This is a genomic window from Aquimonas voraii (assembly GCF_900101825.1).
Classification (GTDB): Bacteria; Pseudomonadota; Gammaproteobacteria; order Xanthomonadales; family Xanthomonadaceae; genus Aquimonas; species Aquimonas voraii.
In genome coordinates, this window is the sequence record NZ_FNAG01000001.1 from 738623 (window position 1) to 796293 (window position 57671).

43 protein-coding genes and 2 pseudogenes (2 of these 45 running past the window's edge) are annotated in these 57671 nt (G+C 68.8%); 27 read left to right on the forward strand and 18 right to left on the reverse strand.

Annotated features, from left to right (window positions below; translation table 11 throughout):
- Positions 1–1685 carry the 3' portion of a glycoside hydrolase family 97 protein gene (locus BLP83_RS03145; protein WP_091238705.1) on the forward strand. Its footprint begins 448 nt before the window's first position, so the window shows 1685 of its 2133 coding nt (coding positions 449–2133); its start codon lies off the left edge, out of view; it ends in the stop codon at positions 1683–1685.
- 25 nt (positions 1686–1710) lie between these two features.
- Here BLP83_RS03145 and BLP83_RS03150 read toward each other — a convergent pair whose 3' ends face one another.
- Together BLP83_RS03150 and BLP83_RS03155 are read right to left on the reverse strand one after the other, a co-directional pair.
- Complete coding sequence (locus BLP83_RS03150; protein ID WP_091238708.1) at positions 1711–3522, reverse strand: restriction endonuclease; 1812 nt, start codon at positions 3520–3522, stop codon at positions 1711–1713.
- A gap of 143 nt (positions 3523–3665) precedes the next feature.
- Positions 3666–5069 (reverse strand): serine hydrolase domain-containing protein, encoded by a 1404-nt coding sequence (locus BLP83_RS03155; protein WP_176763987.1) that lies wholly within the window; start codon positions 5067–5069, stop codon positions 3666–3668.
- A 484-nt stretch (positions 5070–5553) separates the two neighbouring features.
- Here BLP83_RS03155 and BLP83_RS03160 point away from each other — a divergent pair, with 484 nt between their 5' ends.
- On the forward strand, positions 5554–5946 hold the full coding sequence (locus tag BLP83_RS03160; RefSeq protein WP_091239442.1) for an MAPEG family protein: 393 nt from the start codon (positions 5554–5556) through the stop codon (positions 5944–5946).
- Positions 5947–5991: 45 nt separating this feature from the next.
- Positions 5992–6285 (forward strand): hypothetical protein, encoded by a 294-nt coding sequence (locus BLP83_RS03165; RefSeq protein WP_091238713.1) that lies wholly within the window; start codon positions 5992–5994, stop codon positions 6283–6285.
- A gap of 78 nt (positions 6286–6363) precedes the next feature.
- On the opposite strand, the gene BLP83_RS03170 is transcribed toward BLP83_RS03165, so the two are convergent.
- Positions 6364–7677, reverse strand: coding sequence for a metal-dependent hydrolase family protein (locus tag BLP83_RS03170; RefSeq protein WP_091238716.1), 1314 nt, complete (start codon positions 7675–7677; stop codon positions 6364–6366).
- 424 nt (positions 7678–8101) lie between these two features.
- Here BLP83_RS03170 and BLP83_RS03175 point away from each other — a divergent pair, with 424 nt between their 5' ends.
- The 8 genes from BLP83_RS03175 (at position 8102) to BLP83_RS03210 (ending at position 20243) form a co-directional block, all read left to right on the forward strand.
- Complete coding sequence (locus BLP83_RS03175) at positions 8102–9265, forward strand: acyl-CoA dehydrogenase family protein (protein ID WP_091238719.1); 1164 nt, start codon at positions 8102–8104, stop codon at positions 9263–9265.
- Positions 9266–9377: 112 nt separating this feature from the next.
- Positions 9378–10601, forward strand: coding sequence for a hypothetical protein (locus tag BLP83_RS03180; protein WP_091238722.1), 1224 nt, complete (start codon positions 9378–9380; stop codon positions 10599–10601).
- 153 nt (positions 10602–10754) lie between these two features.
- Positions 10755–11510 (forward strand): PspA/IM30 family protein, encoded by a 756-nt coding sequence (locus tag BLP83_RS03185; RefSeq protein WP_091238726.1) that lies wholly within the window; start codon positions 10755–10757, stop codon positions 11508–11510.
- 296 nt (positions 11511–11806) lie between these two features.
- On the forward strand, positions 11807–13456 hold the full coding sequence (locus BLP83_RS03190; protein ID WP_091238729.1) for an AAA family ATPase: 1650 nt from the start codon (positions 11807–11809) through the stop codon (positions 13454–13456).
- Positions 13453–14328: a hypothetical protein gene (locus tag BLP83_RS03195; protein ID WP_091238732.1), complete on the forward strand. Its 876-nt coding sequence runs from the start codon at positions 13453–13455 to the stop codon at positions 14326–14328. The genes BLP83_RS03190 and BLP83_RS03195 overlap by 4 nt, the downstream gene beginning before the upstream one ends.
- Positions 14329–14381: 53 nt before the next feature.
- Positions 14382–16067, forward strand: coding sequence for a phosphate ABC transporter substrate-binding/OmpA family protein (locus tag BLP83_RS03200; RefSeq protein ID WP_091238735.1), 1686 nt, complete (start codon positions 14382–14384; stop codon positions 16065–16067).
- 51 nt (positions 16068–16118) lie between these two features.
- Positions 16119–19214, forward strand: a complete 3096-nt coding sequence (locus tag BLP83_RS03205) for a ligand-binding sensor domain-containing diguanylate cyclase (RefSeq protein ID WP_091238738.1) — start codon at positions 16119–16121, stop codon at positions 19212–19214.
- A gap of 87 nt (positions 19215–19301) precedes the next feature.
- Entirely contained in the window at positions 19302–20243 is a 942-nt protein-coding gene (locus tag BLP83_RS03210) for a 2OG-Fe(II) oxygenase (protein WP_091239445.1), read from the forward strand.
- 77 nt (positions 20244–20320) lie between these two features.
- On the opposite strand, the pseudogene BLP83_RS19200 reads toward BLP83_RS03210, so the two are convergent.
- The 6 genes and pseudogenes from BLP83_RS19200 to BLP83_RS03240 form a co-directional block, all read right to left on the reverse strand.
- Positions 20321–22291: pseudogene (locus tag BLP83_RS19200) on the reverse strand (methyl-accepting chemotaxis protein); the annotation flags it as partial.
- Entirely contained in the window at positions 22272–22856 is a 585-nt protein-coding gene (locus tag BLP83_RS03220; RefSeq protein WP_143006530.1) for a DUF6436 domain-containing protein, read from the reverse strand. The gene BLP83_RS03220 and the pseudogene BLP83_RS19200, both read right to left, overlap by 20 nt.
- A 297-nt stretch (positions 22857–23153) precedes the next feature.
- Positions 23154–24728 carry a 23S rRNA pseudouridine(2605) synthase RluB gene (gene rluB / locus BLP83_RS03225; RefSeq protein WP_091238746.1) on the reverse strand — a complete coding sequence of 525 codons (1575 nt, stop codon included), beginning with the start codon at positions 24726–24728 and terminating at the stop codon, positions 23154–23156.
- Positions 24725–25696, reverse strand: coding sequence for an SMC-Scp complex subunit ScpB (scpB, locus tag BLP83_RS03230; RefSeq protein ID WP_091238747.1), 972 nt, complete (start codon positions 25694–25696; stop codon positions 24725–24727). The genes rluB and scpB overlap by 4 nt, the downstream gene beginning before the upstream one ends.
- A 139-nt stretch (positions 25697–25835) precedes the next feature.
- A pseudogene (locus BLP83_RS03235) lies at positions 25836–26756 on the reverse strand (segregation and condensation protein A); the annotation flags it as partial.
- Between the two features lie 271 nt (positions 26757–27027).
- Entirely contained in the window at positions 27028–27663 is a 636-nt protein-coding gene (locus BLP83_RS03240; protein ID WP_176763989.1) for an L-threonylcarbamoyladenylate synthase, read from the reverse strand.
- Positions 27664–27852: 189 nt separating this feature from the next.
- Between BLP83_RS03240 and BLP83_RS03245 the strand changes: the two genes are divergently transcribed.
- The 9 genes from BLP83_RS03245 (at position 27853) to recO (ending at position 38026) form a co-directional block, all read left to right on the forward strand.
- A complete protein-coding gene (locus tag BLP83_RS03245; RefSeq protein ID WP_091238750.1) occupies positions 27853–28152 on the forward strand; it encodes a YciI family protein in 300 nt (99 codons plus the stop codon).
- Positions 28149–28421, forward strand: a complete 273-nt coding sequence (locus tag BLP83_RS03250) for a BolA family protein (protein ID WP_091238751.1) — start codon at positions 28149–28151, stop codon at positions 28419–28421. Before BLP83_RS03245 ends, BLP83_RS03250 begins: the two co-directional genes overlap by 4 nt.
- A complete protein-coding gene (locus tag BLP83_RS03255) occupies positions 28418–29281 on the forward strand; it encodes a peptidylprolyl isomerase (protein ID WP_091238754.1) in 864 nt (287 codons plus the stop codon). Before BLP83_RS03250 ends, BLP83_RS03255 begins: the two co-directional genes overlap by 4 nt.
- 23 nt (positions 29282–29304) lie before the next feature.
- On the forward strand, positions 29305–32808 hold the full coding sequence (gene smc / locus BLP83_RS03260) for a chromosome segregation protein SMC (protein WP_091238755.1): 3504 nt from the start codon (positions 29305–29307) through the stop codon (positions 32806–32808).
- A gap of 10 nt (positions 32809–32818) precedes the next feature.
- Entirely contained in the window at positions 32819–35203 is a 2385-nt protein-coding gene (gene ligA, locus BLP83_RS03265) for an NAD-dependent DNA ligase LigA (RefSeq protein ID WP_091238758.1), read from the forward strand.
- Between the two features lie 95 nt (positions 35204–35298).
- The gene (locus BLP83_RS03270) at positions 35299–35685 is read left to right on the forward strand and encodes a DUF4845 domain-containing protein (RefSeq protein WP_091238759.1); all 387 of its coding nucleotides are present in this window, start codon (positions 35299–35301) and stop codon (positions 35683–35685) included.
- A gap of 16 nt (positions 35686–35701) precedes the next feature.
- Positions 35702–36379 carry a ribonuclease III gene (gene rnc / locus BLP83_RS03275; protein ID WP_091239451.1) on the forward strand — a complete coding sequence of 226 codons (678 nt, stop codon included), beginning with the start codon at positions 35702–35704 and terminating at the stop codon, positions 36377–36379.
- Positions 36376–37290 (forward strand): GTPase Era, encoded by a 915-nt coding sequence (gene era / locus BLP83_RS03280; RefSeq protein ID WP_091238762.1) that lies wholly within the window; start codon positions 36376–36378, stop codon positions 37288–37290. Before rnc ends, era begins: the two co-directional genes overlap by 4 nt.
- A 4-nt stretch (positions 37291–37294) precedes the next feature.
- A complete protein-coding gene (gene recO, locus BLP83_RS03285) occupies positions 37295–38026 on the forward strand; it encodes a DNA repair protein RecO (RefSeq protein WP_091238765.1) in 732 nt (243 codons plus the stop codon).
- Positions 38027–38188: 162 nt separating this feature from the next.
- Here recO and BLP83_RS03290 read toward each other — a convergent pair whose 3' ends face one another.
- On the reverse strand, positions 38189–38899 hold the full coding sequence (locus tag BLP83_RS03290; RefSeq protein WP_176763990.1) for a response regulator transcription factor: 711 nt from the start codon (positions 38897–38899) through the stop codon (positions 38189–38191).
- 50 nt (positions 38900–38949) lie between these two features.
- Between BLP83_RS03290 and BLP83_RS03295 the strand changes: the two genes are divergently transcribed.
- Both BLP83_RS03295 and BLP83_RS03300 read left to right on the forward strand, forming a co-directional pair.
- Entirely contained in the window at positions 38950–40992 is a 2043-nt protein-coding gene (locus BLP83_RS03295) for a translocation/assembly module TamB domain-containing protein (protein ID WP_091238769.1), read from the forward strand.
- A 63-nt stretch (positions 40993–41055) separates the two neighbouring features.
- The gene (locus BLP83_RS03300) at positions 41056–41808 is read left to right on the forward strand and encodes an SDR family NAD(P)-dependent oxidoreductase (protein WP_091238772.1); all 753 of its coding nucleotides are present in this window, start codon (positions 41056–41058) and stop codon (positions 41806–41808) included.
- A gap of 82 nt (positions 41809–41890) precedes the next feature.
- Here BLP83_RS03300 and BLP83_RS03305 read toward each other — a convergent pair whose 3' ends face one another.
- A complete protein-coding gene (locus BLP83_RS03305; RefSeq protein WP_091238775.1) occupies positions 41891–42568 on the reverse strand; it encodes a superoxide dismutase in 678 nt (225 codons plus the stop codon).
- A gap of 251 nt (positions 42569–42819) precedes the next feature.
- Between BLP83_RS03305 and BLP83_RS03310 the strand changes: the two genes are divergently transcribed.
- Positions 42820–45345 (forward strand): TonB-dependent receptor plug domain-containing protein, encoded by a 2526-nt coding sequence (locus BLP83_RS03310; protein WP_091238778.1) that lies wholly within the window; start codon positions 42820–42822, stop codon positions 45343–45345.
- Positions 45346–45470: 125 nt separating this feature from the next.
- Here the strand turns inward: BLP83_RS03310 and BLP83_RS03315 are convergent, their stop codons facing one another.
- Both BLP83_RS03315 and BLP83_RS03320 read right to left on the reverse strand, forming a co-directional pair.
- A complete protein-coding gene (locus BLP83_RS03315) occupies positions 45471–46724 on the reverse strand; it encodes a serine hydrolase domain-containing protein (RefSeq protein WP_091238780.1) in 1254 nt (417 codons plus the stop codon).
- Positions 46725–46836: 112 nt separating this feature from the next.
- On the reverse strand, positions 46837–48513 hold the full coding sequence (locus tag BLP83_RS03320; protein WP_091238783.1) for an AMP-binding protein: 1677 nt from the start codon (positions 48511–48513) through the stop codon (positions 46837–46839).
- 176 nt (positions 48514–48689) lie between these two features.
- Here BLP83_RS03320 and BLP83_RS03325 point away from each other — a divergent pair, with 176 nt between their 5' ends.
- Entirely contained in the window at positions 48690–49178 is a 489-nt protein-coding gene (locus BLP83_RS03325; RefSeq protein WP_091238786.1) for a hypothetical protein, read from the forward strand.
- 87 nt (positions 49179–49265) lie between these two features.
- Here the strand turns inward: BLP83_RS03325 and BLP83_RS03330 are convergent, their stop codons facing one another.
- Together BLP83_RS03330 and BLP83_RS03335 are read right to left on the reverse strand one after the other, a co-directional pair.
- A complete protein-coding gene (locus BLP83_RS03330) occupies positions 49266–50483 on the reverse strand; it encodes a DUF4785 domain-containing protein (RefSeq protein WP_091238789.1) in 1218 nt (405 codons plus the stop codon).
- 10 nt (positions 50484–50493) lie between these two features.
- A complete protein-coding gene (locus BLP83_RS03335) occupies positions 50494–51360 on the reverse strand; it encodes a hypothetical protein (protein WP_091238792.1) in 867 nt (288 codons plus the stop codon).
- Positions 51361–51726: 366 nt separating this feature from the next.
- On the opposite strand from BLP83_RS03335, the gene serS reads away from it, so the two are divergent.
- A complete protein-coding gene (gene serS, locus BLP83_RS03340) occupies positions 51727–53052 on the forward strand; it encodes a serine--tRNA ligase (protein WP_091238793.1) in 1326 nt (441 codons plus the stop codon).
- Positions 53053–53237: 185 nt separating this feature from the next.
- Here serS and BLP83_RS03345 read toward each other — a convergent pair whose 3' ends face one another.
- Positions 53238–54290 (reverse strand): ornithine cyclodeaminase, encoded by a 1053-nt coding sequence (locus BLP83_RS03345; RefSeq protein ID WP_091238796.1) that lies wholly within the window; start codon positions 54288–54290, stop codon positions 53238–53240.
- A gap of 129 nt (positions 54291–54419) precedes the next feature.
- Here BLP83_RS03345 and BLP83_RS03350 point away from each other — a divergent pair, with 129 nt between their 5' ends.
- Together BLP83_RS03350 and BLP83_RS03355 are read left to right on the forward strand one after the other, a co-directional pair.
- On the forward strand, positions 54420–54839 hold the full coding sequence (locus BLP83_RS03350; RefSeq protein ID WP_091238797.1) for an Lrp/AsnC family transcriptional regulator: 420 nt from the start codon (positions 54420–54422) through the stop codon (positions 54837–54839).
- Between the two features lie 228 nt (positions 54840–55067).
- Positions 55068–56114 carry a methyltransferase domain-containing protein gene (locus BLP83_RS03355; RefSeq protein ID WP_091238800.1) on the forward strand — a complete coding sequence of 349 codons (1047 nt, stop codon included), beginning with the start codon at positions 55068–55070 and terminating at the stop codon, positions 56112–56114.
- A 247-nt stretch (positions 56115–56361) separates the two neighbouring features.
- On the opposite strand, the gene BLP83_RS03360 is transcribed toward BLP83_RS03355, so the two are convergent.
- Positions 56362–57249: a hypothetical protein gene (locus BLP83_RS03360; protein ID WP_091238802.1), complete on the reverse strand. Its 888-nt coding sequence runs from the start codon at positions 57247–57249 to the stop codon at positions 56362–56364.
- A 344-nt stretch (positions 57250–57593) separates the two neighbouring features.
- Positions 57594–57671, reverse strand: the end of a protein-coding gene (locus BLP83_RS03365; protein WP_091238804.1) for an efflux RND transporter permease subunit. 3048 nt of this gene lie beyond the right edge of the window; the window shows 78 of its 3126 coding nt (coding positions 3049–3126); the start codon falls outside the window, past its right edge — the gene reads right to left on this strand; it ends in the stop codon at positions 57594–57596.

Genomic DNA, 57671 nt, shown 5'->3' on the forward strand with positions numbered 1-57671 from the left:
TGCGGGTCTTCAACGACGGCCTGGGCTTCCGCTACCGCGTGCCCGAGCAGGAGGGGCTGGCCGAGCTGAACGTGCTGGATGAGCTCACCGAATTCCGCCTGCCCAAGCCGGAGACGATCGACGCCTGGTGGATCCCCGGCCGCGGCTGGAACCGCTACGAGTATCTCTACCGCAGCACCAAGCTGCCGGTGATCGACCGCGCGCATACGCCGATGACTTTGCGTACGGCCAGCGGCATCCATATCGCCATCCACGAGGCCGCGCTGGTCGACTACGCCGCGATGGTGCTCGACCAGCAGCGCGACGGCGTGCTGAAGGCCGACCTCACGCCCTGGCACGACGGCGTGCGCGTGCGCACCCGCGCCGGCTTCGTCACGCCCTGGCGCAGCCTGCACATCGCCGACAGCGCGACCGGCCTGCTCGATTCGGATCTGATCCTCAACTTGAACGCGCCGAATGCGCTGGGCGACGTGAGCTGGGTCGAGCCCGGCAAATACGTCGGCATCTGGTGGGGCATGCATCTGGGCGTGGAAACCTGGGGCAGTGGGCCCAAACACGGGGCAACCACGGCCAATGCCAAGCGCTACATCGACTTCGCCGCCGACAACGGCTTCAGCGGCGTGCTGGTGGAGGGCTGGAACCTCGGCTGGGATGGCGACTGGTTCCACAATGGCGAAGTCTTCGACTTCACCACCGCCTACCCGGATTTCGACATCGAAGCGGTATCCGCCCATGCGCGCGAACGCGGCGTGCGGCTGGTCGGCCACCACGAGACTTCGGGCCACGTCAGCAACTACGCACGGCAGATGGACGCCGCCTTCGATCTGTACGAGCGGCTCGGCGTGCGCCAGGTCAAGACCGGCTACGTCGCCGACGGCGGCGGCATCAAGCGCATCGACGAGAACGGCGTGCTGCGACGCGAATGGCACGACGGCCAGTTCATGGTCAACGAGTACCTGCGCACCACGATCGAGGCCAGCAAGCGACGCATCAGCATCAACACCCACGAGCCGATCAAGGACACCGGCCTGCGCCGCACCTACCCGAACTGGATCAGCCGCGAAGGCGCGCGCGGGCAGGAGTACAACGCCTGGGGCAACCCGCCGAACCCGCCCGAGCATGTCGCCCTGCTGCCCTTCACTCGCATGCTGTCCGGCCCCATGGACTACACGCCCGGCATCTTCAATCTGGCCTACGAAGGCCTCGATGCAGTGAACCGCGTGCAGCACACCCTGGCCAAGGAGCTGAGCCTCTACGTGGTGCTGTACAGCCCCATCCAGATGGTGGCCGACCTGCCCGAGCACTACGCCGCCCACCCGCAGGCCTTCCAGTTCATCCGCGACGTGCCCACCGACTGGGAAGACAGCCGCGCACTGGCTGGTGAGGTCGGCGACTACATCGCCATCGCCCGCCAGCAGCGCGGCGGCCGCGACTGGTACCTGGGCGCCTTGACCGATGAACAGCCACGCACGCTGACCTTGCCGCTCGATTTCCTGGAGGCGGACGAACGCTACTGCGCGCATCTGTATCTCGATGGCGAGGGTGCGGAATGGCGCAGCAATCCCTATGCGATGCGGATCGAGAAGCGCTGGGTGCGGGCGGAAGAGAGCCTGGAGATCGTGATGGGCGCGAGCGGTGGGGCGGCGGTGCGGTTTGAGGCGGGGAGCCGCGACTGTGGCGAGTGAGTTGGCTGCTCGGCCTCATTGCTCCTCAACTTGGTTCTACCGGCATGATGATTCGGGCTGGACGCCCGATGTTCTCCAACAGGTAGAGCAGGCCGCCTCCATCGATCAGCTCCAGCGGCTTGTCGTCCGCGAACTTGTATGCGTCCGAGCCGTAGCTGCTGGTCGTGACCAGAATGCCTTTCTTCGCGCCCTCGTTGAGCAGCGTCCCGTAGAGATCACGGACAGCGGACACGCCGACGGTGTGGCGGTAGCGCTTCGCCTGAATCACCACCTTGCCGCCCAAGATGGGGCGAGTGTCAAACGCGACCGCATCAACCCCACCGTCTCGGCTTGATCGCGTTAACCTGCTTTCCAGACCCATCTGAGTGAAGAGGTTGCTGACAAGTGCCTCGAACTCGGCGGGGCTGAGATCCATAAGATTAGGCCGAGCATCGAGAGTGCTCAGAACGTCCGCCTCGGGAATGAAGCGCGGATCGACCATGTCGAATTCAACGACAGGCCGTACGGCGCGCGCTTCATCCGGTTGTGCGGAAACCTGCGCGCCAAGGTTCTTGAGGCAGGCCTGCGGATCGACGCGCGCGAGGTTGATGGCAAGAAATGCCTCCTTGCTCACGCGCACTGAGACCAGATAGGGGCGTATGTCGTTTCCGGTGGTTTCGTCGATCTTGTTGACGTACCCACTGAAGACCGCGACGTCGATGTGGTTGCCCTGATCTGCCTCGAAGACCTCATGCAGGGTTCGAAGGGCGGTCTGGGCCACAACCTCCCGGTAGATCGCCTTGATCTCCGCGGGCTTTCGCGGCTTTTCCTCAACAGTCCGCCTCGTCTTGATATACCGATACTCGGCAACGGGCGGCACGATCTCGGGTGTGGGTAACTCGAAGTCGATCACCAATTGCCGACTCTCCGGTAGGTACGCCAGCCGGAACTGGCCCGGAAATCCCGCGGGATAGTCGGAGTTGCTGAGCACCATCTCGTTGTAGAGGACGACAGCCTCCGGTTCTCCGGCTGCGTAGGATCGCTGAAGCTCGTCGACTTCTGCATCGCGTTGAGCGCGCTTTTCCTCGAAGCCAGCCAGGGCTTCTGCATGCTGTCGCTTCGCAAGGTCTACGGCCGCTGAGTGATTCGCCTTGAGCTGCTCGACTTCAGCTTCATGCTGCCTGCGACGTTTTTCAATCGCCGCCTTCGCCTTTTCCGATTCCTCTAGATGGACACGAACCGCGAGCGCGTGGGCGGCGCGAATCTTCGCGAGTTCCTTCTCGTAGCGCGAGTTGCCACCAAAGAGCCTTTCGAAGAATCCTGGCTTCTGCACCCTCTCAAGCTGGTACTCGATCGGCCCCGGTGGGGAGGGCAGCTTGATCGATGCGTCGTCTCGAAGTTCAGGAAGAACCAGTTGGGGCAACGTCAGCTTGGGCGCTGCCTCACGCACACGGAGTGCTTCGAAGTCGATGCGGTCGTCCACCTTCAGTGTCGCCGCAATCAGCCCCTGCAATGCTTCCACTGTCTCTGCTGCTTCCAGAGTCATAGCTTCCGCATGTGCGGCAGCGTCTAGGTGCGCTGCCTGCTCCGCCTCGCGCTGCTGGCGCTGGCGATCTCGTTCGGCCTCCTTGATCGCGCGCTCCTTCGATTTTGCGTCGCGCGCCTCCTGGGCCGCCGCCGCCCTGATTGACGCTTCAACTGCTCGCATCTCGGCCGCTTCTGCCCGCGCGGCGGCTGCGCGGCCTTGCTCCAAGCGTCGAATGGCTGCCAGTTCCGCGCGCTGTCTTGCATTGGCCTGTCGAACCGACTGCGCATGCGCTCGAACAAGCGCGCCAACTATGTTGATCTTGCGTGCCATCTTCCTTCCCCCCAAGGATCAGGGGGCCGATGGTAATGGAACTGAATCCGGTTCGCGGGGCTGAGTGACGCTGTGCTTGCGACCTCTGACTACGAGCCTCAACTGAGCTTCGGGCTGAATCTGCAGAGATCAAGTCTGGCCCACTAGCGCACTGGCGAAGCTTTCAGCGTTGGTGCTTGAAAGCTCGCACCCTTCCAACTAAGTCGAGCGCGATCCTCGGAGTAGTGGAACGCCTCCAGCACCTCGATCTCCGACTCGCTCGCTCCAAACAGCCCCTCCCGCGCCGGCGTCAGCTGCATGCGCATCGCCCCCAGCCTAGCCTCCAGCCCGTCCGGCCCCAGCTGCACGCGCATCCGCCCTAGCCGCTCGCTCTCGAACTCGCCGACGTAGGCCTGCAGGTCCTCGCGCGTCGGTGTCCACGCCCAGCCGCCCCAGCTCGGGTCGGCGCGGGCGTTCGCCACGGCCTCGCGTTGCGATTCGACTCGGCGAGCCAGGCGTTCGGGATAGGCATCGACCGCCAGCCGCAGTCGGGCGTGTTCCGAAGCGTCGCCATGGGCCAGGCCGATGAAGGCCTTCACTAGCTCCAGCGCGAAGCCTTCGATGGCGCTGTCGCTGTTGACGGCGAAGGACAGCCCAGTGTCAAGGTCGGGCAGCAGCAGGCTCACGCTGACCGCGCCGCGGTAGCTGCCGGGGTGCATCCGCACGCGGTGGCCGCGGTAAGCGCAGGCGTACCAGCCCAGGCTGTAGCCGTCGCAGATGAATTCGCGGTCGGAGAGGTTCGCCTTCACCACTGGCCGCTGCGCGCGCTCGAAGCTCGCGCGCGAGGGCCGGCCGCTGGGCGAGCGCAGGCGCAGGTTCGCGCGCAGCCAGCGCGCCATGTCCGCCGAGGAGGCATACAGCCCGCCCGCGGCGTGCATCAGCGCGTCAGGCTTGGGCGGCGTCGCCAGCCAGCGCTGGCCGTCCCACTGGTGGTTCCAGGCCAGCGCCTCCTGCGCGACCTCGGAGCTGCGCGGGTGCACGTAGCGCAGCTGCAGCGGCTGCAGCACGCGCTGCTGCAACTTGTTCTGCCAGGGCCTGCCGGTGCGCGCCTCCAGCGCCGCGCCGTAGATCAGGTAGCCGAGGTTGGCGTAGGCGAAGCCGGGCTCGCGCGGCTGCGTGTGCTCGGCCAGCAGGGCGGGGTAGTCGACGGACGGAACGTGCCGAACGTAGGCGGTCAACAGGTTCAGCGTGTCGGTGCGCAGCGGCGCCTGGTGCGTGAGCAGATCGGCCAGCGTGATGCGTTCGGGTTCGGCGGGCGAGGGCAGGCGCAGCTCGGGCCAGACCTCGGCCAGCGTGGTCGACAGCGGCAGCGCGCCGTGCGCATCCAGCTCCGCCGCCAGCAGGCCGACGAAGGACTTGGTTTGCGAGGCGATGTAGAAGCGTGAATTGGCATCGGCGATGGTGTCGTGGCCTGCACGCAGCGCACCCTGCGCGAGCAGCAGGGGCGTGGCCTCGCCGTGCACTACGACGACTGATACGGCGGGAAAGGCGCCGGGCAGGCGATGCACTTCGCGGGCTGCATCGCCGATGGCTGCGGCAGCGGCGGCGATGCCTTCGCTCTGGGGGCTATTCGGCTCAGCGTGTATCGCGGGCGCGGCGTGCGCGAGTACTCGGAGGAGGAGCGCGCAGAGCGCAGCAGGGGCAGGGTGTCTGCGTGAGATCGGCATCGTCGCCATCCTTGGTGAGTGACGGGTCGTGGCCGAACCGCGTCGGCGTTTGGTCCCTCGATGGATACGGCTTGTGTGCCCGCGGTTGCAGGTGGCTGCATCAATGCTGACAAGCAGCCTCTGAGTCCAGACTCTGCGGCTCTGGCGGCGTGTGCGGGGTTCGCGAGTGAGTACAGGCCAGGGTGGTCCGCAGGCTTCGATGCTTGCGTCCGCAGCTTTCGATGCGGTCGCTCGTGGTCCTCCGTTCGGATGGCTTACCATCCTCGCGCATGTCGCGATTGCGGCAGCCCTTCCTTGTCTCTCTGCAGGCGCGAGTCTTTTTGCGATGAGCCATCCCTTCCTGCTGCCCATGGCCGCGCACGTCGCGCTCGCCGCCCTGCTGTACGCCGCGCTGACCCTCGCACGTGCGCCCAAGGTCTGGGGCATCGGTCGTCGCGCGGATGGCTCGAATCCGTTTGCCGCGATCGAGCCGCGCCTGAGCGCCAACCTGTCAAACCAGTTCGAGTGGCCGCTGTTCTTCCATGTGGCCTGTCTGCTGCTGCCCAGCCCTTCAGACCTCGCGCTGGTGTTGGCCTGGGCCTTTGTCGCGGGTCGCGTGCTCCACACCGCGGTGCAGGTGTTCACCGTCAACGTGCGCCTGCGCGGGCTGGTGTTCATGCTGAACTTCCTGGCAGTGTTGGGCCTGTGGGCGCTGCTGGTGGCAGCGGCCCTGCGCTGAGTGCGCCCACCTGACGCGGCATCAGCGCCGCCCGGCGGAACCCCGATGGCGAACATCCTGCAGTGCGGCACCCACGGCGAGCGCGAGGCGCGCTTCGTCTGCGATCACCTGTTCCGCAAGCTGCGCGCGGCGTGCCCGCAGCGCCTGATCTACTTCGAGCCCGCGCATGCGACGCATGAGCCGACGCCGGCGATCTGGTGCGAGGGCTGCGAGGCGGTGATTCAGGCGGAGGGCGAGATCAACGAGCTTGCGCACGAGGTCGCCTGCTTCCACGCTGTCTGCGATTTCTGCTTCGAGTGCGACCTCGATGCGGGTGAGCCCGCACCTGTCGAGGACTGAGGCTGTCGTCCTGCGCCAAGAAAACGGGGCGCCTGCGCGCCCCGTTTCCGAAAAACAACCCGCGTCGGGTCGGTGGGCTCAGGGCGCCTTGACCACGGCGCCGGCCTTCATCACGAAGCGCACATCACGCATCAGGCCGATGTTCTCGAGCGGGTTGCCCGCGACGGCGACGACGTCGGCATGTTTGCCGGCCTCAAGGCTGCCCAGGCTTTCCCATTCGCCCAACAGCTCGGCCGCGTTCCGGGTTGCGCTCTGCAGGGCGAAGGCCGCTGGCATGCCGGCCTCGACCATCAGCTCGAATTCGCGGGCATTGTCGCCGTGCGGGAACACGCCGGCATCGGTGCCGAAGGCGATCTTGACGCCCGCCGCATGCGCACGGCCGGCCGTGCCCTGGATCAGTGCGCCAATGCGTTCGGCCTTGGGTCGCACGATCTCCGGGTAGTAGCCGACCTCTCGGGCCTTTTCGCTGACGAACACCCCTGCGGAAATCGTCGGGACGTACCAGGTGCCCTTCTCGCGCATGAGCTTGAAGATGTCCTGGTCCATGTACGTGCCGTGCTCGATCGAGTCGACGCCTGCCGCCACCGCGCGCCGCATGCCTTCCTTGCCGTGGGCGTGGGCGGCGACGCGGTAGCCGTAGTCCCGCGCGGTCTCGACGATGGCGCGGATCTCGTCCTCCATGAACTGCGGGTTGTCGGCGCTCTTGGCGAAGCTCAGCACGCCGCCGGTGGCGGTGAGCTTGATCACGTCAGAGCCTTCCTTGTAGCGCTGGCGTACCGCTCGGCGCGCCTCGTAGGGGCCGGCGACCACGCCTTCCTCCGGGCCGGGCCAGCCCAGCGATTCGGAGAGCTCGCGATTGATGCCGTTGCGCGGGTCGGCGTGGCCGCCGGTGGTGGCGATGCTCTTGCCGGCGGCGAAGATGCGCGGCCCGAGGATTCGGCCTTCGTTGATGGCATTGCGAAGGCCGATCGTCTGCAGGCCGCCGAGATCGCGCACCGTGGTGAAACCGGCCTTGAGCGTGGTTTCGGCATAGCCCACCGAGCGCAGGGCGTAGTCCTCGGGGTTCAGGCGGAAGCCTTCGGAGTAGGCCGCCGGGCTGGTCTGCGAGCCCAGGTGCACGTGCATGTCGATCAGGCCGGGCAGGCAGGTGTGGGCGGAGAGATCGATGGCGGTGGCATCGGCACCGAGCGTCGATGCCTCGATCTTGCCGGCACGCACTTCCGTGATGCGGCCTTCGTTGACGACCAGACTGTGCTCACCGAGCAGGCGCGCGGTGTTGGCATCGAAGACCTGCCCGCAGTGCAGCACCTGCGGCGCGGCCTGGGCGGCGAATGCGGTGGACAGCGAGAGGGCGAGCAGCGCGATCTGGGCGCGGCGGTGGCGTGCGTGCATGGTGTTCCCCTTGAGTGATGACGCGAGCGCGCCGCAGGCCGGCGCGCATCCCCATGGCCGATGGTAGGCGAGGGCAGGTCGGGTCGTGCCTGTCGGAAGTCGGGGGTGCCGCGTGCACTCGCCTTCGATCGCGGGGTATCCCCTCGGTGACCGCCGGCTTCGTTTGCAGGCGGACTCCCACACTGGCGGGGTGGCAGGCCGCGGCCAAGCCCGCCGGGCTGCCCGGCTTCTGCCGCGCCGGCCACGAGAATCGCTGATTCGTGGACGGGCGCGCGACACGCCCCAACCCACCGGCTGTACACGAATCCCGAATCCCCATTCCCGAATCCCGGCTCCAAGCCGTTCCGCTCAACGGCACGTTGATGCCTGCGAAGGTCGCGGCCGGCTACAATCCGCGGCTTTCCACCACCGATCGACCGCCCCCATGCCCCTGAACGCCTCCGACCTGTTCGATGTCCGCTCGATGCTCACCGACGAAGAGCGCGCCGTGCAGGACACCGTGGCCCGCTTCACCGACGAGCGCGTGCTGCCGATCATCGGCGACTGCTTCGATCAGGGGCGCTTCCCGAAGGAGCTGATTCCGGAGATCGCTGGCCTCGGCCTGCTGGGCTCGTCGCTGCCCGAGGAATACGGCTGCGCCGGCCTGAACGCGGTCAGCTACGGCCTGATCTGCCAGGAGCTGGAGCGCGGCGACTCCGGCCTGCGCAGCTTCGTGTCGGTGCAGAGCTCGCTGTGCATGTATCCGATCTACGCCTACGGCTCCGAAGAGCAGCGTCGCCAGTACTTGCCGGGCATGGCACGCGGCGAGATCATCGGCTGCTTCGGCCTGACCGAGCCGCACGGCGGCTCCGACCCGGCCAACATGAAGACCCATGCCAAGCGCGACGGCGACGACTGGGTCATCAACGGCGCCAAGATGTGGATCACCAACGGCAACCTGGCCCACATCGCCATCGTCTGGGCGATGACCGATGAAGGCATCCAGGGCTTCATCGTGCCGACCGACACCAAGGGCTTCGCCGCCCAGGAAATCCACCGCAAGATGAGCCTGCGCGCCTCGGTGACCAGCGGCCTGTTCTTCGACAACGTCCGCGTCAACGACCGCCAGCGCCTGCCCAACGTCAAGGGCTTGAAGGGGCCGCTGGGCTGTCTGACCCAGGCCCGCTACGGCATCACCTGGGGACCGATCGGGGCAGCCATCGCCTGTTACACCGAAGCCGCGAACTACGCCAAGGAGCGCATCCTGTTCAACCGCCCGATCGCGGCGACGCAGGCGGTGCAGATCAAGCTGGCCGAGATGGCCCGCCGCATCACCCTGGCGCAGCTGCTGGTGCTGCAGCTTGGCCGCCTGAAGGATGCCGGCCAGATGCAGCCGACCCAGGTCAGCCTGGCCAAGTGGAACAACTGCCGCATCGCGCTGGACATCGCGCGTGAGGCCCGCGACATCCTCGGCGGCTCGGGTATTACCACCGAGTACTGCCCGATCCGCCACGCCCTGAACCTCGAGTCGGTCATCACCTACGAGGGCACCGAAACCGTCCACCAGCTGGTGGTGGGACGTGAGGTGACCGGAATCAATGCGTTCTGAATCGGCGCCAGCCGGTCGGTGCCCTGCGGCGCCGGCCGCGGCGGCTGGGCACTTGAGCCTTGCGTGTAGGGTTGCGCTGACGATCACTCTGGCGCTCGGGCTGAGCCTGTGTGTGCCCCCGCAGCGCGCGCAGGCCCAGGCGCAGACGCTGCGCCCGGTGCCGTGGCCCGAGGCCGAGCGCGTGCTGGTCTTCGATGGCCCGGCCGAGCCGGCCGAGGCGGATGCCCGGCGCGGCATGGCGCCGTCCCTGCGCGCCGCGCGCGGGCCCAGCCTGGGCCTGGCCGGCGGGCTGGAGCGGGGCGACGTCGAACGCCTGAGCCGCGAGGCGCGGCCCGGCCTGAACCTCGGCTTCTACGACCTCGGCCCGGACTGCGACCGCGAGCCCTTCGGCGTGCTCGCCAACCTGCACAAGCCGGGTGTACGCCAGCGCGTCACCGACATCCTGGTCGAGTTGCGCGCCCGCGGCAGCGAGGCCATCGCGGTCGGCATCTATCACTTCCGCCCGCCCGGCCCTGCCGATGCGGACGGTGTCTGGGCAGGTACGCCCATCCTCGACTCGACAGGCGGCGACCTGCATCCGCGGATGCGCCAGAACCTCGCCGATCTGCTCGCCGACATCCGTGCGGCGGGCTTCAGCCAGCTGCTCGTCCGGTACCACCCGCAGGGGGGCAATACCGTGACCCAGTGGACGCGCTTCGAGGAGGAGCTTTTCCAGGAAAACTGGAACCTCATCGTCAACCTGATGCCGATCCTCGATGACTCCGGGCTCGATTACCGCGTCGACCTGCTGACCGAGGGCCTGCCGCGTGCGCGTTTCGTCAACGTGCTCGGGCAGGCGCTGTTCTTCCCCGACCTGCCCGACAACGAACTCTGGAGCCGATACGCCAACCGACTTTGGCGCAACTACGTCAGCCGCTTCGATCCGGGGCGCAGCGTGGGCTTCTCTTCGGTCGGCGACACGGATCCCAACCGCTTGCGGGCGCGCCTTGAGCATCTGGGCTACGTGTACAGCGTCGCCGGCGGTGAGCGCGTCTACCCCGGTGCCTTTGCATTCTCGATCTATGGCACGCCAGACGTCGACGAAGGCGAGCTGTACGGGCGCATCGTGGATCGGCTGCGACGGTTGGGCTTCGGCGATGTGCCGCTGATCGTTGCTGAGTCCTTCTACAACGACCGCGAGGGCATGGCCCGGCTCGCCGCCGCCGCGCGCGAGCAGCAGGCGGCCCCGCTGTACGTGTTGCATTGGCCGGTGGCGCGCGACCGGCTCGACTGTTCCACCCACGTCAACGTGGGCTTCCCGGTGGAGATCGACCAGGCCCTGCGATTCGGCTTCTGAGCCTTTCGCCGTCAAGCCTTTTTCGCGCCAGTCCAACGCGGTAACGTGTCGCGTCACAGTGTCGCAGGCGCGTACGTCTGCGGCCGTGCCGCCGGGGGTCGTGGGGACCGTCGGCCCGATCAACGCCCCTCGCGGGCCGCAGCTGGAGCAGCCATGTTCGGTCGCCTGATGAATGTCGTGCGCGGTTTCTTTTCCCTGTTCGTCAAGGGCATCGAAAAGCGCAACCCCGAAGCCCTGCTCGAACTGGAGCAGGAGAATCTGCGCAAGCAGATCGGCAACTACAACCAGAGCCTGGCCGCGCATGCGGGCCTGGTTGAGCGCTTGATCTCGCAGGTGCGCAAGCTGGAGCGTGACGAGGCCGAGCTGCGCGCCAGCACCACCGCACACCTGCGCGCCGGCAACCAGCAGGCGGCCGCCCAGTACGCCCTGCGCCTGCAGACCGTGACCCGCGAGCTGGCCGAGAACCGCAGCCAGATGTCGTCGGCGGAAGAGACCTACCAGAACCTCGTCAAGGCCCGCGACGTCGCCGTGCAGGCGGCCCGCGCCAAGATCGAGTCGCTGAAGGGCGCGATCAACGACATGCGCATGAAATCCGCGGTGGCCGAAATGAACGAAATGGCGGCCGGCATGATCGGCAGCATCGGCGGCTCGGGCGATACCCTGAACCGCCTGCACGAGATGGTCGAGGAGGAGCGCAACCGCGCCGCCGGCCGTGCGCGTGTCGCCAAGGATTCGCTGGACATGACCGAGGTCAACGTCAAGCAGGCGGAAATGGACGCGCTGGCGTCGCAGGCTTTGGCCGACTTCGCCGCGGCCGAGGGCATCAGCCTGCCCGGACAGGCCGCGCCCGCGCAGCCGGCGACGCGCAGCATGGGCACACCCGCCGCGCCACAGGCGGAGCAGCAGTAAGCGCGGGGATTGGGGATTCGGGATTGGGGATTGGGTGCGGTCGCCGTGGTGCGGTGAATGCGCTTCGCCCAGCGCCCGCTCTTCATCGGGTGGGCCCTGGCCCACCGGAGCTGAAGCCTGGCCTCGGTCATCGGCAGACCTGCCTGGACCTGGGTCGCTCCCCGGAAGCGTGCAGATGCAGTGCGTCGCTCCGCATAGCCCCTCTACCGACCCCTCTCCCGTGGGGAGAGGGGTGACAGGCGCGGCCATCAGCCGACGCTCCGCCCACACGCAGCAAGCACCGGAAGACCTCGACCTTGAGCACGCACACGACCGTCCTTCCGACCTGGGCCCAGGCCCTCAAGCTGGCCTACGAAAGCGGCGCCCACGGCCAGTTCATCCTGCACGGCAATGTCGCCGATCGCTTCGTGCTGAATGGCCGCCTTGTCGGCGTGGTCGAGTACCTCGACGTGCGCCTGCTGCAGGGCTTCCCGCTGGTGTTCGTCTTCGATCCCGGCAACGGGCTGTCCGCCCTGCGCAGCAGCGAGGGCTTCCAGGCGTGGCCGGGTGCAGCACAGCTGTCCAGCGTGGGTCACGACCCGCGCGCCGCGGTCGAGTTGATCAGCCGCTACCTGCGCTACCGCGGCAACCTGCGCGCGCTGGGGCGTGGCGAAGCCGAGCCCGTCGCGGTGCTGGTGCGGGGCGCTGACCAGTTCCTGCCGGCCAACCGCGCGGGCGACTTTGAAACCGCCAGCCTGGCCAGCCTGGTGCGCGACTGGGCCAGCGAATCGCCCTTCACCGAGCTGCCCTTCGTCAGCCTGCTGATTGCCGACAATCTGCACGACCTGCATCCGCTGGTGGCCAACAATCCGCGGGTCGAGCGCGTGCAGCTGCCGCTGCCGCAGAAGCCCGAGATCGAGCAGGCGCTCGCGCAGCTTCGCGTCGACCACCCAACCGCCTTCGATGCGGGGCAGGGTGGCGAGATCGCCGACCAGCTGGCCGGCGTGTCCCTGAGCGCGCTGCAGTCGCTGGTGCGCCGGCGCGCGCACGAGGGCCAGCAGCTGGCCGAGGCCGATTGGATCAATGTGCGCAAGGCGATGATCGAGGGCGATGCGGCCGGCCTCATCGAATTCATCCGTAGCGAGCGCACGCTGGATGACTACCACTCGCCCGAGGCGCTCAAGGCCTGGCTGCGCCAGGACATGGCGCTGTGGCGCAAGTCGGACCTGCGCGCCTTGCCGATGGGCTACATCTTTTGCGGCCCGGTCGGCACCGGCAAGACCTATCTAGTCGAATGCCTGGCCGGCGAGGCCAGCGTGCCGGTCGTGAAGCTGAAGAACTTCCGCGACCGCTGGGTCGGCTCCAGCGAGGGCAACCTTGAGAAGATCTTCCGCCTGATCCGCGCGCTCGGCCGCTGCATCGTCTTTGTCGATGAAGCCGACCAGACGCTGGGCAAGCGCGACTCCGGCAGTGGCGACAGCGGACTGTCGGGGCGGCTGTACTCGATGATCGCGCAAGAGATGAGCGACGGTAAGAACCGTGGTCGGGTGATGTGGATTCTCGCGAGCTCCAGGCCCGACCTCATCGAGGTGGATCTCAAGCGCCCCGGCCGCATCGACGTCAAGATCCCGCTGCTGCCGACCAGCACCGAACACGAGAGCGCGGGCCTGCTGCATGCGCTGCTGAAGCGGCTCGATGTCAGCCCGGGCGTGGAAGAACTGGCGAAGCTCGACCTGCCGCTGCTGCTGACCCCCGGTGCCGCCGAAGCGCTGGCGGTGAAGGTCTATCGCCGCGTGCGCACGCTGGAGGAGTCCACCGTCGATGCGGTGCGCGCCTGCCTGGTCGGCTACCAGCCGCCGGTGCCGCTGGACGTGCTGGAGTTCCAGATGCGCATCGCCATCCGCGAGGCCACTGACATGCAGTTCGTGCCCGAGCGTCTGCGGCCCTACGGGGCCACGCCGGCATGAAATACGTCTGGCGCGCCTTCAATGCCCGTCCGCTGGGCATGCCGATCCCGCCGAACTGGATCGGTCTCGCCGCCTTCGGACTGCTCGGGGCCTTTCTGAGTCCGGGCTTCTGGCTGCTGGGCGCGGGCCTTGAAGTCGCTTACCTGTGGGCGACCTCCAGCAGCAAGCGCTTCCGCGCTACGGTCGACTCGGCGGCGTTCAAGCCCGGCCACAGCGAGCGCATCGAGGAGTCCGCCGAGGACGCGCGCTATCGCGCGCTGCTCTCTCAGCTGGGCGCCGCCGAAGCCGCGCAGCACCAGCAGATCGAGGCGCGCGCAAGAGAGATCGTCGGCCGCCTGCGCAGCTCCAGCCTGATGGCGACCCACGCCGACAGCGTCGAGCAATTGGTCTGGCTGCATCTGCGTCTGCTCGCCGCGCGCATGGCGATCGGCCACGTGGTGCAGACCGCGCAGGCCGAGCATGCGCGCCTGCAGCAACAGGAGGATGCGCTGCGTGCGCGCCTTGAAGACAGCAGCATCGGCGCCGACCTGCGCCGCAGCCTGGAGCAGCAGGTGTCGGTGATCGACCAGCGCCAGGCCGCGCACGCGGCCGCCGGCGAGCGTCTCGAACATGTCGACGCCGAGCTTGCGCGCATCGACCAGCAGATGGCGCTGATCCGCGAGCAGAGCCTGCTCGCGACCGATGCCGACGGCGTCGTGCACTCGCTGAACGCGCTGGCCAGCTCCTTCGACGAAGCCAACCGCTGGCTGGAGCGCCAGCGCGATCTCGCCGGCATTCTCGAAGGCCCGGAGCCGGTGCGCCTGCCCAAGCGCGTCATGCAGGGCCCGCCGCCGGTGCCGCAGCGCGGCCGCGCGTCGGAGCGGCAGTCGTGACGCTTGCCCAGCAACCTCCACTCAATCGCCACCCGCGCTCAAGGAGTGCCCGCATGAACCGACTGAAGCTGCAATCCGGCAATGCCGCCGGCAAGTTCATCTCCGTGCTGCTGGTGCTCGGCCTGCTGGCGCTGGGCGGCTGGCTGGTGATGCAGGACATGCGCAAGGACGCACCTGGCGATGTCACGACGGCCGACAGCGGCGCGCGTTCCGAGGCGGCCGAAGCTGCGAGCGTCGATCCGATCGAACCGCTGACCGCGCCTCCGGTGCTGGACCGTTCCGCGCCCTACCAGATGAAGGACGGCATCCTTGATGTCGACCTGAGTGAGTACGCCGGCTATGCAGGCTTGATTGTCGCCAACGGCGGCTTGCAGCCGAACCCGGACTCCTTCTTCGCCCGCGAATACGGCTTCCAGCTGCGCATCACCCTCAGCGAGGAGGAGAGCTGGTCGAAGCTCAACAACGGCAAGGTCGCGGCCAGCGTGACCACGGCCGACGTGCTGGCCGTGCTCGGCCGCCAGTTCGACATCGTGGTGCCGGCGCAGATGGCGTTCTCGCGCGGCGCCAACATGATCGTGGTCGACAGCGGCGTCACTGGCATCAACGCGCTGCGCGGCAAGGTGCTGGCCGGCACGCAGTTCAACGAGAGCGAGTTCTTCCTGCGCTACCTGGCCTCGGAGTCGGGTGCGGCGGTGAACGTGCTGCGCGACCTGGATGCCGCGCCGCGCGCCGATGCCATCAACCTGGTGTTCTACGACGACGCCACGGTCGCCTGTGAGGCCTATGCCGAGCAGCTCAAGGCTTCGCGACCGCGCCTGAACGGCTGCATCGGCTGGTCGCCCAGCACCGACGAGACCATCGCCAACAGCAGCGGTCGCGCCAAGATGCTGGTCTCGAACCGCAACCTGCTGGTGATCGCCGACCTGCTGCTGGTGAACGGCGAATTCGCCCGCGCCAACGCCGACAAGGTGCAGGCCCTGGTGCACGGCTTGCTGGAGGGCAACCGCCAGCTTCGCGACGCGCCCGAAGGCCAGCTCGGTGTGGTTGGCCGCGCCTTTGGCTGGAGCGTGGAAGAGACCCGCGCCGAGCTGGCCAAGGTGCACTTCTCCAACCTGCCGGAGAACCTTGCCTTCTTCGAGGGCACCATCGATGCGGCCGGCAGCTACCAGGGCATCTTCCAGAGCGCGCTGCTGGCCTATGGCGGGATCATCCGCAACCCGGCCGACCCCGCGCGCTACATCGATCTCGCCGCGCTGAAGGCGCTGCAGGTGAAGCCCGAGTTCGCCGCGCAGACGGTGGCGATCGCGCCGATCCGCACCCAGGGCGCGGTCAACCTCGAAGGCGATGCGCTGCTGAGCCGCGACATCCGCTTCTTCTACCAGCCAAACTCGGCCGAGCTCGACGCCAACTCGAAGGAGAACCAGGAGTACCTGGAGATCATCCGCGGCTTCCTGCAGGTCAGCCCCGGCTCGATCGTGGTGCTGCGTGGCCACGTCGACAATGCGCGCGTCGGTGAGTTCGAGCAGCAGGGCGGCCAGGCGCTGGTGCGCAGCATGGCGCTCAAGGCCATGGAGCTGTCGCGCCAGCGCGCCGAATCGGTGCGCGATGCCCTGATCGCGAAGTACCCGACCATCGATTCGAGCCGGCTTGAGCTGGTCGGCCGCGGCTGGGAAGAGCCCGCCGGTCCGGACAGCGAGTTGAATCGACGGGTCGAGGTGCAGTGGTTCACGCTGGAGTGATCCTGGAAGCGGCTCGTGGTCCGGCCTCGGCGCGTATGCTGCACGCATCGCATGACCGAGGCCGGGACGACCATGCCGCTGCCTGCTGGGGAGCTTGAACGCGGAGGCTTGGTGTGGCGCGTTGCGCTTGCGCTGCTCCTTGCCCTGTTGCTGCCACTGTGTGCCGCGCGTGCGGCAGTGGAGTACTCGGTCGTCGACGGACTGTCTCAGAACTCGGTGCTCGCGATGGTCGAGGACGCCGAGGGCTTTGTCTGGCTGGCCACCGAGGACGGGCTCAACCGCTTCGACGGCTACGAGTTCCGCGTCTTCCGGCCTTCCGAGGCGCTCGGCCTCGGCGCTGCATCGAACTACATCAGCGATCTGGCGATCCGCGACCCCTATCTGTTCCTTGCCAGCAATGGCGGCGGCCTGCTGATCTTCGACCGCCGCGATGGTCGCTTCCGCCGTGTCGGCGTCGATCAGGGCCTGCTCGGTGAGCACCTGAACGCGGTCGAGCCGACCGGGCCGGACAGCCTGCTGCTGGCCTCGCGCGGCGGCTTGGAGCGCTTGAGCTGGAGCGGCGATCCGATGCAGTCGGAGATTCGCGTCGAACGCCTCGCCACCCAGCCGGAGCACGCCGAGCGCGAGTTCTGGGAGCTGCACGCCAGCAGCAGCGGCCAGTGGGTGGCCAGCGGCGACGGCGTGTTTCGTGTCGACAGCAATGGCGATCTGCTGCCATTGCCCGTGCAGGGCGCGGTGCCGCCCTTCAACACCGATGCGTTGTTGGAGTTTCCCGCGGGCGTGCTCTGGGTCGGCGCCTGGGATCAGGGCTTGTTCCGTGTGCGCCTGGACACCGGCGAGACCCGTCATTTCCGGCCGGGCGAGCCGGATGCGGTGGGCCTGCGTTCGCCGCGGGTGATATCGCTGGCTCCGGGCCCCGGCGGCATGGTCTTCGTGGGCACCGATCAGGGCCTGGCGCGCTTCGAGCCCGGCTGCGACTGCCTGCGGGTGATGAATCAACGGCGCGCCGCCCGTCTGGCCGGGCGCGGCTTTCTCGTGCAGTCGCTGCTGGCGGACGCCCAGGGCGGGCTTTTTGCCGGCTACTGGGGCGAAGGCCTGGTGCGCTTCACGCCGCAGGATCGAGCCTTCCACGTCGAGGGTTATCGCGATGAGGGGCCGGCCGCGCTCAACCACCACCGGGTGCGGGCCATCCTGGAGAGTCGAGCGGGCGAACTCTGGGTCGGCACCTTCGGCGGCGGCCTGCAGCGCGTGCGCGGCAAGCGCCGGCTTGGCGAACCCTGGCGCTTCGAGTCCGTGCCGTTCGCCGCCGAGGCCGCGACGCTTCCGCCCGCAGCTCGCCTCGTCTGGGCGCTGCTCGAGGGGCGCGATGGTCGCCTGTGGGCCGGCACCGACGACGGCCTCTACCTGCGCTCCACCGAAGGCCAAGCCTGGCAGCGCGAGCGTGCCGCGGGCGAGCCGGTGCCGATGGCCGGCGTAAGGGTGCTGGCCGAGGACGCGCGCGGTCGCCTGTGGGTGGGCTCCTCCAGCGGTCTGGGCCGGATCGAGACGGCTGGTCAAAAGCGCGAACGCATCGCCCTGGCAACGTCGGAGTTTCCGCTCTGGCGAAGGCGGCAGATGGAGAACATCCAATCGCTGTACATCGATCCGCAGCAGCGAGTCTGGGTGGGCAGCTGGGCGGGGCTTGCCATCCTTGATGCCGACGGCCGCACCCTGATGCGCTACGGGGTGGAGCACGGCCTGCCGGCGCCCATCGTCTGGGATATCCATCGCCACGCCGACGGCAGCCTGTGGCTCGCCACCAGCGGCGGCCTGGTCAGGGTGCAGCAGGCGGACACCCCCGAGTCGCTGCGCTTCGAAGCCTGGGGTACCGAGCGCGGGCTGCCACCGGGCCCGGCGCTGGGGCTGGTCAGCGATCCGGCGGGCCAGCTCTGGATCACGGGCAATCGCGGCCTGCTGCGGCTGGATCCCGGCAGCGGTGATCTGCGGATGTTCAGCCGCGCCCAGGGCATCGCCTCGGACGAGTTCGCCACCCAGGCCGAGATCCTGGGCCGTGATGGCTGGCTGTATCTCGGCGGCATCGACGGGCTGACCGCTTTCGATCCTGCGGCTCTGCCTGAGGCGCTGGAGCGGCCGCGTCCGCGGCTCGCCTCGATCACGCTGGATGGCGGTGTCGCAGTGCCGGTGCAGCAGGGTGCGGATGGCCTGCGGCGCCTGCCGCTGGGCCACGACCATGCGCCGATCCTGCTCGACTTCACCGGCCTCGTTTTCAACCAGCCCGAGGCGGTGCGTTATCGCTATCGGCTGCGCCCTGAGGCGCCGTGGATCGATCTCGGCATGCGACGCTCGCTGATCATCGACCACCTGCCCGAGGGCGACACCCGGCTGGAGCTTCAGGTTGACAACCAGGGCCTGGGCGCCGAGGCCGCCCTGATCGAGTTCCGCGTGGTGCCGCCCTGGACGCATGCCTGGCCCTTCCGGCTCCTGCTTCTGCTGGTCGCCTCGGCCACCTTCGCGCTGCTTTACCTCTGGCGGGTGCGGGCTCTGACCCGTCAGCGCGCGCGGCTCGAGCGCGAGGTCGAGGACCGCACTCGCGAACTGCGCCGGCAGAAGGAGGCACTCGAGGCCACCGCACTTGCGCTGGGCGAGGCCAATACGCGGCTCAAGACTCTGTCGCAGCAGGATCCGCTCACCGGGCTGCGCAACCGCCGCAGCCTGATCGAGCAGATGCAGCGCCGCTTCCAGCCCGATGGCGATCCGCCGGCGGTGCTGCTGATCGATCTCGACCACTTCAAGCGGGTCAACGATTCCTACGGCCATCGTGCCGGCGATGCCGTGCTGCGCGACTTTGCCGAGCTGCTGCTGGCCGAGGTGCCTGCCGAGGGCGAAGTCGGGCGTTGGGGGGGCGAGGAGTTCCTCTGCCTGCTGCCGGCGAAGCCGCCGGAGTTCGCTTGGGGATGGGCCGAGCGACTGCTGGCTCGGCTGCGCCAGCGGCAGGTGCGGATCGAGGGCCAGGTGATCGAGTACCGGGCGAGCGCCGGCTTGGCCTTCGCCGCGGCCGGCAGCGATATCGATGCGACCCTGGCGCTGGCCGATGGCGCGCTCTATGCGGCGAAGTCCGCCGGTCGCGACTGCCTGCGCCAGGCCTGAACGTGGACGCATGGTCGCGGCCTGCTAACCTGCGCGGCCTTTCGCGCGGGCCCCGCTGCGCGCCACCGGCATGCCGTGGACTTCGACATGAGCACACCTGCAGACCTGATCTCTCCCGCCGTTCTGGCCACTGCCAGCGCCATCGGCCAAAGCTTCCTCGCGGCGCAGCCGTTCCGCCACGTGCGGATCGACGGGTTCCTCAGGCCGGAATACCTCGAACGGCTGCGCGCCGAGTTCCCTGACTTCGACCCGCGCTTCGCGAGAAACGAGCAGGGTGAGATCGGCAACAAGGCGGTGGTCGAGCGCATCCGCGGCATCGGTCCGGCCTATGCCGAGCTGGATGACCTGATCCAGTCGAAGGCGTTTCTCGGGCTGGTCTCGCAGCTCACCGGCATTCCCGACCTGCTGTACGACCCCTGGTACTTCGGCGGCGGCACACATGAGAACCGTCATGGCCAGGACCTCGATGCCCACGTCGATTTCAACCGGCATCCCATCACCGGCTGGCACCGTCGGCTCAATCTGATCGTCTACCTCAACCCGGAGTGGGACGAGGCCTGGGGAGGATGCCTCGATCTGCATCGTGACCCGCGCGCGCCGGATGACGAGGTGGTGCGTATCGCTCCGCTCGACAATCGCTGCGTGATCTTCGAGACCAACGAGATCAGCTGGCACGGCTTCGAGCGCATCGACCTGCCCGAGTCCCGCCGGGAGCTGTCGCGGCGCTCGATCGCGCTGTACTTCTACACGCAGGAGCGATCTGCCAAAGAGCTGGCCGATTCGCATTCGACCATCTATGTCGACCGCCCGCTGCCCGAGCGCTTCGCTGCCGGGCACACGCTGAGCGAGTCCGATGCGCAGGAGCTGCGCGTGCTCATCGCGCGTCGCGACCAGCACATCCAGCGCCTGTACCGTGATGTCGGCCGCATCACCACCGAGCTGGACCAGGCGCGCGCTCTGCTTGCGCGCTCGCGCCTGGGGCGCGCGATCGGCCTGGTGCGGCGCGCCTGGATCCGGCTGAAGCGCTGAGCCGCCCGTCGCGGTGAGCGTACGGAAGGCGCGGGAGCGCGTGCGCCCGCGCCTTCGGCGCGCTCGGAACGTCGCTACAGCTTGAAGCGGGCGACTGCATCGGCCAGCTGGTTGGCCTGGTCTTCGAGCGTGCGCGCAGCCGCGGTGGCTTCTTCGACGAGGGCGGCGTTCTGCTGGGTGGCCTCGTCCATGTGGGTGACGGTGGCGCTGACCTGCTCGATGCCCGAGGTCTGCTCGGCCGAGGCCGCGCTGATCTCGCCCATGATGTCGGTCACGCGCTTCACCGCCGACAGGATCTCGGCCATGGTGGCGCCGGCGGAATCGACCAGCTGGCTTCCGCTGCCGACGCGTTCGACGGTGTCGGAGATGAGCTGTTTGATCTCTTTGGCGGCGGCCGCCGAGCGCTGCGCCAGTGAGCGCACCTCCGAGGCGACCACTGCGAAGCCGCGGCCCTGTTCTCCGGCGCGGGCGGCCTCGACCGCGGCGTTGAGCGCGAGGATGTTGGTCTGGAAGGCGATGCCGTCGATCACGCCGATGATGTCCTCGATCTTGCGCGACTGCGCGTTGATCTGGCCCATGGTCTCGACGACCTGCCGTACCACGCTGCCGCCGCGCTCGGCGACATCGCCGGCACCGATGGCAAGCTGGTTGGCGGATCTGGCGTTCTCGGCGTTGCCACGCACGGTCGAGGTGAGCTCTTCCATGCTCGCGGCGGTTTCTTCCAGCGAGGCCGCCTGCTGCTCGGTGCGCGAGGACAGGTCGGCATTGCCGGCGGCGATCTCGGCCGCGGCCTGGCGGATGGTCTGGCTGGCGGCGTTGATGCCGCCGATGGCCTCGGACATGGCCTGGGCTGCGCTGTTGGCGTCGCTGGCGAGCCGGGCATAGGTGCCCTGGTACTGGCCGCGCATGCGCTCGCGCAGGTCGCCGCGGGCGAGCCCCTGCATCATCCGGCCGGCGTCGTCCAGCACCTCGCCGAACAGCTGCACGAGGCCGTTGATGCCCTCGGCCAGCTGCTTCTGGAAACCCTGCATCTGCGAGGCGTCGATGCGGTGGCCGGTATCGCCGGCGCGCGCCGCCGCGAGGGCGCCATCCTGCATCTGGATGAAGTTGCGCAGGCTGTGGCGCAGGGAGTTGATGCTGTCGCGCAGCACCAGGAAGCGCCCCTCGGCCTGCATTTCGAGGCGTGCCCCCAGATCGCCGGCAGCCAGCTGTCCGGCCGCGCGCGTGGTCGCGCCCAGCACGTCGTCGAGCTGCTGGCAGGAGCTGTTGATCGAGTGGGCGATCTGCAGGTAGCGGCCGCGCTTGTACCCGGTGTCCACGCGCCGGGCAAAGTCGCCCTTCGCGATCGTCTGCAGCACCTCGTCGACCTCGACGAGCGAGGTTTCGATTGAGGCCGCGGTACGCACTACGGCGTCTGCGATGCTGCCCTCGGGGACTTTGCCCAGGCTGGCGATGTTGGCAGGCTCGCCCTCGGCGAGCTGCCTCGATACCGAGATCAGGCGTGCCGGGCTGGCGCCCACCATCTGCACCTCGCGCTGCAGATAGCGCGCCATGATCACCAGCACGATGGTCTCGGCGACCACGAACAGCGCATGGATGATGACGATGATGAAGCCGGTGTCGGCCACGAACACCCAGACCGGCAGGCCCTGACGCTGCATGTAGTCGAAGGCGAGGTGGTGGACGGCGATCACCGCCGCGGCGAACACGATCGGAATCCAGTCGCGGTAGTACAGCAGCAGGGCCAGCAGCACGAAGATGCTGAAGTGCATCTCGATCATGCCGTGGGTCTGGTGGATGGTGAGGCCTGACAGCACCATGAAGGCGGCGGCGATGGTGAGACGGGTCGACAGGGCGCCGTTGTTGAGCAGCACCTGGGCGGCACAAATGCCGGCGGTGGGTACGCCGATGAGCAGGAAGCTGCCCCAGGTGCCCGTGCCAAGGGCGAGGCCCAGCGACAGCAGGGTCATGACGCCCACCAGCGCCAGCATCACGCGATCGGCGTCGCGGCGCAGATCATCCAGATAGTTAAGCGGTGTTGTACTCATGGGCGTCTGTGGGGGCTCGTGTGGAAAGGTAGTGGCCATCGCAGGCGCAGGGCTCGTCGATCACCGGCGCCCACAGCGGGGGCGCGTCGTCGGCCGCATGCGGAAGCACCAGTTCGACCAGGCTGCGGCCGTCACTGCAGTGCAGAGGGGATTCGAGCGGGCCGGCGAACAGCAGCCGGCCCTCGGCGTTGAACAGCGCAGCGCCGGTGGCAGAGGGCAGGGGCACGCTTGGCGCGGCGCCGCGGGTGAAACGGGCAGCCCCCACGCCGGCGGCTTCGGCCAGGCCATGGAGGCGCTCCAGCACGCCAGCATGGCTGGCGCAGGCGCAGGGCGATGGCAGCAGGATCAGCAGCGGGCGTTGGATCCGGCCCGCGCCTTGGGCGGCACCCCAGGCTTCGATGGACGCCACCCGCAGGGGATCGGACGCCAGCTGGGCGCGCGCATGTGCGGCTTGTCCCTCGATGAGCCAGAAGGCCCAGCCCATCGACATCAGCCAGCCCCCCAGCAGGAGGTAGCCGAACAGGTGCCTGAATCGATTGGACAGAGCGGCGCCGGGCTTGGGCACGAGATTCACGTTCCCGGGGAAGTCCCCGAGGTGACTGCAACCCTTGTGCCGAAAGTCATGTCATTGCTTCGACGCACCCCAGAGTCGCGACTTTTGGTCCCGCTCCAGGCCGGTGCCGGGCCCGCGGGTTGCGATGCGTGCTTGCCAGGTCGTGACACTCGCGCGTCGCGACGTCAGCTGCCGCCGGGGCTGCAGCTGGCTGGCGTGAAGCCGCGCCAGCGCGGGCTTTCGGGCCGCCCTGGGGTGGCCCGAACGCGCCGGTGGGTTCACGCTTGTACGGGATCGTGCGGTGAGCGTTCAGCGCGGTCCGCGCGGTCCCTTCGGCGTGCCTTGTGGGCCGCGTCCGCCCGGGCCGTGGCCTTTGGGGCCATGACCACCCGGGCGCGGGCCGCCCGGCTTGCCCGATGGCTTGCCACCCGGTGATCCACCGGGGCGTCCACCCGGTGCACCACCCGGACGACCGCCGGGCTTGCCGAACTTCGAGCCGCCGGGGCCACCTGGGCCGCCCGGACCTGCAGGCCGGCCCGGGCCGCCCGCACGCGCCGGTGCACCCGGGCGCCCGGCGCCCGGACCACCGGGACGACCGGCGGGGCGGTTCTGTGGGCGGGCCGAGGGGCTGGTGGTGGTCACGCCTTCCGGTACATACCAGCTGCGGAATTCACCGCTGGCGCTGGCGCCACCGGCGGCAGCGGTGTTGCCGCCGCGTCCGCGCGGACCGCCGCGGCCGCGGGCTTCACCGCCCGGCGCGGTCAGGGTGTTGCCGTAGTTGTCCGGGCGCTTGGCCACGCCGCGCGGGCCGCCGGGCGCACCCGGGCCGGACTTGAAGCCGCCCGGCTTGCCGCCGGGCTTGCGCTTGCCGCCGGGGCCTGCCGGGCCTCCGGGGCCGCCGCGACCCGGGCCGCGGCCGCGACCGCGCGGGGCGTCTTCGCGGATGTTGTCGAAGGCGCGCAGCTCACGGCCCTCATCGCCGTAGGCGCCCTGGGTCCAGGCCTTCTGCTCGCGCGCGGCCGGGCGATATTCGCTGGTCTTGGCGCGACGCTGGCCGATCACCGGCTGCAGGGTGAGGGTCGCCTCGGGCGGCGGCAGGTTCAGGCTGGCGCGCAGGGCGTCCACCTGTTCGGCCGGCAGCGGCTCGCTCATGCCCCGCTTCAAGAGGCGCGGCAGCTCGACGCTGCCGTAGCGCACGCGCTTCAGGCGGCTGACGGTGAAGCCCACCGCTTCCCACATGCGGCGCACCTCGCGGTTGCGGCCTTCGTGCAGGACCACGCGGAACCAGGCGTGGCTGTCGCTGGAGCCGATCCGCTCGATCTCGTCGAACTTGGCCTCGCCGTCCTCGAGCTGCACGCCGCGCTGCAGCTGGCGCACGACGTCGTCGCTCACTTCGCCGTGGATGCGGCAGACGTACTCGCGCTCGACCTCGGTGCTGGGATGCATCAGCGCGTTGGCCAACTCGCCATCGGTGGTCAGCAGCAGCAGGCCGGTGGTGTTGATGTCGAGCCGGCCGACCGCGATCCAGCGCGCGTTCTTCAGCTTGGGCAGCTTCTCGAACACGGTGGCGCGGCCTTCGGGGTCGTCGCGGGTGGTCAGCTCGCCCTCGGGCTTGTTGTAGAGCAGCACCTGCACCGGCTCGCTCTGGTTGCTGGCGACGAAGGCGCGGCCGTCGAGCTCGACGCGGTCGCCCGAGCCCACGCTGCTGCCGGTCGCGGCGACTTCGCCGTTGACCTTCACTTCGCCGCGGGCGATGCGCTCTTCCAGCGCTCGGCGCGAGCCGAGCCCGGCGGTGGCCAGCACCTTGTGCAGGCGCTCTTCGATGCGGGCGGTGCTGGCGCCTTCGCGCTTCAGCGACAGGACGCGGCGGGGTGTCTCACTCATGGAATCTGCTCCGGCGAAGTCTCGGACTCGCCCGTGGGGTCGGTGGTATCTGCGGTGTCGGCTGCCACGCGCTGCTCGTCGAGGCGCGTCGCGGTGTCGAGGTCGTTTTCGTAGGCATCGGCGTGCTGGGCGCCGTCGATGCTGTCGGGGTCGGCGAGGGCGGGCGCGGCCTCGTCGTTTCCAGCGGATGGCTCTGCGTCGGCAGCGATCAACCCGGCTGCGGATGCGTGGGTGTCGACGTCGTCGGCAGCGGCACCGTCATCGGTATGGGCCGCAGTCTGCACGTCCGCATCTGCATCCGCATTTGGCTCGGTGGCAGCGGCAGCGGTATCGGTGCCATCCGCGTCCTGACCCTCGGCAGCATCACCGGCAGCGCCCGCGATGGCGGGCAGCGCAGCCTTTGCGCGCGCGCCATCGAAGTCCAGCTCGGGCTCGATGTCAGGAAGCTCCTGCAGGTCCGACAGCGGCGGCAGCTGGTCGAGACTCTTGAGGTTGAAGTAGTCGAGGAAGGCGCGGGTCGTGCCGAACAGGGCCGGCTTGCCGGGCACGTCGCGGTGGCCGACCACGCGGATCCACTCGCGCTCCTCCAGCGTGCGGATGATCTGGCTGTTGACCGCGACACCGCGGATGGCCTCGATCTCGCCGCGGGTGATCGGCTGGCGATAGGCAATGAGTGCCAGCGTTTCGAGCAGGGCACGCGAATAGCGCGCAGGCTTCTCGGCCCACAGGCGCGAGATGTGCGGATAGATCTCGGCGCGCACCTGGTAGCGGAAGCCGGAAGCCACCTCGACCAGTTCAACGCCGCGGCTGGCGCTGTCTTCCTGCAGGGCGAGCAGGGCGCGGCGGAGATCATCGGCGGGCGGCGCTTCGCCCTCGCCGAACAGGTCGGTGAGCTGGGCCACCGTCAGCGGCTGCGGGGCCGCGAGCAGGGCGGCTTCGAGGATGCGCTTGAGCAGATCGAAGTCCATGCGTGGGCTAGGGCTCCTCGGTGCGATGGTGGGCGGGCGCAGCCGGCAGTGCATCGGCGTCGCCGGGCTCGGTGGCCGTGGTCGTGGCCGCGAGGCCGGCCGGCACTGGCGGCGCAAGGGCGTCCTCGGCGAACGCGCCCTCGCCGGCCTCGTCAAGATCGCTGCCGTCGCTGCTCGGCTGTGACGCTTCCAGCGCGTCTTCGGCGGCCTCGGTCGAGGCGCCGAGCGCGCGCACGAAGATCGGCGCCAGCGGGGCTTCCTGGACGATCTCGATGAGCATTTCCTTGGCCAGTTCCAGCATGGCGAGGAAGCTGACCACCACGCCCAGGCGGCCTTCCTCGGCGCGGAACAGCTCGACGAAGGAGACGAAGCGGCCGTGCGACAGGCGCTCCAGGTGTTCGCCCATGCGCGCGCGCACGCTCAGCGCCTCGCGGCGGATGTTGTGGTGGCTGAACAGCTCGGCGCGCTTCAGCACGTCGCGCAGGGCCAGCAGCATCTCGCGCAGGTCGACGGGCGGCGGCAGGCGCACGGTGGTGCGGTCGCCGGTGTGGGCGTGCACCACCTGGGTGTCGCGTTCGATGCGGGGCAGGGCATCGATGTCCTGCGCGGCCTGGCGGAAGCGCTCGTACTCCTGCAGGCGCCGCACCAGCTCGGCGCGCGGGTCTTCCTCTTCGCCCTCGGCGCTGGGCGGGCGCGGAAGCAGCAGGCGCGACTTGATCTCGGCCAGGATCGCGGCCATCACCAGATACTCCGCGGCCAGCTCGAGCTTGATGTCCTGCATCAGGCCGATGTAGTCGATGTACTGGCGGGTGATTTCGGCAACCGGGATGTCGAGGATGTCGAGGTTCTGCCGGCGGATCAGGTAGAGCAGCAGATCCAGCGGGCCTTCGAAGGCGTCGAGGATGACCTCCAGCGCGTCCGGCGGGATGTAGAGATCCTGCGGGATCTGCAGCACCGGCTGGCCGCGCACCATCGCCAGCGGCATTTCCTGCTGCTGGGGCGGGCCGCTGGGCGACGGGCTTGCGCTGGTGTCGGCGGTTGGCGCCGATTCAACGGACATCTTCTCGATGGATCCTGCTGACTGCATGGCGCGCTGCGCGCCTTGGCGGTGTGTCGGCACCGGGCTGTCTCGGCCGGGCGGACTTTCGGGGCGGCCGGCTCACGATTCCTGAGGATCGCGGCGAACCCGCCCAAGGTGCTTGCGGCGGCCCTGACCGCCTGCGGCCGTCCCCTCGGCCGGGCGAGGCGCGATGGCCTCGTCGGGTGCCAGCGTCCCGTTCAGCGCGTTCGCGCGCTGGATGCCAATCGGGAGCACTGGCGAAGGCTTCGCTTCAAGCGTCGAGGAAGTCGACCGGGCCCGCGCCTTCGCGCACCAGCACCGGTACTTCGCCCGACAAATCCACGACACTGGTCGGCCCGGGAGGGCAATCCCCGGAATCCAGCATGAGGTCGACATGACGCAGGACATGTTCGGCCACTTCGAAAGCGTCCTGACGGTCAGGTGAGGCCTCGGACGCTTCCGCCGAGAGCTCCAGACTGGTCGAGAGCAGGGGCGATCCCCAGGCTTCGAGTAGGGCCTGCAGCACCGGGTGGTCCGGAATGCGGCAGCCGATGACCTTGCGCTTGGCCTGCTTGAACCGCCGTGGCAGTTCCGAAGAAACCGGGAGGATGAAGGTGTAGGGCCCGGGAACCAGGGGCTTGACGATGCGGAAGGCACTGTCGTCGAGCTTGGCCATCCGGCCGACTTCGCTCAGGCGGGCGCAGAGTAAGGTGAAAGGATGCTTGCTGTCCAGCCCGCGCAGCTTCTGCACGCGCTCCTCGGCGCGCACCGCATCGATGGCCCAGGTGAACAGATAGCCCGCGTCCGAAGGCGCCACCAGCAGGCTGCCGCGGTTGAGCGCGTCCACCGCGCGCTGGATCTGGCGCGGCTGCGGGCTCACGGGATGGATTTCGATGCGATCGCCCATGGGGCTCCAGTGTCGAAGGCGCGCCCGCGCTGGCGCCCGGGCGCATGGCGGGGCGTTTGAGGGGGCTTGGGTGAGCGCATATGATGCGCGGTCCACGCCGGGCCCGGATAGCCCCGCGCTTCTTCCGCCCTGCGGGCCGCCGCCGGGGCTCGCCCCGACCGATCTCCCAAGCACCGCGAGGACCGCGCCATGTGGTACCTGATCATTGGCTGTGACGCGCCTGAATCCCTGGCCAAGCGGCTGGAGGCGCGCCCCGCCCATCTCGCCCGTCTGCACGCCCTCCGCGACGCCGGGCGCTTGAAGCTGGCTGGACCGCTGCCGGCCATCGATGCCGAGGATCCGGGCGAAGCCGGCTTCGTCGGCTCCGCTATCGTGGCCGAATTCGAGGACTTCGCCGCTGCTCGCGACTGGGCCCAGGCGGATCCCTACTTCGAGGCCGGCGTCTACGAATCGGTGCAGGTGCTTCCCTTCCGTCCGGTGCTGCCATGACCGCACGCGTCGATGCCATCCGCGCGGCCCTGGCCGCGCTCGAGCCCAGCCTGCTCGAAGTCCACGATGACAGCCACAAGCATGTCGGCCACGAGGGCGCGCGCGACGGTCGCGGGCACTTCTCGCTGCTGATCGTGAGCCCGAAGTTCTCGGGCCTGAACGCCATTGCCCGCCATCGCGCCGTCTACGAGGCGGTGGGCAGCCTGATGCAGACCGATATCCACGCGCTGTCCATGCGCGCCTATGCCCCCGAGGAGTTCCAGGGATGAGTGCAGTCCGTGTTCGTCTGATGGCCGTCGGCCTGTGCTGTGCGCTGCTGGCGGCCTGCGGGGGGGGGCAGGTCGCCACCGAGGCGGGCACCGCCCAGGTGCTGCAGGGGGCGCCGCAGGGCCCGATGGTCGCCGTGGTCAACGGTGAGAGCGTGACCCAGCCGGTGTTCGAGACTTTCGCCCGTGGCCTTGGCCTCGACACCGCCCAGCCGGAGCAGCGCCAGCAGGCGCTGGATCGGCTGATCGAAAGCCTGCTGCTGGCCCAGACCGGACTCTCCGGCAGCGACGCTGGCGCGGATTCGCTCAAGTCCGAATTGGCCCTGGGTCGCATGCAGGTGCTGGCGGCCCACCAGTTGAAGGCGCTGCGCGCCGAGGCCCGGATCAGCGAGCAGCAGCTGCGCGACTACTACGCCCGCGAAGTCGAACGTACTGGACAGGTCGAGTACCAGGCCCAGCACATCCTGTATGCCGACCAGGCTGCGGCGGTGGCGGCGCTGGCCGAGGCGCGGGCGCCGGGCGCCGACTTCGAGGCCCTGATGCAGAAGCATGCGGCCACCGCCGTGCAGGCCCGCGATCTCGGTTGGGCCAATCGCACCCAGACCCCGCCGGAGTTCGCCGAAGTGCTGGCCCAGTTGGCCGACGGTGAGGTTGCCCCGGTGGTGGTGCAGACCCGTTTCGGCTACCACGTGCTGCGCCGCGCCGGCAGCCGGCCTTACCAGCCGCCGGCCTTCGAGCAGGTGCGCGCAGGCATCGAGCAGCAGCTGCAGCAGCAGGCGATCGCCGAGCGCGTGCGTGCGCTGCGCGCAGCGGCGCAGATCACCGCACCCGGCGCCAGCGCGTCGGCGTCGCAGGCCCAGTAGGCCACGCCAGAGGAACGCACCGGATGCGTCTGTCCACCATCAAGCTGGCGGGCTTCAAGAGCTTCGTCGATCCCACTACCCTGCACTTGCCGACCAACATGACCGGCGTGGTGGGTCCGAACGGCTGCGGTAAGTCGAACATCATCGATGCCGTGCGCTGGGTGATGGGCGAAAGCTCGGCCAGCCGCCTGCGTGGCGACAACCTGACCGACGTGATCTTCTCGGGATCATCCGGCCGCAAGCCGGTGGGCACGGCCACTGTCGAGCTGATCTTCGACAACAGCGACCACACCATCGTCGGCGAGTACGCCCAGTACAACGAGATCTCGGTCAAGCGCATGGTCAGCCGCGACGGCGCCAGTGCGTACTACCTGAATGGAACGCGTTGCCGCCGGCGCGACATCACCGACCTGTTCCTCGGCACGGGCCTGGGCCCTCGCAGCTACTCGATCATCGAACAGGGCATGATCAGCCAGATCATCGAAGCCCGGCCCGAGGACCTGCGCGTCTACCTGGAGGAAGCCGCCGGCATCTCCAAGTACAAGGAGCGTCGCAAGGAAACCGAGACGCGCATGCGGCACACGCGCGAGAACCTCGACCGCCTGAACGACCTGCGCGAGGAGGTCGACAAGCAGCTGGAGCATTTGAAGCGCCAGGCCCGCCAGGCCGAGCTCTACCAGCAGCTGCGCGCCGAGCAGCGCGAGCGCGATGCCCAGCTCAAGGCCATGCTGTTCGGCGCGGTCGAGCGCGAGCTGACCGAGCTGCGCGCGGGCTTGGGTGAGGAGGACCTGCAGCTCGAAGCCACGGTCACCGAGCAGCGCCATGTCGAGGCACAGATCGAACTGACCCGCGTGCAGCAGGGCGAGGCCAGCGAAGCGCTGTCGAAGGTGCAGGCCGAGAGCTATCGGCTCAGCAGCGACATCGCCCGCGTCGAGCAGCAGATCCGCCACCAGGGCGAGCTGACCCAGCGCCTGCGCCAGAGCAAGGCCGAGGCCGATGCCTCGCACGCGGAAGTGCTGGCGCATATCGAGGAAGATGCCGCCAAGCTGGCGGATCTGGATGCCGTGGTGCAGGAGCTTGAGCCGGCGGCCAGCGAAGTCGGCGAACAGCTGGCCGAACGTGCCGAGGCCCTGCAGGCCGCCGAGCGCGCGCTGAGCGACTGGCAGCGCAATTCCGATACGCAGCGCCAGGCGCAGTCCGAGGCTGCGCGCGCCGCCGAAGTCGAACGCACCCGCATCGACTACCTCGACCGGCAGATGCTCGAACTCGGGCGCCGTCGCGAGACCCTGGCCGGCGAGCTGCAGGGCCTCGATGTGTCGGCGATTGAAGCCGCACTCGAAGACGCGAAAGAGCAGGCCGAAGCCCAGCGCGCCCAGGTCGATGAACTCACTGCAGGCCTTGAGGCGCGCAAGCAGGCCGTGCTGGCGGTGCAGGAAAAACAGCGCCTGAGCCAAGCCCAGCTCGCCGAAGTGCGCAAGGAAATCCAGAGCCAGCGTGGCCGCCTGGGCTCTCTGGAAGCCCTGCAGGCCGCGGCGCTGGGCCAGGAAAAGGGGGCGGTGCTCGACTGGCTGCGCGCGCAGGGCCTGGAGCAACAGCCGCGCGCCGGCAGCGTGCTCAAGGTGCAGCCCGGCTGGGAGACCGCGGTCGAGACCGTGCTCGGCAGCCTGATCGAAGGCGTGATGGTCGAGATCCCGGCGCAGCACGCCGAGGCCTTGGCGGCGCTGCGCGCCGGTCGTCTTGCCCTGCTGGCGGACGGCGATGAGGTGCTGGTCGCGGCCGCCGATTCGCTGGCCGCGAAGGTCGAGGGCCCGGCCGCGCTGCGGCGCCTGCTCGCGGATGTGCACGCCGTCGACTCCGTGGATTCTGCCCGCGAACGTCTGCCGGGCCTCGCCGAAGGTGCGAGCCTGATCACCCGCGACGGCGAGTGGCTGTCCGCCGGCTTCGCCCGCGTCCTGCGTTCGGGCGAGGCCCAGCAGGGCGCGCTGGCGCGCGAGCGCGAGCTGCAGAACCTGCGCGCCGAGCTCCAGAACCAGGCTCTGCGTGAACAGGCCCTGGTCGAGCAGCTGAACGAGCTCCGCGACGCCCTGCAGCAGGCCGAGATCGAGCGCGAGGACGCGCAGCGCAGTCTGTACCTCGCGCACCGCAGCGTGGCCGAGCTGTCGGGTCAGCTGCAGAGCCTCGGCGGCAAGCTCGACCAGGCGCAGGCCCGGCGCCAGCGCATCGAGGCCGAGCTGTCGCAGCTCGCCACCGCCATCGAAGACGCCCAGGAGCAGGCCGGCGACTCGCGCGCGCGTCTGGAGCACGCGATGGAGCGCATGGGCGAGCAGGAGGACCTGCGTCTATCGCTGGAAGGCGAACGCGAGCGTCTGTTCGCGGCCCGCGAGGCCGCGCAGTCGGCCGTGCGCGAGCTGCGCGAGCGCGGCCATCACCTGGCCCTGCAGCTGGAGTCCAAGCGCAGCCAGCGCGCCGGCCTGGAACAGGGCCTGGCGCGCATGAAGAACCAGCTGCAGCAGCTGGCGCAGCGCCGCGCCGAACTCGCCGAGCAGCTGTCGGTGGGCGATGCGCCGATCGAAGCGCTGAAGAACGAGCTGCAGGTCTATCTGGACAGCCGCATTGACGTCGAAAAGCGGCTGTCGGCGGCGCGCTCGGCGGTCGACGGCATCGAGGGCGAGCTGCGCAACTACGAGCAGCGCCGCCAGCAGCTCGACCAGCGCGCGCTGCTGCTGCGCGAGCGCTTGTCGCGCAAGCGGCTGGACGAACAGGCGCTGGCGCTGAAGGCGCAGGGCCTGCTGGAGGCGATCACCGCCGCCGAACTGGAGCCGCAGGCCCTGCTCGACACGCTGCCCGAGAACGCCACGCCCGAGGCCTGGAAGAAGACCCTGGACGAGCTCGAAACCCGCATCAAGCGGCTGGAGCCGGTCAACCTCGCGGCCATCCAGGAGTACGGCGAGCAGTCGCAGCGCAAGGAGTACCTGGACAGCCAGCACGCCGACCTGACCCAGGCCCTGGAAACGCTGGAGAACGCGATCCGCAAGATCGACAAGGAAACCCGCGGCCGCTTCAAGGACACCTTCGACCGCGTCAACACCGGCGTCCAGGCGCTGTATCCGCGATTGTTCGGCGGCGGCCACGCCTATCTCGAACTGACCGGCGAGGACCTGCTCGACACCGGCGTAGCGATCATGGCGCGCCCGCCGGGCAAGCGCGTGTCCAACATCTCGCTGCTGTCCGGCGGCGAGAAGGCGCTGACCGCGGTGGCGCTGGTGTTCGCGATCTTCCAGCTCAACCCGGCGCCCTTCTGCCTGCTCGACGAGGTCGACGCGCCGCTCGACGAGGCCAATGTCGGCCGCTTCAGCGCGATGGTGTCCGAGATGAGCGAGAAGGTGCAGTTCCTGTTCGTCACCCACAACAAATCGACCATGGAAGCCGCCCGCCAGCTGGCCGGCGTGACCATGCGCGAGCCCGGCGTGTCGCGCCTGGTCTCGGTCGATATCGACGAGGCCAGCCGCATGGTTGGCGCGGCCTGAGAGCCACCCCATGGCGAACGAAAGCCTGAGCGCGCGCGCGGCCGAACTGCGCGCGCTGATCGAGGACGCGAACTACCGCTACCACGTGTTGGATGCGCCGGGCATCCCGGATGCCGAATACGACCGCCTGATGCGCGAGCTGGAGTCGCTGGAGGCGGCGAATCCGGAGCTGCGCACGGCCGACTCGCCGACCCTGCGTGTCGGCGCGCGCTCCGACAGCGCCTTCGCCGAAGTCACCCACGCAATGCCCATGCTTTCGCTGGGTAATGCCTTCGACGATGTCGAGCAGGAAGCGCCCGAGCTTCGGCATCGCGAGGTCGCCGAGTTCGTGCGCCGCATCGTCGAGGAAACCGGTGAGGTCGATCCGGAATTCTCGGTCGAGCCCAAACTCGATGGCTTGGCCATCAGCCTGCGCTACGAACGGGGCGTGCTGGTGCAGGGCGCAACCCGCGGCGACGGCGCGACGGGCGAAGACGTCACGGCCAACCTGCGAACCATCCGTGCGATTCCACTGCGCCTGCGTGGTGACGCGCCCGCACTGCTTGAGGTGCGAGGCGAGGTCTACATGCCGCGCGCCGGGTTCAATGCCTACAACCAGCGCGCGCTGGAGCGTGGTGAGAAGACCTTGGCCAATCCGCGCAACGGCGCGGCCGGTTCGCTGCGTCAGCTCGACCCCACGATCACCGCGCAGCGGCCGCTGGCCTTCTATGCCTACGGCGTCGGCGCGCAGGAAGGTTTGGATCTGCCGGCCACGCATTCGCAGACCCTGCGGCGCCTCGCCGACTTCGGCCTGCCGATCAGTCCTGAAGTGGACACCGCACGCGGCTTCGACGGCCTGATCGCCTACTACCGCCGCATCGGCGCCAAGCGCGACGCGCTGCCCTACGACATCGACGGCGTGGTCTACAAACTGAATCGCTTCGACCGGCAGCGCGCCATGGGCTTCGTCGCCCGCGCACCGCGTTGGGCGATCGCCCACAAGTTCCCCGCGCAGGAAGAGATGACCGAGGTTGAGGCCATCGACGTGCAGGTAGGGCGCACGGGCGCGATCACGCCGGTGGCGCGATTGAGGCCTGTGCAGGTGGCTGGCGTGGTGGTCACCAATGCCACCCTGCACAACGCTGACCAGATCGCCCGGCTCGACGTGCGCGTCGGCGACACGGTGATCGTGCGGCGCGCGGGCGATGTGATTCCCGAGGTGCTGGGCGTGGTCGCCGAGCGTCGTCCAGAAGGCACCGCGCCCTGGCTGCTGCCGAGCGAATGTCCGGCCTGCGGGTCGGCCGTGGTGCGGCCGGAGGGCGAGGCCGTGGCCCGCTGCAGCGGTGGGCTGTTCTGTCCGGCCCAGCGCAAGCAGGCCCTGATCCACTTCGCCTCGCGCCGCGCCATCGACATCGAGGGCCTCGGCGAGCGCATGGTCGAGGATCTGGTTGACCTCGGCTTCGTGCAGAGCGTGGCTGACCTTTACCGCCTCACGCTCGACGACCTGCTGGAGATGAAGCGCCGCGCCGACCAGCGCGACGGCAGCACGCCGGAGACGGTCAAGGCCGGCAAGGTGGCCACGCGCTGGGCCGAGAACCTGATCGAGTCCCTGGAGCGCAGCCGCCGGCCGAGCCTTGAGCGCCTGCTGTTTGGCCTCGGCATCCTGCAGATCGGCGAGGAGACTGCGAAGGCGCTGGCGCGCAGCTTCGGCAGCCTGGACGCCATCCGTCACGCCGACCCGATCCTGCTGCTGGCCGTACCCGATGTCGGGCCCAAGGTCGCCGCCTCGATCGCCAGTTTCTTCGCGCAGCCGCACAACAACGAGGTCATTGATGCGCTGCTCGCCAACGGCGTGGCGCCGCTGCAGGCAGGGCAGCCCTCGGCCTCGCTGGCGACCCGGCTGGAACTGGCGCATCTGCTGCGCGCAGCCAAGCAACTGGGCGCGCCGCTGGGGCGATTGGGCGACACCTCGATCAGCCGGATCGGCGAGGCGCGCCGCGATCTCGCCGCGCTCGAGGCGGCGGGCGAGGGCGGGCTGACCGCTCTGGGCGTGAGTGCTGACGCCGCCGCCGCGCTGTTCGCCACGCTCGGCGATCCACACTGGGGCACGCGCCTGCGCGCGGTGGATGCCGCCATGGCCGCCCTGCGGGCGGCCGCCCCGCACGAGGTCGAAGGCGGCGTGCTGGCCGGCAAGACCGTGGTGCTGACCGGCTCGCTGTCGGCCATGACCCGCGACGAAGCCGGCGCCAGGCTCGAAGCCCTGGGCGCCAAGGTCGCGGGCAGCGTGTCGAAGAAGACCAGCTTCGTCGTGGCCGGCGAGGCGGCCGGCAGCAAGCTCGCCAAGGCCAACGAGCTGGGTGTGCCGGTCTGGGACGAAGCGCGGCTCCTGGCCTTTCTGGCCGGGCAGGCGGGTTGAGACTGCGCTGGCGGGTCAGATCCCGCTTGCGCCCCATCGCGCGCTTGGCGACCATTGGCGCGCATTCGCTCCGCATTCCTTCGAAGAGGCAACCCATGAAACTCGGCACCCGTCAGCGCGGCATCACCCTCCTGGGCTTCATCGTGGTGCTGGCCGTGGTCGGCTTCTTCGCCTTCCTGGCGATGCGTCTGTTCCCGGTCTATTCCGAGTACTACTCGGTGGTCTCCGCCATGAAGGGTCTGCAGGCCGAGCCCGGCATCGCCACGCAGACCCCGGAAAAGATCCGCAGCCTGCTCAACAACCGCTTCTACATTTCCTATGTTGAGTCGGTGAAGCCGAATCACGTCAAGATCACCCGCTCGGGCAACGGCTACAACCTCAACATCAAGTACGAGGTGCGCCGTCCCATGGCCTACAACATCGACTTCGTCGCCAAGTTCGACAAGACGGTCGAGCTGTCGCGGCAGGGTGCCGTCGATTGATCCAGTGCCGCGCATCATGAGTTCGGCGCTGGGCCATGCCTTCGCCGACCCGGCCCTGCTGCAGCAGGCGCTGACCCATCGCAGCGCCGGCGGCCGCAACAACGAGCGCTTCGAGTTTCTCGGCGACGCCCTGCTCAGCGTGGTGGTCGCCGAGGCCCTGTTCCACCGTTTCCCCAAGGCCGACGAAGGCGCGCTCACCCGCGCGCGCTCGCAGCTGGTGCGCGAGCCACAGTTGGCCGAACTGGCACGCCGCCATCAGCTGGGCGATCGCCTGATCCTCGGCCAGGGTGAACTGAAGAGCGGTGGCTTCCGGCGCGAGTCGATCCTTGCCGATGCGGTCGAGGCGATCATCGGCGCCATCCATCTCGATGCGGGTTTCGAGGTCTGCCGGGCGCGGGTGCTGGCCCTGTTCGAGCCGCTGATCACGGCCCTGCCGCCGGGCTTGAAGGCGGAGAAGGATCCGAAAACCCGGCTGCAGGAATGGCTGCAGGCGCGCCAGCTGGGCCTGCCCGAGTACCGTTTGATCGAAGCGCGCGGTGACGACCACGACAAGCAGTTCGAAGTCCTTTGCCGCGTCGACAGCCACGATATCGAAGCCCGCGCCACCGCCGGTGCGCGCCGCGAAGCCGAACAGCAGGCCGCCGCCGAGGTGCTGGCCGCCCTGCTTGCCGCATCCACCAAGGAATCCGCATGAACACCCCTGACAGCGCCGCCGCCGGCGGTTTCCGCGTCGGCCACGTGGCCGTGGTCGGCCGCCCGAACGTCGGCAAGTCCACCCTCATCAACTCGCTCGTGGGCTTTCGCGTCAGCATCGTTTCGCGCCGCCCGCAGACCACGCGCCACCGCATCCTCGGCATCAGCACCTTCGAGGGCGGGCAGATCGTCTACGTCGATACGCCTGGCCTGCACGGCAAGGAGCCGCGCGCGATCAACCGCTACATGAACCGCGCCGCCCGCGGTGCGCTGTCCGAGGTGCAGATCGGCGTGCTGGTCGTCGAAGCCGGCGCCTGGCGCGAGGACGACGAGCGTGCCTACAAGGCCCTGGTCGAGGCGGGTGTGCCGCGCGTGCTGGTGATCAACAAGGTCGACAAGCTGAAGGACAAGGGCGCGCTGCTGCCCTTCATCCAGCAGGTCATGAAGGACCACGATTTCATCGAGGTGGTCCCGCTGTCGGCGCAGAAGCGCAAGGGCCTGGAGGTGCTGCAGAAGGTGCTGCTGAAGCACCTGCCCGAGGGCGAGCCGCTGTTCGAGGAAGACCAGGTCACCGACCGCAGCGAACGCTTCCTCTGCGCCGAGCTGATCCGCGAGCAGCTGATGCGCAAGCTGGGCGATGAGCTTCCCTACGCCACCAGCGTCGAGATCGAGAACTGGGAAGAAGACGGGCGGATGGCACGGATTGCTGCGGTGATCTGGGTCGAGCGTGACGGCCAGAAGGCCATCGTGATCGGCGCCGGCGGCGAGCAGCTGCGGCAGATCGGCATGGACGCGCGCATTGCCATGGAGCGACTGCTCGACCGCAAGGTCTTCCTGCAGCTGTGGTGCAAGGTCCGCGAGGGCTGGAGCGACGACGAGCAGGTCCTGCAGCGCTTCGGCTACACCGAGTAATCGCGTGTCGCGCAGCGGCAGCCCCGGCCCGCGTGTCGAAGGCGAGCCCGCCTACGTGCTGCATGCCCGACCGTTCCGCGAGACCAGCCAGCTGCTGGAAGTGTTCAGCGCCGGCCACGGCCGCATGGGCCTGTTGGCGCGCGGCGCCAAGGGCGGCAAGGGCGGGGGGCGCGCGGCCCTGCTGCAGCCCTTTTCGCCGCTGATCCTGTGCTGGCAAGGCCGCGGCGAGCTGCCGCAGCTGGTCGACGCCGAGCCCGCGGGGCCTTCGCCACGCCTGCTCGGCGATGCGCTGATGGCAGGCTTCTACGCCAATGAGTTGCTGGTGCAACTCCTGAACCGTGGCGAGGCCCATCCCGCCTTGTTCGCTCGCTATGCGCTGCTGCTCTCACAGCTGGCGGCGGGCGATCTGGCGTGGCCGCTGCGCTGCTTCGAGCGCGATCTGCTCATGGCGATCGGCTTCGAGCTGCCGCTGGAGGCCGACCACGCCGGCCAGCCGATCGAGCCTGCAGCGCGCTACCGCTGGCTGGGCGAGGCCGGCGCGCTGCGTCTCGGTATTGCCGAGCAGGCAGGGATTGCGGGCGCCGCGCTGCTCGCGCTGCGCGGCGACGAGGCGCCGCCTGAAGCTCTGCTGCCGCCGCTGCGCCGCCTGCTGCGCGAGGAACTGAAGCGCCATCTGCACGGACGCAGCCTGCGCAGCTGGGGCCTGCTGGCCGAGTTCGAGGCCCTGCGTAGCTGAGCGCGCATCGACGTCTTCTTGCGTGAACGGGATTCGACGACGGTCACCGCTGCGTGTTCGAACACATCCAAGCCTCAGCCCGAAGCGTGGTGTGTGATCGCCAAGGCATCGCCTTGATCGGTGCCTCCGGCTCTGCGCGCCAGTCGCCGGCGGACCCCGTCCTCAGCCCGTGACGCCGGACTCGCGGAGCAAGCGCTCGATTTCGGCATCGAGCGGCTCCAGCGCCGCCACTCCCCGCGCGCTGGCGTGTGGATCCGCGAGGAGGCTGCGCGCGCATTCGATCTGGGCCGCCAAGGCCGCTGCGCCGGTCAGGCGGGCCGCGCCGAGCAGCTTGTGCAGCAGTGCATCCAGTGTCGCCACGTCAGGTGGTTGTGCCGACGCTGCGTCCTTGAGCGAAGCGCGTTGCGCGGGTAGTTCGGCCAGCATCAGCCGGCGCAGCGAGCCTGCGATCGTGGCATGGCCGTTGGCTGCCGCCAGCGCGCGCTCTGCGTCCCAGACGGGCGGCGCCAGGCCCAGCGCGCGCAGGCTGCACAAGAGGGCGTCGGCGGCGATGGGCTTGCGCAGACGCGCGACGAAGTCAGCGGCTGCGGCGTCCGGCCACCTGGTCGCCGCGTCATCCGCGCTCAACGCCAGCGCCGGCGCGCGCAGACCGCGTGCCCGCAGCTCTGCCAGCAGGGTCGCGCCGCTGCCGTCGGGCAGGCGCTGGTCCAGCAGCAGGCCGTCGAAGTCGCAGGCTTCGACAAGCGCCAGCGCCTGCCGGCAATCGGCCGCGTGCTGGACTGCGTAACCCCAGCCGGCCAGCAGATGTCGCAGCCACTCGGCGCCGACCGGGTCGTCCTCCAGCAGCAGTAGGCGCAGGGCAGGGGATCGCATCGCGGCGGTATCTTCGTCGGCTCGTGGAGGCATCCGCTATCCTGCCGAGCATGCTCAGATCGACTTCCCGGCTCAAGGCCTTCGTGCGGCGTTTCGGCCTGCTCGTGGGCCTGGCCTTGTTCTGCCCGCCAGCGACGGCTCGCGAGCTGGTGGTGCGCGCCGAGGCGGTTCAGCAGGATGGATTGAGTGCGCGCGGCGTACTCCTCGCCCTGCGCTCACCCAACGCGCCGGGCGGCGGTCTGCAGCTGCGCCTGCAGGCGGAGACGCTGGCGTTCGCACCCCTGGGCTACCGCTTCGCAGCGCTCGACTGGCGCTGCGAGCTGCGCCCCCGCGATGTCGGGGTCTGGCGCTGTGCGGGGCCGTTGACCAGCGATGATGCGGCCGCTGGCGAACTGGCGCTGGAGATCGATCGCGGGGCGCTGCAGCTCGCTCTGGTGCGCGGTCGCACCCGGCTGCAGGCGAGCCTGCCCGCCGAGGGCAATCCGATCGGGCTTACGGCGGAACACCTGCCGGCGGCCTGGCTGCAGCCCATGCTGGCCGCTCTGTGGCCACAGGCCGGCCTGACCGCGGGAAGGCTCGGTGCCGAGCTTGCGCTCGATCTTGCCGGCGCTGCGCCGCGCATCGAAGGTGAGCTGCAGGCCGAGGGCTTGGGCTTCGACACCGAGGATGGCCGGCTGGCCGCTGCCGACCTGCAGATGCGCGGGCGGCTTGCGCTCACGCTTGCCGAGCGCACCGAACTCGGGCTCGAACTTGCTCTGAGCGGTGGCGAGGTGCTGGCCGGGCCGCTCTACGCCAGCCTGCCGGCGCAGCCTGTGCAGCTTGCGCTCAGCTTGCAGGGCAAAGACGCGCGCTGGTCGCTGCAGACGCTGCGCTGGAACGATCGCGAGGCCCTGCAGCTGGACGCGCGCGCCGAATTGGACTTCGGCGCGGCGGTGCCGCTGCTCGATGCTTCGCTGAAGGCACTCAGCCCGCGGGCCGGCGTGCTGCTGCCGCGCTACCTCGAAACGCTGTTGGCCACGGCCGGTCTGCCTGGCCTGCAGGCGGACGGCTCGCTCGAGCTGGCGCTGGATCTCAAGGCCGGGCGCATCGAATCCCTCGGCGTCGAGGCGGATGACCTGGCCTTGCGTGACGGCCAGTCCCGCTTCCTGCTGGAAGGCGTGTCGGGTGGCCTCGGCTTCACCCGCGGCGCCAGCGCGCGCAGCGACCAGCTGCGGATCGAGCGCCTGCAGCTTTTCGGTGCATCCTTCGCGCCGGCGGTGTTGGACTGGGCCAGCAGCGACGGCGAATGGCGGCTGCAGCGTCCACTGGAACTCGGCGTGTTGGGCGGCGGGCTGCAGCTGCAGGCTTTGCGCTGGAACAGCGCGGCCGAGGCGGGCAGTGAAGATCGCTTCGCCGCCGCGGCTTCGGTGCGTGGCATCGACCTGCGCCAGCTGTCGGCGCAGCTGGGCTGGCCGCCCTTCGAAGGCGAGCTCTCCGGCGATATTCCCGGCGTGCATTACGGCGCGGGAGTGCTGGCCATGGACGGTACGCTGCGCATGCGCGTGTTCGACGGTGACATCGAGATCGCCGGGCTGGCGCTGGAGCGCCCCTTCGGCGTGGCGCCCACGCTGGCGGCCGACGTCGAACTGCGAAGCCTCGACCTGCAGCCGCTGACCGCCGCTTTCGGCTTTGGCGAGATCACCGGGCGCATGGACGGCTACATCCGCGGCCTGCGCCTGATCGACTGGGCGCCGGTGGCCTTCGATGCGCGCTTTGCCACCGATGAGAAGGCCAAGGGGCCGCGCCGGATCAGCCAGCGCGCGGTGCGCGACCTGTCCTCGGTGGGCGGCATGGGCCCGGCGGCTGCCCTGCAGCAAGGCGTGATGCGCGCCTTCGAGACTTTCCCCTACGCCCGCATCGGCATCGCCTGCCGCTTGCGCAACCACGTCTGCCAGATGGACGGGCTGGCGCGTACAGCGCGCGGCTACACCCTGGTCGAGGGCTCGGGCCTGCCGCGGATCAGCGTCAACGGCATGCAGCGCGAGGTCGACTGGCCGGTGCTGGTCGAGCGTCTGCGTGCGGTCACCGAGGGCCAGGCGCCCACGATCCATTGAACCCGGGCGCGAGGCCGGAACGTCGGCACCGTGCTCCGAGCGATACACACCGAGGAGACCTCCATGAACCTGCTCTGCATCCTCACCGGGGCCAGCCGCGGGCTCGGCGCGGCGCTGGCACGTGGCCTGCTGGCCCGTGGCGCGGACTTGCTCTGCCTGTCGCGCGGCTTCGACCCAGCCCTGCAGCGCGAGGGCGACGGGGCCGGGCGCCGCCTGGAGCAGTGGCGGGTCGATCTCGCCGAGGCCCGACCGGTGGCAGCGCGGGTCGAAGACTGGCTGCAGGCACGCGGCCCGCAGGGGAGCAGCCATCTGTTGCTGGTCAACAATGCCGCGGTGCTGGAGACGCCGGGGGCGTTCGAAGCTCAGCCCGAGGACGACATCGTCTGCGCGCTCCGGGTCGGGCTTGAGGCGCCCCTGTTGCTCAGTCGCGCGGTGCTGCGCGCCAGCGCGGACTGGCCCGTGGAGAGACGCATTCTGAACATCTCATCGGGGCTCGGTCGACGGCCTCTGGCCGGGGTGGCGACCTACTGTGCGATCAAGGCCGGGCTCGACCACTTCAGCCGGACACTGGCCGAGGAGCAGGCCGATTCCGCCAATCCGGCGCGGGTCTGCGCGCTGGCGCCGGGCATCATCGACACCGGCATGCAGGTGCAGTTGCGCGGTGCCGATCCGCAGGCTTTCGCGGCGCGACCCGTGTTCGAGAGCTTCCATGCGAGTGGAGCGCTCGATACGCCAGAGCGGGCCGCGGCCAAGGTGATCGAGGTGCTTCTCTCGGCGCGCTTCGGCGCCCAAGCTGTGGCCGACGTGCGCGATTGAATGGTGCCGCCGGCGCGCTGTGCGCGGCGGCGGGGAAACGCGTCTTCAACGATCGTTCCACGCCCGCCACGTCGGCCCGGCTTCAGCCGCCGGCGAAGCGGCGGTTGACTTCCTTCCAGTTGACGATCGGCCACCAGCCGCGCACGTAGTCGGCGCGCACGTTCTGGTACCTCAGGTAGTAGGCGTGCTCCCACACGTCGATCGCCAGCAGCGGTTCGCCATTGGGGCTGGCCACGTCCATCAGCGGGTTGTCCTGGTTGGGCGTGGAGGTGATGGCAAGCGCGCCATCGTCGGTGCGGATCAGCCAGGCCCAGCCAGAGCCGAACACCGACAGCGCGGTGTTTTCGAACTCGCGCTTGAAGCTGTCCAGCGATCCGAACTGCGCATTGATCGCCTCCAGCAGCTCGGGGCTGGGTTCGCCGCCGTCACCCGCGGGGGCGAGCAGGCTCCAGAACAGGCTGTGGTTGTAGTGGCCGCCGCCGTTGTTGCGGATGGCCATGCTGTATTCGGAAACGCCGCGCAGGATCTGCTCGATCGTCATGCCTTCGAGGCGGGGGTCCTGGGCGACGGCGGCACTGAGGTTGTTGACATAGATCTGGTGATGGCGGCCGTGATGGATGCGCAGGGTCGCCGCGTCGATGTGCGGCTCCAGTGCGTCCTCCGCATAGGGCAGGGCAGGCAGGCTGAAAGGCTGGGCCAGGGCGGTACTGCTGCAGGCGAGGAGAAGGGCGCTCAGGCTGAAACGCAGGGAGGCAACCACAGGCGGTCTCCGGAAACATGGACACGGCGCGCGAGAGTAGCGGGCCCCGCGTGCAGACGGAATGCCTCGTTCGAGTACGCGGCCATCAGACGTTTGTGCAGGCCACGTGAGACTTGCGCTGCATCGACCGTAAGTGCATTGACGTATGGCGAGGAAGGGGTCTAGCGTTGGGGAAGCGTTAAGCCAACGGTCCGCGGTGCGTCCTGCCGTGGCGCCACCCGCACTACCCACGCCGCAGGAGATCCGCGCCCATGTCCACTCCGAAGCCGTCGACGCTCGCCCTCACCATCGCCCTCGTGCTGGCGGCGCCCATGCCCGCCCTTGCGCAGTCGGGCAGCGCACAGCAGGAGGCGCGCGAACTCGATCAGGTGGTCGTCACCGGTACCCGCGTCGCAGGACGCTCGGCCACCGATACCGCGGTGCCGCTGGATGTCGTCGATGTCGCCCAACTGGAGCGCACCGGCTCGCCCGAACTCAACCAGGCCCTGTCGGTGACCCTGCCTTCGTTCAACTTTCCGCGACCTGGGCTTACCGATGGCACCGACACCGTGCGTCCGGCCACCCTGCGCGGCCTCTCGCCCGACCAGAGCCTGGTGCTGGTCAACTCCAAGCGCCGCCACTCGGCCGCGCTGGTCAACGTCAACGGCTCGGTGGGGCGCGGCGCTGCCGCGGTCGATCTGAACACCATTCCCACCGCGGCCGTGCAGGGCATCGAGGTGCTGCGCGACGGTGCGTCCGCACAGTACGGCTCGGACGCGATCTCCGGCGTCATCAACGTGCTTCTGCGCGAGGCCAGTGAAGGCGGCAACGCCAGCGTGTCCTACGGCGTGCGTGAGACCAGCTACACCACGCCGGTGACGCCAGGTCCGGCCAATGCCAACTGGCCCACGCCCTCCACCATCACCCGCGACCGCACCGACGGCGATACCGTCACCGTCTCCGGCTGGAAGGGGTTTGGGCTTGGCGAGGATGGCTACGTCACCGTCTCCGCCGAATACAAGGATCAGCAGCGCACCGAGCGCGGCGGCTACGACCATCGCCAGCAGTACCCGATGGTCAACGGCCAATTCGACCCGCGCGAGGCCAGCATCGATCGCTTCAACGCCTGGTACGGCGAGCCCGAGCTCGAACAGCTCACCCTGTTCGGCAACGCCGGCGTGAACCTGTCCAGCGGCGCAAAGCTCTATGCCTGGGCCAGCTACCAGGGCCGCGAAGCCGACTCGGCGGGCTTCTTCCGTCGTGCGCTCGATGATCGCAACGTCATCCAGATCTACCCCGACGGGTTCCTGCCGATCATCTCGCCCAGCGTCGACGATTACAGCTTCGCGCTCGGCTACCAGTGGAACAGCGGTGAGTGGGATCTCGATGCTTCGCTGGGCTGGGGCCGCAACGAGATGGCCTTCACCATCAACAACACCTTGAACCGTTCGCTGGGGCCGTCGAGCAAGACCTCGTTCAACGCCGGCGGCTTCGACTATGACCAGCTCGTGTTGAATCTCTCCGGCGTGCGCACGGCCGATGTCGCCGCCTTCAGCTCGCCGCTGAACATCGCGATCGGCGCCGAGGCCCGCCGCGAGAGCTATTCGATTTTCGCGGGTGAGTCCGATTCCTACCGCAACGGCGGCGCGCTTCTGCCGAACGGTTCGCCCAGCGCACCTGGCGCACAGGTCTTTCCCGGTTTCCGGCCCTCCAACGAGGTCGACGAGGATCGCCAGGCCGTCGGCGTCTATCTCGATCTCGAGGCCAACCTCACCGAGAAGCTGTTGGGTTCGGCGGCGGTGCGCCTTGAGAACTACTCCGACTTCGGCTTCAACAGCACCGGCAAGCTGGCCCTGCGCTACGACTTCAGCGCGGCTTTCGCCCTGCGCGGCTCGGCGCAGACCGGCTTCCGTGCCCCTAGCGTGCAGCAGCAGTACTTCACCGCGACCTCGACCAATTTTGTCAACGGCGTGCCCTTCGACATCACCACCTTCCCGGTGGATGCGCCTGAAGCGCGGGCCTTGGGCGCGCAGCCGCTCGAGGCCGAGGAATCGGTCAACTTCTCGCTGGGTGCCGTGTTCAACCTTGGCAGCGTCTCGCTCACGGTCGATGCTTACCGTATCGACATCGAAGACCGAATCGTGCTGTCCGAGAATCTCGGCGCCAGTCGGACACCGCCATCGGCCGCAGACCTTGCTGTGCGGGATTACCTGCGGCAGCGCGGTTTTGTCGGAGTCGCGGGCGCCCGCTTCTTCATCAACGGGGTCGACACCGAAACCCAGGGCGTGGACGTGGTGCTGAACTGGCCGCTCGAAACCGAAGCGGCTGGCCGCTTCGACTTCACCCTGCTGGGCAACTACAACGAAACCAAGGTGACGCGCGTGCCGCGCACCTCGCAGCTATCCTCGCTGACGCCGCCGCCGGTGCTGTTTGATCGCGTCAACGTGCTGACCTTCGAGCGCGGCACGCCCAAGGACAAGTACGCCGCGAATGTCGACTGGACCTTCGACCGCTTCGGTGCCACGTTCCGGGCGACGCGTTACGGTGAGGTGCTGGCGCCGGGCACGACCGCGGCCAACGACTTCGTGCTGAGTCCCAAGGTGCTGCTCGATCTGGAAGCCCGCGTCGACTTCGGCGACCAGTGGCGGGTGGCGGTGGGTGCGGAGAACCTCACCGACGAGTATCCGGACGCCTTCACCATCAATCTCAACACCACCGGCAACACGCCCTACTCGAACTATTCGCCCTTCGGCCGCAGCGGGCGCCTGCTGTATGCGCGGGTGAGCTACGACTTCTGATCCCTTCGGATCGGTTGGCGACGAACGAGAGGCCGCCTGCGGGCGGCCTCTCTGCGTTCCTGGCGGCGCCTCGATGGAACGGCGGCGGGCGAGACGTTTCGCGGGCCCGCACTCGGCCCTCACGATCATTCCGGAAGCGTTGGCCGCCCCTGACCTTCCAGGTCATCCGCGAACACACTGTCGAAGCGCTCGAACTCGCGGCAGCCCGACGCTTCTGCCGCCGCTCGGAGCTCGACGAACAGCGCCTCGTAGTCAGACATGAGGCGGGTATTGATGCCGGGCGCGCCGCGCACCATGAACACGCCGAACAGGCCGGCCTCGAAGTCGATCCAGGGCATGAAGCCGAAGGCGCCGAGGCTGTGGATCAGCGGTGCTCGGCCGGCCGGCCGCTGCGGGATGAACCAGCTGCCGAGTCCGTAGCGGACGGGCGGCTCGGCGGTGGGCGGCGGATCGATCACGGGGAGATCGGTGATGCGATCGCGCCACAGCTCGAACACGCTGTCGCGCGAGAGCAGGCGAGCGCCCGAGCTGGCCACGCCTTCGTTGGTCAGCAGATGCAGCACCGCGCCGTAGTCGCGCAGGTTTGAGCGGGCGCCGCCCGCGACCATGTAGTTGGTGGTTGGCCCGAAGGCCTGCCAGTCGATGCTGCTGATGCCGAGTGGCGCGCCCAGGGCCTGCTGCCAGCCTTGCTGCCAGTCCTGGCCAGTCGCGACTTCGGCCGCGCGGCCGCCGATGTGCATCGACACACCGCCGTAGGCGAACTGTCCGCCCACGCTGTAGCCCGCCGGGAAGTCACGGCAGCAGGCGATCTGCAGCACGGCCTCGGCCAGGCTGATGCTGCGGTCTGTGATCTCGGGCGCGGCCGAGTCATTGCCGTAGCCCGAGGTGTGCGAGAACAGCTGGTCCAGCGTCATGTCCGCCTTGTCGCCACTGAACTCCGGCAGCAGCGGACCGATCGGGGCATCCAGATCGAGGATGCCGCGGTCTGCCAGCTGCAGGATGCGCACGGCTCCCAGCAGTTTGCTGGCCGAGGCGATGGCCACCACGGTCTGCGCGCTGTAGCTGCCGGCGTAGTGCTCCAGCAGCAGGCCCTGACGCGAGCCCAGCAGGAGGGCTGCGCCGGGCAGCGCCTCGCGTTGGCGCAGGGCCTCGAAGCGCTGCAGGCTGGGTCCGAAGTCGCAGCCTGGCCCCTGCTGTGCCTGCGCGCTTGGCAGCGTTGCCCATAGAAGGCCAGCGCACGTCCACAGTGCAGCAGCGGCCGCACGGCGGCGGAGAGCGCCCCCCGGTCTTCCTTGTCCTCGCGCCGATTGGAGCGCTGTGGGCAGGGCAGGCGGGATTTCGGCGGGGGGAGTTTCGGGCGTCAGTTGGGCGATGTGCATGGATCGAGTCGCGGAGGGAGTCCGACCTCCAGAAACGCAGCGGGCGCGTCAGGGTTGACGCGCCCGTGCAAATCCATGGTTCGCAGGCTCGGAGCGAGCCGCGCCGCCCAACTCAGGCCGCGGCGCTGTCGCGAAGCTCTCGGCGCAGGATTTTGCCGACATTGGTCTTTGGCAGCTCGGTGCGGAATTCGATGTAGCGCGGCTGCTTGTAGCCCGTCAGCTCATGGCGGCAGTGGTGCCTGATGTCGTCGGCGGTGAGGTTCGGGTCTTTCTTGACGATGACCACCTTGACCGCTTCGCCCGACTTCTCGTCCGGCACGCCGACAGCCGCTACTTCGAGCACGCCCGGGTGGGTGGCGATCACATCCTCGATTTCGTTGGGGTACACGTTGAAGCCCGAGACCAGGATCATGTCCTTCTTGCGGTCGACGATGTAGCAGTAGCCGTTCGGGTCCATCCTCGCCATGTCGCCGGTCTTGAGCCAGCCGTCGGCGCTCAGCACCTTGGCGGTCTCCTCCGGGCGGTTCCAGTAGCCGGCCATCACCTGCGGGCCGCGGATGCACAGTTCGCCGACTTCGCCAATCGGCAGGATCTGGCCGTTCTCGTCCTGCACCGAGGCTTCGGTGCTCGGCACCGGCAGGCCGATCGCGCCGTTGAAGTCCTTCAGGTCCATCGGGTTGATGCAGGCGGCGGGCGAGGTTTCGGTGAGGCCATAGGCCTCGATCAGCGGCACGCCGGTGACCTTCTTCCAGCGCTCGGCCACCGCACGCTGCACGGCCATGCCGCCGCCCAGGGTCAGGTGCAGACGCGAGAAGTCGAGTTTGTCGAAGCCCGGCGTATTCAGCAGTCCGTTGAACAGGGTGTTGACGCCAGTGATCGCGGTGAAGCGGATGCCCGAAAGCGTCTTGACGAAGCCCGGCATGTCACGCGGGTTCGTGATCAGGTGGTTCAGACCGCCGAACTTGATGAAGACCAGACAGTTCGCCGTCAGAGCGAAGATGTGGTAGAGCGGCAGCGCGGTGATGATCTCTTCCTCACCCAGCTTGACGTTGGTGCCCAGCCAGGCCGAGGACTGCTGCATGTTCGCCACCAGGTTGCGGTGGGTCAGCATGGCGCCCTTGGACACGCCCGTGGTGCCACCGGTGTACTGCAGGAAGGCGATGTCGGAGGGCGCGATGTCGATATTCGGCAGCTTCTTCCCCGCGCCGGCATTGACCGCGTCGACGAAGCTCACCGCACCCGGCAGGCTGTAGTCCGGCACGGCCTTGCGCAGGTACTTCAGCACGAAGTTGACGATCTGCCGCTTGGGGAAACCCAGCATGTCGCCCACGGCCGTGGTGAAGACGTGCTTGACCTGGGTCTCCTTGACGACCTCCTGCACCACGTTGGCGAAGTTCTCCACGACCACGATGGCCACCGCGCCGGAGTCGTTCAACTGGTGCTTGAGCTCGCGCGCCGTGTAAAGCGGGTTGGTGTTGACCACCGTCAGCCCCGCGCGCAGCACGCCGAAGATCGCCACCGGATACTGCAGCAGGTTGGGCATCATGATGGCGACGCGATCGCCCTTCTTGAGCTTCAGGTCCAGCAGCAGATGGCAGGCGAACTGGTAGCTCAGACGGTCGAGTTCGTCATAGCTGATCGTCTTGCCCATGTTCTCGAAGGCGGGGCGGCTGCGGTATCTGTCGCAGCTGTCCTCCAGCACCGACACGATGTTGCGGTACTGCTCCAGGTCGATCTCGGCGGGGACGCCCTTCGGGTACTGGGCCAGCCACGGGCGCGTTGCGCTCATTCGGTACTTCCTCCCTGTCGCACCTCGTCGGGTGCGGTTCTCGATTCGGCGCGCGGACGGCTGTGCTGGCACCGTGCCGCGCGGTATGTTTGCCCGGATTGGAGCATAGGCCCTCGGGGCAGGCAAGGCGGCTCGCAGAGTCCGCAATCCACGGAAAAACCTGCGCAGGAGAGCGTATGCAGAAGGTGAGGAAGAACCACATGGCCGTGGCTGGGAAGGCGCTGCGGCGCAGGGTCTCGGTGATGCCGGTGCGCTGGCTCCTCGCTGTGCTGTTCCTGCCCCTGCTCGTCGCCGCCTGCAGTCGCGCACCGGCGGAGCAGCGCCTGCACGAGGCCATGGCGGGGCTGCAGTCGGCGATCGAGGCACGCGAGGTGCGCGTGGCGATGGGCTATGTCGACGAGGACTTCATCGGCAGCGGCAGCCTCGACCGCGAGGGCGCGCGCAACCTGCTGAGAGCGATGGTGCTGAGGCACCAGAGCCTCGGCCTCACCCTCGGCCCTGCCGAGATCGAGCTGTTCGAGGGACGCGCCGCGGTGCGCTTCACCGCGGTGGCGACGGGCGGGCAGGGCGCGCTGCTGCCGCAGTCGGCGCGGGTCTGGCAGGTGGAAACCGCATGGCGCGATCACGGCAGTGACTGGCGGCTGATCTCGGCTCACTGGGACTGAAGCGCAGCGGCGCAGACCCGGATCGACCGCGTCACTTGTCGCGTGGCCGCCGCAGCGAGTGCGGCGGCCACGCGGAGCGTTGCTGCTTCAGGGCAGTACGGCGAGTCGCAGCGCTTCCTGCCGCTGCTCGTTCAGGCTGAGTCGGGTCTGGTCCGACAGGCTCAGGTCGCGCAGCGCGTAGGGCGCTCCCAGCTTGGGATTGCGCACATCGGCCGGGAAGCGCAGTTCCAGTCGCCCCTGGCCTGCGGGCAGCAGGTCGGCGGCGTGGGCGATCGCCATCGGCCGCAGCTGGCCGTCAGCGTCGGTGCCGAACAGGGTGCCGCGCACCTCGAAGCGCCCGGCGGCAGCGGTCTCCACCGGCAGTACGAAGCGCAGTGCGCCCTTGTCCTGCTCGACATCGACGCTGCCCACAAGGCGCGCGCTGGGCACGCCGACCATCACCGCGGTGCGGGCATCGCGCAGCACCCGGCCCTTGCCGGTCGCGCCGAAGGCGTGGACCTCCCAGGGCTCGAGGCCGCCGCCGGCATCGGCGGGCAGTACGAAGCGGGCGCTCGCCCGTCCAGTCTTGTCGATGCTGAATTCCAGATCGAAGCTGCGGCCATCCGGCGCGGTGATGAGGCCGGCGATGCGGTCCGCGGCAAGCGCTTTGCCGGCGTCGAGGAAGCCCGCGTCGAGCCGGATCTCGGAGCCGGCCGCCGCCAGCACGCGGTCCGCCGACAGCTGCATGCTGAGCGTGCTCTTGGGTTCGAGGACGTGCAGCAGGGCGCCGCCACGGGCTTTGGGCAGGGCGACCTCGATGCGCCGCCCCGCCAGGCCGTCGGCGAGCTGGAACACCAGGGTGCCCTCGCTGAACTGCGCACCGGTGGCCTTCAGCTCGACGTCGCTGGCCTGGTGCTGGATGACGGCGGCGGCCTCGCGCGGCTCGCCATCGACCCGCAGCTGCAGGTCGCCGCTGGACAACGCGCCCGCCTTGCTGGCGCCCTGCAGGCTGATGCGCACCAGCGCGCCGTCCGCGGTCGGGGTGAAGCCCCAGCCGGCCTTGACCTGGCTGGCGTCGAGCAGGGTCCAGAACTCGCGGCTGTCGGCGCGATAGGGCTCGGCGGGCGTCAGTTTGGCGTCGGCCTCCAGGGCCCAGGCGAAGTGCAGCGGCTGGGGCTCGCTGGCGCCCACCGCGGCCGCTTTTGCGACGGACAGGGTCTGCGGCACCAGGTCGCCGGCGCTGCGCTGCAGTTCGAAGGTCTGCGCCTGCGCGCTGCAGGCGAAGGCAAGGGCGGCCGCCAGGGCGGTGATTTTCAGGGTTCGCATGGCAGGGGCCTCACAGGTCGTTGCGCAGGATGACGTCCAGGCCGAAGCACTGGCGGCGGCTCTGGTGATGGCTCAGGTAGTAGCCGTTCTCCATGGCCTGGGTGTCGGTGAACCAGCGCCTGCCGGCCGCCTGCTGGCTGCTGCACTCGAGGAAACCGTCCGAGCAGCTGTTGAGCCAGGCCTGGGTGACGGTCAGGCCCAACTGGTACTGGTAGCCGCCGCAGTAGCTGTTGCCGGTCCAGATCGCCGAGCGCACGTTGCTGCCGGTCACCGACCAGAAGCCCTTGGGCAGGGCCGGGCGTCCTGCGGTGCCATAGAGGTTCTGCGCGTTGTACTGGGCCATCCAGTGGGTCTGCTGCATCTTCACCGCATCCGAGGCGTAGCCCAGCAGCCAGCCCAGCGCCAGCTCGAACACGTTGCCCGCGGTGACCGCATTGGCCAGCGGCGTGCCCGCCGACGAGGGCGCCAGCGCGTTGACCCAGCGGATCCTGCTGATGATGTTGGGGTAGCGGCTGTCGTAGGTCGGATTCGACAGGATCCAGCGCATCACGTTGCCACCGTTCGAGTGGGTGATCACCACGAGGTCGGTGATGCCGCGCGCATTGATGAAGCTGGTGAGTTGGCCCGCGAGGCAGCCCGCCGCCCGGCTGTCCCACATATAGCGTTCGAACTCGCAGTTGATGACGGTGTAGTTGGCGCTGTTGGGCAAGCCCTGCCGCACCGAGTTGACCATGTCCGAAGTCCAGTAGTCGGCCAGCGCATTGGTCTGGTTGCCGGTGCCGTGGACGAAGGCCACGCCGGTATTGGCGTGGGCGCAGAGCGCAGCCGCGCTCAGCGCAAAGCCGGCAAGCAGCCGGCCAGCGAATCGTGCAATCACTTTGTGTCTCCCCGAATGAGGGCGGTCGACCGCGCTCCGTCCCTGGCCTCCCTGCGCTGCGCCGCCCGATGGCTCCGGCGCTCCCTACGCCGAAGTACGGCCGAGCATACGCGTCAGGGCGGACATGTCATGTTGCGATGCGATCCCAGATGGCGCGCCCGGCGAATCTTCGAGAGGGGCTTGGGCCATGGCCTCCGCAGGCGTCGTGCCCGAGCGGATGCAGGTGGGGCCCCGGGCCTGCTGGACGGCTGCCTCCAGTGGGCGGTCGCCAGCGGCCTCGCTGTCGTTCTCATGTCGCGTTGCGATAAACCGCGGCCGGCGCGGATAATCGGCGGTCTTTCCTCTGCCTCACTCGCGGGATTTCCCATGCTCGACCCCCAGCTGCTGCGCGCCCACCTGCTCGACACCGCCGAGCGCCTGAAGAGCACCCGCGGCTTTGAGCTCGACGTCGAGCGCCTGCAGGCCCTGGAGGCCGAGCGCAAGCAGATTCAGACGCGCACGCAGGAGCTGCAGAGCCTGCGCAACTCGAAGTCGAAGGAGATCGGCGCGCTGATGGGGCAGATCGCGCGTCTCGGCGCCAGCGATGTCGCGCAGGCCGAGTCGGGCAAGGCCAAGGTCGAAGAGCTCAAGCGTGAGGTCGCCTCCTTCGCCGAGGAGCTCACGACCAGCGAGCAGCGCCTGGAGCAGATCCGCCTGTCGATCGACATGATCAGCCTGGGCGTGCCCAACCTGCCGGGCGAGGACGTGCCGCTGGGCGGCGGCGAGGCCGACAACGTCGAGCAGCACCGCTGGGGTACGCCGCGTGCCTTTGACTTCACGGTCAAGGACCACGTCGAGCTGGGCGCCCACAAGGGATGGCTGGACGGCGACATCGCCGCCAAGCTCTCGGGCGCGCGCTTCACCGTGCTGCGCGGCGAACTCGCCCGCCTGCACCGCGCGCTGGCCCAGTACATGCTTGACCTGCACACCGGCCAGCACGGTTATCTGGAATGCAATGTGCCGCTGCTGGTCAACGCCGACACCCTGCAGGGTACCGGCCAGCTGCCGAAGTTCGAGGAGGACCTGTTCAAGACCGCGGTGGGCGAGCACCCGCGCTACCTGATCCCGACCTCGGAAGTGCCGCTGACCAACCTGGTCCGCGACAGCATCGTCGAGGACGCCGAGCTGCCGATGAAGCTCACCGCGCACTCGATGTGCTTCCGCGCCGAGGCCGGCAGTTACGGCCGCGACGTGCGCGGCATGATCCGCCAGCACCAGTTCGAGAAGGTCGAGCTGGTCGCCATTGCCCGCCCGCATGAAAGCGAGGAGGTCCACCAGGCGATGGTGCGTCACGCCGAGATCGTGTTGGAGACTCTGGGCCTGCCCTACCGCAAGGTGCTGCTGTGCACCGGCGACATGGGCTTCGGCGCCCGCAAGACCTACGACCTCGAAGTCTGGCTGCCGGCGCAGAACGCCTATCGCGAGATCAGCTCGATCAGCAACTGCGGCGACTTCCAGGCCCGCCGCATGCAGGCGCGCTGGCGCAACCCCGAAACCGGCAAGCCCGAGCCCCTGCACACGCTCAATGGCTCCGGTGTGGCGGTCGGTCGCGCGCTCATCGCGGTGATGGAGAACTACCAGAACGCCGACGGCTCGATCACCGTGCCCGAGGTGCTGAGGCGCTACATGGGTGGCGTCGACCGGATCGCCTGAGTGCAGCGCATCGGGCCGCGTTGCGCGGTCCGATCCGAAGCAGCCTCAGAGGCCCCCAGGGCGTGACCTTGCCCCGCGGAGCCTGATATTCGCTCTGCGCTCGTCGGACCGCGCGCCCCGCTCAACGAGGCGCGATGGCGTCCAGCGTCCATCGGCATTGGCCGCCCGAGGCCAGGCGAGCGGCTTCACGCCGCCCGACGCGCACCCGAGACTGCCGCCGCTTCACCCATCAGATGCCCATACAGATCCTTGGGGTCCGCAAGCCCCGGGATCAGGCCGATGGTCTCGCCCAGGCCCAGCTCGGCGGCGCGATCGCGCAGCAGTCGCAGGGCGCTGTAGTCCTCCAGCGCAAAGCCGACCGAATCGAACACGGTGATCTCGGAGTCGGTGCGGCGGCCTTGCGCATCGCCGCTCAGCACGCGCCACAGTTCGGTGACGCCGAAGTCCGCCGGCATCTGCTGCAGGTCGCCCTCGATGCGGGTCTGCGGCTCGAACTCGACGAAGACAGAAGCGCGCCGCAGTACGTCGGCGGCCAGCTCGGTCTTGCCCGGGCAGTCGCCCCCCACGCCGTTGATGTGCATGCCGGGCTCGAGCATGTCGCCGCTCAGGATGATCGCATTGGTCTTGTCGGCGGTGACCGTGGTGACGATATCGGCGCCGCGCACCGCCTCGCGCGTGTCGGCACAAGCAACGACCCGCAGGCCACTGACCGGCTTGAGATGGGCCACCAGCTTGGCGGTGGCAGCGGGGTCGACGTCGAACAGGCGAATCTCTTCGATCCCCAGCAAGTAGTGGAAGGCCAGCGCCTGGAACTCGCTCTGCGCGCCGTTGCCGATCAGGGCCATCACCTTCGAGCCCTTGCGCGCCAGGTGCTTCGCGGCCATCACCGAGGTCGCCGCGGTGCGCATCGCGGTGGTCAGGGTCAGCTCGGAGAGCAGGGTCGGGCGCCCGGTGTCGACGTCGGCCAGCACGCCGAAGGCCATCACCGTGGGCAGGCCTTCGCGGGTGTTCTTGGGATGTCCGTTGACGTACTTGAAGCTGTACTCCTTGGCGTCCGTCACCGGCATCAGTTCGATCACGCCCACCTCCGAATGCGAAGCCAGACGCGCGCACTTCTCGAAGTCGTTCCAGCGGCGGAAGTCGGCTTCGAGGTAGTCGACCATCTGCGCCAGCACCTGCGGCAGACCGAGGCGGGCGACCAGGCGGGAGACGTCGAGGGTGGTGAGCAGGGTGGTCATGGCGGGCTCCGGTGCGAGATTCGATGTGGCCACATTCTCCAGAGCCGGGCGCTAGCGCGAAACGGCAATAACGACAGCATTTCGCCAGATAGATGGCAATATGACAGAGATGCGTGTTAATTTGCGCGGATGGACGAACTCGACCAGCAGTTGATCGCGCGGCTGCGTGCCAATGCCCGCGCAACCGTTGCCGAGTTGGCGGCGGCGCTCAAGGTGTCGCGGGGCACTGTCACCAACCGCATGGCGAGGCTGGAGCGCGAGGGCGTGATCAGCGGCTACACCCTGCGTCTGCGCCCGGATGCCGCCCGCGAGGAAGTACGGGCCTGGACCTCGATCGCGGTCGAAGGCAACCAGCTCAAGGTGGTGCATGCGCTGCTCGGCGAGCCCGGTGTTGCGGCCCTGCATGACACCAATGGGCGCTGGGACCTGCTGGCCGAACTGCGGGTGCGCGACCTGACCGAGCTTTCAGCCGCGCTCGAACGCATCCGCGCGATGCCGGGGGTGAGCGCCACCGAGACCAGCCTGCATCTGAAGAGCTGGAGGGCTTGAAAGCCGGGATTGGGGATTAGGGATTCGGGATTCGCAGCAGCCCGCCCGGATCGCAACTTCGAAGGCATCCGGCCTGAGGCTGGCTCGTTGTTCGCATGTGCTGTGATCGGGCTTTGTGGGGCCCGGCCTTGCAACGCGTTCGGATCAACGCACCCGCAATCAGGGGACGCCACATCCACTCCTCACGCCGTAGAGTTCCTCCGTCCTTTTTCTGGCTGACGAAACCCCATGACCGACACTTCCGTGCACGCTGATGTGCGCCGCTACTACGGCAAGGTGCTGCAGACCAGCCGAGATCTGAAGACCGGCGCCTGCTGCCCGGCCGAGGCCATGCCGGCCTGGCTGCGTCCGCTGCTGGCCGATCTGCATCCCGAGATCAACGAGCGCTTCTACGGCTGCGGTTCGCCGCTGCCGCCGGCGCTGCAGGGCTGCACGGTGCTCGACCTCGGCTGCGGCACCGGCCGTGATGCCTACTTGCTGTCGCGGCTGGTGGGCGAGGGCGGCCAGGTGATCGGTGTCGATATGACCTCGGAGCAGCTTGAGGTCGCGCGCCGTCACCAGGCCTGGCAGGCCGAGCGCTACGGTCATGCGCGAAGCAATGTGCGCTTCATCGAGGGCTATATCGAAGACCTCGCCGCCTGTGGCATCGCCGACGCCAGCGTCGACGTGGTGGTTTCGAACTGCGTGTTGAACCTCGCCCCGGACAAGGCGCGCGTGTTCGCCGAGATCTTCCGCGTGCTGAAGCCCGGCGGCGAGCTCTACTTCAGTGATGTGTTCGCCGACCGTCGCATTCCCGAAGCACTGCGCGGCGATCCGGTGCTGCTGGGCGAGTGTCTCGGCGGCGCGCTGTACGTCGAGGACTTCCGCCGCGTCATGGCCGCGGTGGGCTGTGCGGACGCCCGTGTGGTCAGCCGTGCGCCGATCCCGCTGCTGGATCCTGCGATCGAAGCCAGGCTGGGGATGGTGCGCTTCGAGTCGATCACGGTGCGCGCCTTCAAGCTCGACCTGGAGGACCGCTGCGAGGACTATGGTCAGCTTGCCACCTACCGCGGCAGCCTGTCGCAGGCGCCGCACGCGTTTGAACTCGACGACCATCACCGCTTCGAAACCGGGCGGCCGCTGCGGGTCTGCGGCAACAGCTTCGACATGCTGGCGTCGACGCGCTACGCGCCCCACTTTGATCTGATCGGCGACAAACGCACGCACTTCGGCCTGTTCGACTGCGCGCCCGCCGCGGCCGCCGCGCGTTCGACCGAGGGCGGCAGCTGCTGCTGAGGCCTGCCGCCGTGCGGTGTCGGACACCGCACGGCGGTCGCGCCATCGGGCTCGAATGCGCTGTGCGCTGGCTTATGGCTGTCTGCAGGGGGGGGCGCGTGCCGGCCGCCAGCATCGACGCGATCGCGGGCTTGCCAAGTTGCGCCGCCCCCCGCGAACCCAGGCATCAGGCAGGGGGCGCCTGTCGCCGCGACTCGCTGCAGAAGAGGCGGACGCAGACAGGCTGCGCCCGCGTGGCTTGCCTGACTTACTCGGGAAGCAGATCGATCGCGACGTCGACCGCCGCGCGCGCCTGTTCGCCCAGTCGTGCGGCACGCTCGCACAGCGTGCTGGCATCGCTGCTGCCGCGGCTCCAGGCCAGCTCGCAGCGCTGCGCATACTGCGCGGATTCAGCGATGGCCGTGAGAGCGACGTCTTCGCGATCGCGCAGGTCGCGGTCCTCGCTGCCGGCCATTTCACGGCGACGCAGTTCGACGGCATCGAGCAGGGTCCGCTCCAGTTCGGCCAGTGCCAGCGACGGCTGCAGCAGGCGCAGCTGCTTCTGGATGCTGCGTGCATCCAGCGGCGAGCCACCGTCCCGCTGGCCGGCGAGGCTGGCGTTCTCCAGAACGAAGATGGCGGAGTTCCAGCCGGCGTTCTGGCTGGCCGCCTTGATTCGGCCGGGCCCCAGGCAGGCCGCGCCACAGCCCGGGTTCGGAATCACATTGCCGTTGTTGTCGACCCACCGGAAGTTGTCGGCCTGGTAGACGAAGAACGACTCGAAGCCCTGGTTGGGCCAAGCCACGGGAACGCCATCCACGCTGATGTCGATGCCGCTGCCGCTGCAGCCTGGCAGGTCGCGCAGGCGGATCACGATCGGGTCCTGGGTGCTGATGTTGGCAGTGCCGAAATGGAAGCCGTACTGATCGACCCACTGGGTGTTTTCCGAACCGAGCAGGCGGATGCCGCAGGCGCCGGCCTTGGGTGCGATCGGGTTGTTCCACTGGCTGTTGAGCGTGACCTGGTCGGACTGGATGAAGTCGTTGCCGACGAAATGGATGTAGTAATCGTTGCTGGAGGCGGCCTGCGCGGACGTCGAGAGGGCGCCGGCGAGGAGCAGCGCACAGCTGCTGGCGAGGGTGCGAAACGTGTTCATGGGAGGTCTCCTGGCGGTGGCCTCGGCGGTGATCGCCGGGCACATCCACGGACACGCGATTGCGCGGGCGAAACGACACGCTCCGACGAATTCGGTGTCGCGTTCGGGGTGTCCAATCCGATCGAAGCCTCTCGCGACAGGACTCGTCTTCGGACAGGGTGGGCCCCGGCCCACCGTAGCCCGCCCCTCGCGACGTCGCTCATCCGCCCCGGTCTGCACCCGCTTCGAGCGCGTATCGCGAGCCCACCGCGCATCGCGCAAGACCCCGGCAGAGGGTCCCGTGCCAAGGAGCGCGCACCTTCTCGCGTGCACGGTTCAGGCGCCTCGCGCCGTCCTCTTCCCCGTCAGGCCAGCGCGCTGCCGCTGTGCGCCCGCCCTGGCGGCAAGCCCTTCATGAACTGCCGGTACAGCACCGGCACCAC

What these genes read in the sequence shown, in the direction of transcription:
- scpB (WP_091238747.1), bottom strand. Translation starts at nt 25,696, where the DNA reads ATGGACTTCGATCTGCTCAAGCGCATCCTCGAAGCCGCCCTGCTCGCG.
- BLP83_RS03300 (WP_091238772.1), top strand. Translation starts at nt 41,056, where the DNA reads ATGAACCTGCTCTGCATCCTCACCGGGGCCAGCCGCGGGCTCGGCGCG.
- BLP83_RS03185 (WP_091238726.1), top strand. Translation starts at nt 10,755, where the DNA reads ATGTTCGGTCGCCTGATGAATGTCGTGCGCGGTTTCTTTTCCCTGTTC.
- BLP83_RS03205 (WP_091238738.1), top strand. Translation starts at nt 16,119, where the DNA reads ATGACCGAGGCCGGGACGACCATGCCGCTGCCTGCTGGGGAGCTTGAA.
- BLP83_RS03345 (WP_091238796.1), bottom strand. Translation starts at nt 54,290, where the DNA reads ATGACCACCCTGCTCACCACCCTCGACGTCTCCCGCCTGGTCGCCCGC.
- BLP83_RS03355 (WP_091238800.1), top strand. Translation starts at nt 55,068, where the DNA reads ATGACCGACACTTCCGTGCACGCTGATGTGCGCCGCTACTACGGCAAG.
- BLP83_RS03330 (WP_091238789.1), bottom strand. Translation starts at nt 50,483, where the DNA reads ATGCGAACCCTGAAAATCACCGCCCTGGCGGCCGCCCTTGCCTTCGCC.
- BLP83_RS03255 (WP_091238754.1), top strand. Translation starts at nt 28,418, where the DNA reads ATGAGTGCAGTCCGTGTTCGTCTGATGGCCGTCGGCCTGTGCTGTGCG.
- BLP83_RS03295 (WP_091238769.1), top strand. Translation starts at nt 38,950, where the DNA reads ATGCTCAGATCGACTTCCCGGCTCAAGGCCTTCGTGCGGCGTTTCGGC.
- BLP83_RS03245 (WP_091238750.1), top strand. Translation starts at nt 27,853, where the DNA reads ATGTGGTACCTGATCATTGGCTGTGACGCGCCTGAATCCCTGGCCAAG.
- ligA (WP_091238758.1), top strand. Translation starts at nt 32,819, where the DNA reads ATGGCGAACGAAAGCCTGAGCGCGCGCGCGGCCGAACTGCGCGCGCTG.
- BLP83_RS03160 (WP_091239442.1), top strand. Translation starts at nt 5,554, where the DNA reads ATGAGCCATCCCTTCCTGCTGCCCATGGCCGCGCACGTCGCGCTCGCC.
- BLP83_RS03320 (WP_091238783.1), bottom strand. Translation starts at nt 48,513, where the DNA reads ATGAGCGCAACGCGCCCGTGGCTGGCCCAGTACCCGAAGGGCGTCCCC.
- smc (WP_091238755.1), top strand. Translation starts at nt 29,305, where the DNA reads ATGCGTCTGTCCACCATCAAGCTGGCGGGCTTCAAGAGCTTCGTCGAT.
- BLP83_RS03360 (WP_091238802.1), bottom strand. Translation starts at nt 57,249, where the DNA reads ATGAACACGTTTCGCACCCTCGCCAGCAGCTGTGCGCTGCTCCTCGCC.
- BLP83_RS03170 (WP_091238716.1), bottom strand. Translation starts at nt 7,677, where the DNA reads ATGCACGCACGCCACCGCCGCGCCCAGATCGCGCTGCTCGCCCTCTCG.
- serS (WP_091238793.1), top strand. Translation starts at nt 51,727, where the DNA reads ATGCTCGACCCCCAGCTGCTGCGCGCCCACCTGCTCGACACCGCCGAG.
- BLP83_RS03290 (WP_176763990.1), bottom strand. Translation starts at nt 38,899, where the DNA reads ATGCGATCCCCTGCCCTGCGCCTACTGCTGCTGGAGGACGACCCGGTC.
- rluB (WP_091238746.1), bottom strand. Translation starts at nt 24,728, where the DNA reads ATGAGTGAGACACCCCGCCGCGTCCTGTCGCTGAAGCGCGAAGGCGCC.
- BLP83_RS03200 (WP_091238735.1), top strand. Translation starts at nt 14,382, where the DNA reads ATGAACCGACTGAAGCTGCAATCCGGCAATGCCGCCGGCAAGTTCATC.
- BLP83_RS03175 (WP_091238719.1), top strand. Translation starts at nt 8,102, where the DNA reads ATGCCCCTGAACGCCTCCGACCTGTTCGATGTCCGCTCGATGCTCACC.
- BLP83_RS03150 (WP_091238708.1), bottom strand. Translation starts at nt 3,522, where the DNA reads ATGGCACGCAAGATCAACATAGTTGGCGCGCTTGTTCGAGCGCATGCG.
- BLP83_RS03210 (WP_091239445.1), top strand. Translation starts at nt 19,302, where the DNA reads ATGAGCACACCTGCAGACCTGATCTCTCCCGCCGTTCTGGCCACTGCC.
- BLP83_RS03325 (WP_091238786.1), top strand. Translation starts at nt 48,690, where the DNA reads ATGCAGAAGGTGAGGAAGAACCACATGGCCGTGGCTGGGAAGGCGCTG.
- BLP83_RS03350 (WP_091238797.1), top strand. Translation starts at nt 54,420, where the DNA reads ATGGACGAACTCGACCAGCAGTTGATCGCGCGGCTGCGTGCCAATGCC.
- BLP83_RS03240 (WP_176763989.1), bottom strand. Translation starts at nt 27,663, where the DNA reads ATGGGCGATCGCATCGAAATCCATCCCGTGAGCCCGCAGCCGCGCCAG.
- BLP83_RS03270 (WP_091238759.1), top strand. Translation starts at nt 35,299, where the DNA reads ATGAAACTCGGCACCCGTCAGCGCGGCATCACCCTCCTGGGCTTCATC.
- rnc (WP_091239451.1), top strand. Translation starts at nt 35,702, where the DNA reads ATGAGTTCGGCGCTGGGCCATGCCTTCGCCGACCCGGCCCTGCTGCAG.
- BLP83_RS03195 (WP_091238732.1), top strand. Translation starts at nt 13,453, where the DNA reads ATGAAATACGTCTGGCGCGCCTTCAATGCCCGTCCGCTGGGCATGCCG.
- era (WP_091238762.1), top strand. Translation starts at nt 36,376, where the DNA reads ATGAACACCCCTGACAGCGCCGCCGCCGGCGGTTTCCGCGTCGGCCAC.
- BLP83_RS03310 (WP_091238778.1), top strand. Translation starts at nt 42,820, where the DNA reads ATGTCCACTCCGAAGCCGTCGACGCTCGCCCTCACCATCGCCCTCGTG.
- BLP83_RS03165 (WP_091238713.1), top strand. Translation starts at nt 5,992, where the DNA reads ATGGCGAACATCCTGCAGTGCGGCACCCACGGCGAGCGCGAGGCGCGC.
- BLP83_RS03315 (WP_091238780.1), bottom strand. Translation starts at nt 46,724, where the DNA reads ATGCACATCGCCCAACTGACGCCCGAAACTCCCCCCGCCGAAATCCCG.
- BLP83_RS03250 (WP_091238751.1), top strand. Translation starts at nt 28,149, where the DNA reads ATGACCGCACGCGTCGATGCCATCCGCGCGGCCCTGGCCGCGCTCGAG.